General features: G+C 45.1%; 63 protein-coding genes (2 of these 63 only partly in view). 44 read left to right on the plus strand and 19 right to left on the minus strand.

The features are described from left to right. The 3 genes from AXI59_RS15470 to mreBH all read right to left on the minus strand — a co-directional run. Positions 1-806: the 5' portion of an aminopeptidase gene (locus tag AXI59_RS15470; protein WP_061528665.1), read on the minus strand. It extends 427 nt beyond the left edge of the window; 806 of the gene's 1,233 nt are visible here — the first part of the coding sequence; it begins with the start codon at positions 804-806; its stop codon lies off the left edge, out of view. 100 nt (positions 807-906) lie between these two features. After that, positions 907-1,041 (minus strand): protein YkpC, encoded by a 135-nt coding sequence (locus AXI59_RS19850; RefSeq protein WP_156476302.1) that lies wholly within the window; start codon positions 1,039-1,041, stop codon positions 907-909. A gap of 81 nt (positions 1,042-1,122) precedes the next feature. Further along, entirely contained in the window at positions 1,123-2,130 is a 1,008-nt protein-coding gene (gene mreBH / locus AXI59_RS15475; RefSeq protein ID WP_061522102.1) for a cell shape-determining protein MreBH, read from the minus strand. A gap of 271 nt (positions 2,131-2,401) precedes the next feature. Here mreBH and AXI59_RS15480 point away from each other — a divergent pair, with 271 nt between their 5' ends. The 5 genes from AXI59_RS15480 to ade all read left to right on the plus strand — a co-directional run bounded on the left by AXI59_RS15480 (position 2,402) and on the right by ade (position 7,580). After that, the gene (locus tag AXI59_RS15480; RefSeq protein ID WP_061522042.1) at positions 2,402-2,683 is read left to right on the plus strand and encodes an AbrB/MazE/SpoVT family DNA-binding domain-containing protein; all 282 of its coding nucleotides are present in this window, start codon (positions 2,402-2,404) and stop codon (positions 2,681-2,683) included. Between the two features lie 172 nt (positions 2,684-2,855). Continuing rightward, positions 2,856-4,160 carry an ATP-binding protein gene (locus AXI59_RS15485; protein ID WP_061522041.1) on the plus strand — a complete coding sequence of 435 codons (1,305 nt, stop codon included), beginning with the start codon at positions 2,856-2,858 and terminating at the stop codon, positions 4,158-4,160. Between the two features lie 2 nt (positions 4,161-4,162). Continuing rightward, positions 4,163-4,990, plus strand: coding sequence for a gamma-glutamylcyclotransferase family protein (locus AXI59_RS15490; protein ID WP_082791806.1), 828 nt, complete (start codon positions 4,163-4,165; stop codon positions 4,988-4,990). Positions 4,991-5,031: 41 nt separating this feature from the next. Beyond that, the gene (gene ktrC / locus AXI59_RS15495; protein ID WP_061522039.1) at positions 5,032-5,697 is read left to right on the plus strand and encodes a Ktr system potassium transporter KtrC; all 666 of its coding nucleotides are present in this window, start codon (positions 5,032-5,034) and stop codon (positions 5,695-5,697) included. A 149-nt stretch (positions 5,698-5,846) separates the two neighbouring features. Next, entirely contained in the window at positions 5,847-7,580 is a 1,734-nt protein-coding gene (gene ade / locus AXI59_RS15500; RefSeq protein WP_061528666.1) for an adenine deaminase, read from the plus strand. Between the two features lie 32 nt (positions 7,581-7,612). Here ade and rnjA read toward each other — a convergent pair whose 3' ends face one another. Beyond that, the gene (gene rnjA, locus AXI59_RS15505) at positions 7,613-9,280 is read right to left on the minus strand and encodes a ribonuclease J1 (RefSeq protein ID WP_061528859.1); all 1,668 of its coding nucleotides are present in this window, start codon (positions 9,278-9,280) and stop codon (positions 7,613-7,615) included. Positions 9,281-9,285: 5 nt separating this feature from the next. Beyond that, a complete protein-coding gene (locus AXI59_RS15510; RefSeq protein ID WP_061522037.1) occupies positions 9,286-9,495 on the minus strand; it encodes a DNA-dependent RNA polymerase subunit epsilon in 210 nt (69 codons plus the stop codon). A 368-nt stretch (positions 9,496-9,863) separates the two neighbouring features. Here AXI59_RS15510 and AXI59_RS15515 point away from each other — a divergent pair, with 368 nt between their 5' ends. Further along, on the plus strand, positions 9,864-10,637 hold the full coding sequence (locus AXI59_RS15515; protein ID WP_061528860.1) for a Cof-type HAD-IIB family hydrolase: 774 nt from the start codon (positions 9,864-9,866) through the stop codon (positions 10,635-10,637). Positions 10,638-10,671: 34 nt separating this feature from the next. On the opposite strand, the gene def is transcribed toward AXI59_RS15515, so the two are convergent. Further along, the gene (gene def, locus AXI59_RS15520) at positions 10,672-11,226 is read right to left on the minus strand and encodes a peptide deformylase (protein ID WP_061528667.1); all 555 of its coding nucleotides are present in this window, start codon (positions 11,224-11,226) and stop codon (positions 10,672-10,674) included. A 110-nt stretch (positions 11,227-11,336) separates the two neighbouring features. Next, a complete protein-coding gene (locus AXI59_RS15525) occupies positions 11,337-11,549 on the minus strand; it encodes a YjcZ family sporulation protein (RefSeq protein ID WP_061528668.1) in 213 nt (70 codons plus the stop codon). Positions 11,550-11,776: 227 nt separating this feature from the next. Between AXI59_RS15525 and AXI59_RS15530 the strand changes: the two genes are divergently transcribed. The 5 genes from AXI59_RS15530 to lpdA all read left to right on the plus strand — a co-directional run bounded on the left by AXI59_RS15530 (position 11,777) and on the right by lpdA (position 17,853). Next, on the plus strand, positions 11,777-12,469 hold the full coding sequence (locus AXI59_RS15530) for a YkyA family protein (protein ID WP_420806860.1): 693 nt from the start codon (positions 11,777-11,779) through the stop codon (positions 12,467-12,469). A gap of 424 nt (positions 12,470-12,893) precedes the next feature. Beyond that, a complete protein-coding gene (gene pdhA, locus AXI59_RS15535) occupies positions 12,894-14,009 on the plus strand; it encodes a pyruvate dehydrogenase (acetyl-transferring) E1 component subunit alpha (RefSeq protein WP_061522033.1) in 1,116 nt (371 codons plus the stop codon). A 3-nt stretch (positions 14,010-14,012) separates the two neighbouring features. Beyond that, the gene (gene pdhB, locus AXI59_RS15540) at positions 14,013-14,990 is read left to right on the plus strand and encodes a pyruvate dehydrogenase complex E1 component subunit beta (RefSeq protein ID WP_013352120.1); all 978 of its coding nucleotides are present in this window, start codon (positions 14,013-14,015) and stop codon (positions 14,988-14,990) included. Between the two features lie 117 nt (positions 14,991-15,107). Continuing rightward, the gene (pdhC, locus tag AXI59_RS15545; protein ID WP_061522032.1) at positions 15,108-16,436 is read left to right on the plus strand and encodes a pyruvate dehydrogenase complex dihydrolipoyllysine-residue acetyltransferase; all 1,329 of its coding nucleotides are present in this window, start codon (positions 15,108-15,110) and stop codon (positions 16,434-16,436) included. A gap of 4 nt (positions 16,437-16,440) precedes the next feature. Further along, on the plus strand, positions 16,441-17,853 hold the full coding sequence (gene lpdA, locus AXI59_RS15550) for a dihydrolipoyl dehydrogenase (protein ID WP_061522031.1): 1,413 nt from the start codon (positions 16,441-16,443) through the stop codon (positions 17,851-17,853). A 46-nt stretch (positions 17,854-17,899) separates the two neighbouring features. On the opposite strand, the gene AXI59_RS15555 is transcribed toward lpdA, so the two are convergent. Beyond that, positions 17,900-18,274, minus strand: coding sequence for a hypothetical protein (locus AXI59_RS15555; protein WP_061522030.1), 375 nt, complete (start codon positions 18,272-18,274; stop codon positions 17,900-17,902). Positions 18,275-18,519: 245 nt separating this feature from the next. On the opposite strand from AXI59_RS15555, the gene AXI59_RS15560 reads away from it, so the two are divergent. Together AXI59_RS15560 and AXI59_RS19505 are read left to right on the plus strand one after the other, a co-directional pair. Further along, positions 18,520-19,320, plus strand: a complete 801-nt coding sequence (locus AXI59_RS15560; protein ID WP_061528670.1) for a polysaccharide deacetylase family protein — start codon at positions 18,520-18,522, stop codon at positions 19,318-19,320. Positions 19,321-19,433: 113 nt separating this feature from the next. Further along, positions 19,434-19,553 carry a GapA-binding peptide SR1P gene (locus AXI59_RS19505; protein WP_003154518.1) on the plus strand — a complete coding sequence of 40 codons (120 nt, stop codon included), beginning with the start codon at positions 19,434-19,436 and terminating at the stop codon, positions 19,551-19,553. Positions 19,554-19,603: 50 nt separating this feature from the next. Here AXI59_RS19505 and AXI59_RS15565 read toward each other — a convergent pair whose 3' ends face one another. Beyond that, positions 19,604-21,076, minus strand: a complete 1,473-nt coding sequence (locus AXI59_RS15565) for an aminotransferase class I/II-fold pyridoxal phosphate-dependent enzyme (RefSeq protein ID WP_061528671.1) — start codon at positions 21,074-21,076, stop codon at positions 19,604-19,606. 179 nt (positions 21,077-21,255) lie between these two features. Here AXI59_RS15565 and AXI59_RS15570 point away from each other — a divergent pair, with 179 nt between their 5' ends. Further along, a complete protein-coding gene (locus AXI59_RS15570) occupies positions 21,256-21,522 on the plus strand; it encodes a UPF0223 family protein (protein ID WP_061522027.1) in 267 nt (88 codons plus the stop codon). 38 nt (positions 21,523-21,560) lie between these two features. On the opposite strand, the gene AXI59_RS15575 is transcribed toward AXI59_RS15570, so the two are convergent. Beyond that, positions 21,561-22,193 (minus strand): DUF1054 domain-containing protein, encoded by a 633-nt coding sequence (locus tag AXI59_RS15575; RefSeq protein ID WP_061522026.1) that lies wholly within the window; start codon positions 22,191-22,193, stop codon positions 21,561-21,563. Between the two features lie 234 nt (positions 22,194-22,427). Between AXI59_RS15575 and AXI59_RS15580 the strand changes: the two genes are divergently transcribed. From AXI59_RS15580 to AXI59_RS15590, 3 genes are all read left to right on the plus strand, one after another. Then, positions 22,428-22,616: a hypothetical protein gene (locus AXI59_RS15580; protein ID WP_061522099.1), complete on the plus strand. Its 189-nt coding sequence runs from the start codon at positions 22,428-22,430 to the stop codon at positions 22,614-22,616. Between the two features lie 133 nt (positions 22,617-22,749). Then, positions 22,750-23,547 carry an inositol-1-monophosphatase gene (gene suhB, locus AXI59_RS15585; protein WP_061522025.1) on the plus strand — a complete coding sequence of 266 codons (798 nt, stop codon included), beginning with the start codon at positions 22,750-22,752 and terminating at the stop codon, positions 23,545-23,547. Beyond that, positions 23,534-23,986, plus strand: coding sequence for a GNAT family N-acetyltransferase (locus tag AXI59_RS15590; protein ID WP_061522024.1), 453 nt, complete (start codon positions 23,534-23,536; stop codon positions 23,984-23,986). The genes suhB and AXI59_RS15590 overlap by 14 nt, the downstream gene beginning before the upstream one ends. Before the next feature lie 85 nt (positions 23,987-24,071). Here the strand turns inward: AXI59_RS15590 and AXI59_RS15595 are convergent, their stop codons facing one another. Continuing rightward, positions 24,072-25,637 carry a M4 family metallopeptidase gene (locus tag AXI59_RS15595; protein WP_061528672.1) on the minus strand — a complete coding sequence of 522 codons (1,566 nt, stop codon included), beginning with the start codon at positions 25,635-25,637 and terminating at the stop codon, positions 24,072-24,074. Positions 25,638-25,959: 322 nt separating this feature from the next. Between AXI59_RS15595 and AXI59_RS15600 the strand changes: the two genes are divergently transcribed. The 4 genes from AXI59_RS15600 to AXI59_RS15615 are packed head-to-tail and all read left to right on the plus strand — an operon-like array spanning position 25,960 to position 28,965. Continuing rightward, positions 25,960-27,894, plus strand: a complete 1,935-nt coding sequence (locus tag AXI59_RS15600) for a hypothetical protein (protein ID WP_061528673.1) — start codon at positions 25,960-25,962, stop codon at positions 27,892-27,894. Then, positions 27,884-28,153: a hypothetical protein gene (locus AXI59_RS15605; protein ID WP_061528674.1), complete on the plus strand. Its 270-nt coding sequence runs from the start codon at positions 27,884-27,886 to the stop codon at positions 28,151-28,153. The genes AXI59_RS15600 and AXI59_RS15605 overlap by 11 nt, the downstream gene beginning before the upstream one ends. Continuing rightward, positions 28,154-28,675, plus strand: a complete 522-nt coding sequence (locus AXI59_RS15610) for a sigma-70 family RNA polymerase sigma factor (RefSeq protein WP_061528675.1) — start codon at positions 28,154-28,156, stop codon at positions 28,673-28,675. It abuts the gene before it with no gap. Then, positions 28,672-28,965: an anti-sigma factor family protein gene (locus AXI59_RS15615; RefSeq protein WP_061528676.1), complete on the plus strand. Its 294-nt coding sequence runs from the start codon at positions 28,672-28,674 to the stop codon at positions 28,963-28,965. Before AXI59_RS15610 ends, AXI59_RS15615 begins: the two co-directional genes overlap by 4 nt. A 37-nt stretch (positions 28,966-29,002) precedes the next feature. Here the strand turns inward: AXI59_RS15615 and AXI59_RS15620 are convergent, their stop codons facing one another. Continuing rightward, positions 29,003-29,341 (minus strand): hypothetical protein, encoded by a 339-nt coding sequence (locus AXI59_RS15620; protein WP_061528677.1) that lies wholly within the window; start codon positions 29,339-29,341, stop codon positions 29,003-29,005. A gap of 305 nt (positions 29,342-29,646) precedes the next feature. Then, positions 29,647-29,835, minus strand: coding sequence for a YlaF family protein (locus AXI59_RS15625; protein WP_061520391.1), 189 nt, complete (start codon positions 29,833-29,835; stop codon positions 29,647-29,649). Positions 29,836-29,946: 111 nt separating this feature from the next. Between AXI59_RS15625 and typA the strand changes: the two genes are divergently transcribed. Then, entirely contained in the window at positions 29,947-31,785 is a 1,839-nt protein-coding gene (typA, locus tag AXI59_RS15630; protein ID WP_061528678.1) for a translational GTPase TypA, read from the plus strand. A gap of 55 nt (positions 31,786-31,840) precedes the next feature. Then, entirely contained in the window at positions 31,841-32,161 is a 321-nt protein-coding gene (locus tag AXI59_RS15635; RefSeq protein WP_061520393.1) for a YlaH-like family protein, read from the plus strand. A gap of 42 nt (positions 32,162-32,203) precedes the next feature. Here AXI59_RS15635 and AXI59_RS15640 read toward each other — a convergent pair whose 3' ends face one another. After that, on the minus strand, positions 32,204-32,413 hold the full coding sequence (locus AXI59_RS15640) for a YlaI family protein (protein WP_061520394.1): 210 nt from the start codon (positions 32,411-32,413) through the stop codon (positions 32,204-32,206). A gap of 111 nt (positions 32,414-32,524) precedes the next feature. Further along, on the minus strand, positions 32,525-33,148 hold the full coding sequence (locus tag AXI59_RS15645) for a YhcN/YlaJ family sporulation lipoprotein (RefSeq protein ID WP_061528679.1): 624 nt from the start codon (positions 33,146-33,148) through the stop codon (positions 32,525-32,527). Positions 33,149-33,304: 156 nt separating this feature from the next. Between AXI59_RS15645 and AXI59_RS15650 the strand changes: the two genes are divergently transcribed. Further along, positions 33,305-34,633 carry a PhoH family protein gene (locus tag AXI59_RS15650; protein ID WP_061528680.1) on the plus strand — a complete coding sequence of 443 codons (1,329 nt, stop codon included), beginning with the start codon at positions 33,305-33,307 and terminating at the stop codon, positions 34,631-34,633. Here the strand turns inward: AXI59_RS15650 and AXI59_RS15655 are convergent. Beyond that, entirely contained in the window at positions 34,628-35,104 is a 477-nt protein-coding gene (locus tag AXI59_RS15655) for a hypothetical protein (protein WP_061520397.1), read from the minus strand. The genes AXI59_RS15650 and AXI59_RS15655 overlap by 6 nt on opposite strands. 103 nt (positions 35,105-35,207) lie before the next feature. On the opposite strand from AXI59_RS15655, the gene glsA reads away from it, so the two are divergent. From glsA to pyc, 4 genes are all read left to right on the plus strand, one after another. Continuing rightward, positions 35,208-36,137, plus strand: a complete 930-nt coding sequence (gene glsA, locus AXI59_RS15660; protein WP_061528681.1) for a glutaminase A — start codon at positions 35,208-35,210, stop codon at positions 36,135-36,137. 108 nt (positions 36,138-36,245) lie between these two features. Further along, positions 36,246-36,527, plus strand: coding sequence for an Fpa/YlaN family protein (locus AXI59_RS15665; protein WP_003154494.1), 282 nt, complete (start codon positions 36,246-36,248; stop codon positions 36,525-36,527). A gap of 204 nt (positions 36,528-36,731) precedes the next feature. Beyond that, positions 36,732-37,943 carry an FtsW/RodA/SpoVE family cell cycle protein gene (locus AXI59_RS15670; protein WP_061520399.1) on the plus strand — a complete coding sequence of 404 codons (1,212 nt, stop codon included), beginning with the start codon at positions 36,732-36,734 and terminating at the stop codon, positions 37,941-37,943. A 76-nt stretch (positions 37,944-38,019) separates the two neighbouring features. After that, a complete protein-coding gene (pyc, locus tag AXI59_RS15675; RefSeq protein WP_061520400.1) occupies positions 38,020-41,466 on the plus strand; it encodes a pyruvate carboxylase in 3,447 nt (1,148 codons plus the stop codon). Positions 41,467-41,565: 99 nt separating this feature from the next. Here pyc and ctaA read toward each other — a convergent pair whose 3' ends face one another. Further along, a complete protein-coding gene (ctaA, locus tag AXI59_RS15680) occupies positions 41,566-42,492 on the minus strand; it encodes a heme A synthase CtaA (protein ID WP_061520401.1) in 927 nt (308 codons plus the stop codon). 343 nt (positions 42,493-42,835) lie between these two features. On the opposite strand from ctaA, the gene cyoE reads away from it, so the two are divergent. From cyoE to ctaG, 6 genes are all read left to right on the plus strand, one after another. Next, positions 42,836-43,753, plus strand: coding sequence for a heme o synthase (gene cyoE, locus AXI59_RS15685; RefSeq protein ID WP_061520402.1), 918 nt, complete (start codon positions 42,836-42,838; stop codon positions 43,751-43,753). Positions 43,754-43,990: 237 nt separating this feature from the next. Then, positions 43,991-45,061, plus strand: a complete 1,071-nt coding sequence (gene coxB, locus AXI59_RS15690; protein ID WP_061520403.1) for a cytochrome c oxidase subunit II — start codon at positions 43,991-43,993, stop codon at positions 45,059-45,061. Between the two features lie 31 nt (positions 45,062-45,092). Next, positions 45,093-46,961: a cytochrome c oxidase subunit I gene (gene ctaD / locus AXI59_RS15695; protein WP_061520404.1), complete on the plus strand. Its 1,869-nt coding sequence runs from the start codon at positions 45,093-45,095 to the stop codon at positions 46,959-46,961. Next, positions 46,961-47,584 carry a cytochrome c oxidase subunit III gene (ctaE, locus tag AXI59_RS15700; protein ID WP_061520405.1) on the plus strand — a complete coding sequence of 208 codons (624 nt, stop codon included), beginning with the start codon at positions 46,961-46,963 and terminating at the stop codon, positions 47,582-47,584. Before ctaD ends, ctaE begins: the two co-directional genes overlap by 1 nt. 2 nt (positions 47,585-47,586) lie before the next feature. Beyond that, a complete protein-coding gene (ctaF, locus tag AXI59_RS15705; RefSeq protein WP_061520406.1) occupies positions 47,587-47,919 on the plus strand; it encodes a cytochrome c oxidase subunit IVB in 333 nt (110 codons plus the stop codon). Positions 47,920-47,943: 24 nt separating this feature from the next. Then, complete coding sequence (gene ctaG / locus AXI59_RS15710) at positions 47,944-48,828, plus strand: cytochrome c oxidase assembly factor CtaG (protein ID WP_156476304.1); 885 nt, start codon at positions 47,944-47,946, stop codon at positions 48,826-48,828. 229 nt (positions 48,829-49,057) lie between these two features. Here ctaG and AXI59_RS15715 read toward each other — a convergent pair whose 3' ends face one another. Continuing rightward, a complete protein-coding gene (locus tag AXI59_RS15715) occupies positions 49,058-49,417 on the minus strand; it encodes a YugN family protein (RefSeq protein WP_061528682.1) in 360 nt (119 codons plus the stop codon). Between the two features lie 140 nt (positions 49,418-49,557). On the opposite strand from AXI59_RS15715, the gene AXI59_RS15720 reads away from it, so the two are divergent. From AXI59_RS15720 to coaD, 8 genes are all read left to right on the plus strand, one after another. Further along, positions 49,558-50,004, plus strand: coding sequence for a CBS domain-containing protein (locus AXI59_RS15720; protein ID WP_061528683.1), 447 nt, complete (start codon positions 49,558-49,560; stop codon positions 50,002-50,004). Between the two features lie 86 nt (positions 50,005-50,090). Further along, a complete protein-coding gene (locus tag AXI59_RS15725; protein ID WP_061528684.1) occupies positions 50,091-51,128 on the plus strand; it encodes a CAP domain-containing protein in 1,038 nt (345 codons plus the stop codon). 205 nt (positions 51,129-51,333) lie between these two features. After that, entirely contained in the window at positions 51,334-51,744 is a 411-nt protein-coding gene (locus AXI59_RS15730) for a YlbD family protein (protein WP_061520410.1), read from the plus strand. A 15-nt stretch (positions 51,745-51,759) separates the two neighbouring features. Then, on the plus strand, positions 51,760-51,999 hold the full coding sequence (locus AXI59_RS15735) for a YlbE-like family protein (protein ID WP_061520411.1): 240 nt from the start codon (positions 51,760-51,762) through the stop codon (positions 51,997-51,999). 125 nt (positions 52,000-52,124) lie between these two features. Next, positions 52,125-52,574, plus strand: coding sequence for a regulatory iron-sulfur-containing complex subunit RicF (gene ricF / locus AXI59_RS15740; RefSeq protein ID WP_061520412.1), 450 nt, complete (start codon positions 52,125-52,127; stop codon positions 52,572-52,574). Between the two features lie 57 nt (positions 52,575-52,631). Beyond that, entirely contained in the window at positions 52,632-52,904 is a 273-nt protein-coding gene (locus AXI59_RS15745) for a YlbG family protein (RefSeq protein WP_061520807.1), read from the plus strand. Positions 52,905-53,204: 300 nt separating this feature from the next. Continuing rightward, on the plus strand, positions 53,205-53,759 hold the full coding sequence (gene rsmD / locus AXI59_RS15750; RefSeq protein ID WP_061520413.1) for a 16S rRNA (guanine(966)-N(2))-methyltransferase RsmD: 555 nt from the start codon (positions 53,205-53,207) through the stop codon (positions 53,757-53,759). A 4-nt stretch (positions 53,760-53,763) separates the two neighbouring features. Next, on the plus strand, positions 53,764-54,246 hold the full coding sequence (gene coaD / locus AXI59_RS15755; RefSeq protein ID WP_061528685.1) for a pantetheine-phosphate adenylyltransferase: 483 nt from the start codon (positions 53,764-53,766) through the stop codon (positions 54,244-54,246). Between the two features lie 18 nt (positions 54,247-54,264). Here the strand turns inward: coaD and ylbJ are convergent, their stop codons facing one another. Further along, positions 54,265-55,491, minus strand: a complete 1,227-nt coding sequence (gene ylbJ / locus AXI59_RS15760; RefSeq protein WP_061528686.1) for a sporulation integral membrane protein YlbJ — start codon at positions 55,489-55,491, stop codon at positions 54,265-54,267. Positions 55,492-55,669: 178 nt separating this feature from the next. Here ylbJ and AXI59_RS15765 point away from each other — a divergent pair, with 178 nt between their 5' ends. Then, positions 55,670-56,449 carry a patatin-like phospholipase family protein gene (locus tag AXI59_RS15765; RefSeq protein ID WP_061520416.1) on the plus strand — a complete coding sequence of 260 codons (780 nt, stop codon included), beginning with the start codon at positions 55,670-55,672 and terminating at the stop codon, positions 56,447-56,449. Positions 56,450-56,454: 5 nt separating this feature from the next. Continuing rightward, positions 56,455-56,716, plus strand: the start of a protein-coding gene (locus AXI59_RS15770) for a SepM family pheromone-processing serine protease (RefSeq protein WP_061528687.1). The gene runs 761 nt beyond the window's last position; 262 of the gene's 1,023 nt are visible here — the first part of the coding sequence; its start codon is at positions 56,455-56,457; its stop codon lies off the right edge, out of view.

The following is a 56,716-nucleotide window of genomic DNA, read 5'->3' on the forward strand; positions in this document are numbered from 1 at the left end:
GGTTTTGTGCTGGAAACCGTCCCGTTTACGCCGTCTCGCTGCGGTAAGGTGAAAACCTCTTCGGTCGGCATGTTTGCCATAAACTCATGCCCGCTTTCATTGATGCTTCCCGCACCTGCCCACACATGTTTTTTCGGCAGCTCAATGGTTAAGTCTGTCCCTTCTGCCTGATAATGCAGGGCGCTGTAATGTTTTTTGTTAAGGTGTTCTACTTTTTCATGAAGGTTCTGATCGTGTTTCTTCCAAGCTTCCACGGGATTTTCTTCATTCACGCGGGTCGTTTTGAAAATTTCCTCCCATAAAAGCTGAATGGCTTTTTCCTCCGGCTGATCCGGGAATACTTTTTTCGCCCAGCCCGCTGAAGCCGCTCCGATTACCGTCCAGCTTACTTTATCTGATTGAATATATTGTCTGTATGTATGTAATGCTTTTCCGGCGGCCTTCTGGAAGGCTGCGATCCGTTTGCCGTCAGTGCCCTTTAACAGATCGGGATCAGAGGACACGACAGAAATAAACGCCGCTCCTTTTTTGGCGAGCTCTTCTTTTCCTTTTGCTTCCCATTCAGGGTATTCTTCAAACGCTTCAAAAGGGGCCATTTCGTATTTTAATCTTGATAATTCATCGTCCTGCCAGTTTACGGTGACATGTTTAGCACCTTTTTCATATGAGTGCTTAGCAAGCAGTCTGACAAGATCACGGACATCGGTTGAGGCGTTGATTACTACATGCTGCCCTTTCTGGACATTGACGCCGACTTCTACCGCCAGCTGAGCATATGTATTTAACTTTTCAATAAACGAACTCATGGTTCATTCCTCCTCATCGGTTTTTCTCATCATATCAAATATCACCGCAGAAAGGAAAGAAAGGGGCGTAAACGAAAAAGACACAGCCTCCGCTGCGCCTTTACGGGTGATTCAGTTTTACGGTGTTTCCCGCCGGGGAATGGGGCATATTGGCTAATGAAATGCTCATTCCCCCTAAAATAATACCGCTTAAAATGACGGCCACGGCTATGCGTCTTCCTACATCTCTAAGCATATGCTTCCTCCTTAATGTTTCTCCAGTTCTCACAATATGAGCTGACCGGAGAAAAAAGAAGCAGGATATTTGTAAATATTATTATTTAATGGCTTTTTGAAGCTTGTCGATCACTTCTAAAGAACGTCCTGTGCCGATTGCCACTGATTCCAGCGGGTTTGCCGCCAAATGGACGGGAACGACGATTTCTTCTGTCAGCCATTCTTTCATACCGTTTAACAGCGCGCCTCCGCCGGTTAACACGACGCCGCGGTCGACGATATCCCCGCTCAGCTCAGGCGGACAATCCTCAAGCGTGGCTCTGATTGCTTCAAGAATGTGCAGAAGAGATTCACGCATCGCATGCTGAATTTCATTTGACTGCAGTCTGATTGTTTTCGGAAGCCCTGTCACAAGGTCGCGGCCCCGGACTTCCATTGTTTCCGGCGCGTGTTCAATCAGCGCAAAGCCGATTTCCATTTTCACTTGTTCCGCCGTTCGTTCCCCGATCAGCAGGTTGTATTTTTTTCTGACGAACGAAACGATATCTTCATCAAGCTGGTCACCGCCGATTCTGATAGAATGGCATGATACGACGCCTCCGAATGAAATGATGGCTACTTCAGTCGTTCCGCCGCCGATGTCAACGACGACATTCGCTACCGGCTCGTCAACCGGCAAGTCGGCTCCGATCGCAGCGGCGACGGGTTCTTCAATCAAGTGAACGTTTTTGGCGCCGCAGTTTTTGACCGCATCACTGATGGCCCGGCGTTCGACAGCAGTTGAGCCTGAAGGCGTGCAGACGACGACATTCGGTTTGCGGAATGTCATGCCGATTTTTTTTCCGGCTTTTTTCATAATGTGTTTTAATAGGTCAGTTGTCATATCATAATCAGCAATGACGCCATCTTTCATCGGTCTTACGGCGATGATTTTTCCCGGCGTCTTTCCGATCATGTTTTTCGCATCGGTACCGATGGCCAGCACCGCTTTTGTTGTTGTATCTACAGCGACAACAGAAGGTTCATTCAAAATAATTCCTTTATTTTTACTGTAAACTAGTATATTAGCGGTTCCTAAGTCGATTCCGATCTCAGTTGATTGAAACATATTTTCACCCAATCCCTATCCTGATTTAATTGATTCTACATTTAAAGTTTCTAAGAAAAAACACGGTTTTTGGGGGTTTGCGCCGGTAATGAAATGTTTTTGTAAAAAAGGAGGGAAAGTCTGTATCCCATGTTTCACCCTGACTTCGTTCTGTAAAAAAACAATAGTTTCCGGAAGCTGAGAAACTTTTGCTCTATTACCTTCGTCTACGTTTATGAAGGATTTTCCTTAGGCATATATATAAGAGACATTAAAGGAAGTAGGGATTTCTATGAAATCGATTGGTGTAGTAAGAAAAGTAGACGAGCTTGGGCGTATTGTAATGCCGATTGAATTAAGAAGAGCATTAGATATCGCGATTAAAGATAGTATTGAGTTTTTTGTAGACGGAGACAAAATTGTCTTAAAAAAATATAAGCCGCACGGTATTTGCTTAATGACGGGAGAAATTACGACCGATAATAAAGAATACGGCAACGGTAAAATTATTTTAAGCCCTGAAGGTGCGCAAATGCTGCTTGATGAAATTCAGGAAGCACTAAAAGATAAATAATGATAGAAAAAGGGCGGAATAAAATTCCGGCCTTTTTTCATTGAGTTGCGCAAAAACTCACGAACAAAAGAAACAAACTGCCCAAACAATTGGGAATAGTTATCATTTTTTAGTCAATAATGCAGTCAACAATGTTACAATATACAGAGAAACGCTAGCGGCAGGTGGGAATATGGGAAAATATCAAGTGCGCATCATTTCCTTAATCATGGCAATCATTTTTATTATATTTTGGGATTATCTATTCTATATTATCGAGCGGAATCCGATTAACTGGCCTGCTGACATCACCTTTTCAGCCGTCGCATTAATCAGTGTCTGGCTGCTGGCTTATTATGTAGATGATAAAAAGCAGCTTTTGATAGAGCTGAAAGACAGTGAGCAGAAAGCAAAGGCGCTATCCGATGAAAAAAACCGCATCATGGATAATCTGCAGGAAATCGTTTTTCAAACCGATTCACATGGGAATATTACATATTTAAATCAAGCCTGGTCGGCCATCACGGGCCACTCAATCAGCGGCTGCATGGGCACGATGTATAATGATTATTTTATAAAAGAAAAACATATCATTGATTATATTGCATCCCAAATTAAACAAAAGTCGGCGTCGGGTATGTTTACAGCCAAATATATCAAAAGGGACGGCACCATATTTTGGGGAGAAGTCCACTATAAGCTTTATTATGACCGCAAACAGCAATTTGTCGGAAGCCTCGGCACGATGTCTGACATCAGCGAACGGAAAAAAGCGGTGGATGAGCTTTTGGAAACAAATGAACGGCTCGCCATGCAATCTCAAAAACTGGCCATCGCCGGCGAACTCGCGGCGGGAATCGCCCATGAAGTAAGAAATCCCTTAACGTCAGTCAGCGGCTTTCTCCAGCTGATGAAAGCCCAGTACCCGGAAAGAACGGATTACTTCGATATCATTTTTTCAGAGATTAAAAGAATTGATCTTGTATTGGGTGAACTGCTCCTGCTTGCCAAGCCGCAGACGGTGACGTTTAATTTTCACAATCTTAATCATATTTTAAAACAGGTGACGACGCTGCTTGATACAAACGCGGTCCTGTCTAATACTGTGATCGAAAAAGATTTCAGCCATACGGAGTCCTGTCTGATCAACGGAGATGAAAATCAGCTGAAACAGGTTTTTATTAACATTATAAAAAACGCGATAGAAGCGATGCCTGACGGAGGAAATATTCACATTTATACCGAACGGAAAGAAGAACACGCGATGATCAGCATACAGGATGAAGGGAACGGCATGTCTAAAGAAAAGCTTGAGAATATCAGCAAACCGTTTTTCTCAACAAAAGATCAGGGAACGGGACTCGGCCTTCCGATTTGTTTGCGAATTCTGAAGGAGCATAATGGTAAACTAAACATTAAGAGCAAAAATGGGGAAGGCAGTACGTTTCAGGTGATTTTGCCATTGGAGGCGGCTGCTGTCCAAAAGGAGGAAAGATGACTGTGCTTCTTTTTGTATACGGTTTGTTACGGAAGCGTGAAAAAAACCATCAGCTGCTGAAAGGTGCGCGATGTGTGTGCGAGCAGGCGGCAATAAACGGCGTGCTGTACGAAACTGATAAAGGTCTGCCGGCGGCGTCATTAACGGGAACATCCTTTATATACGGAGAACTGTACGAAACAGATCATCAGATGATCCGTGAGCTGGATGCTCATTATCTGGATTTTGAGCGAAGAGAGACCGCCGTGAATACGGACCTCGGGAATAAAACCGCCTTCGCTTACGTCATGAAGCCGGAAAAATGTGTTCCATTCGACCGTATCGAAAGCGGAGACTGGAAAGAGTACCGGTTTATGAAGCGGGAGGATGACAGCCCGGTTTATTATTTCGCATACGGTTCCTGTATGGATAATGCCCGCTTCAAACAGGCGGGGGTCGATCACTTTTTTGCCGAGCCTATCGGAGGGGCCGTTGTTGAAGGGTATTCGACGAGATTCACATTAAAGCGTCCTGACGGTTCCAGAGCCGATCTTGTAGAAGACGGCGGCCGGACCGAAGGGGTGCTGTACAAGCTGCCGTTTGAAGCGGCAACTTATTTATATAAAAGAGAAGGCGTCGATTCACATACGTATCGTCCTGCTTTCGTAGATGCTTGTGCCAATGGCCGTGTGTACACCGGCTGTCTGACGTTTCTCGTGCTTGAAAAAGCGGAGGAAATTGCGCCTCCGGGTCATTATCAGGAGGAAATCGAACGCGGGGCTGACCTGTATTTATCTCCGGACTTTTCAGAAAAGCTCAAGCGCTATATGAATTCTTTGCCGAAAATATGATAATATTCCTACTAAGAGATATTGATTAAAGGAGCACTGTAATGAGAAAAGAGTTTGCTGTTATTGGCCTCGGCCGCTTTGGGGGGAGCATCTGCAAAGCGTTAAGTGAGGAAGGTCTCGAGGTCATGGCGATGGATATTGATGAAGATAAAGTGAATGAATACGCCAAAATCGCTTCACATGCGGTGATCGGCGATTCAACCGATGAATCTGTTTTGAAAAATTTGGGGATGCGCAATTTTGACCATGTGATTGTGGCAATCGGCGAGAATATACAGGCGAGTATTTTAACAACACTTATTTTGAAGGAGTTGGGTGTTCAAACCATTACGGTAAAAGCGCAAAACGATTATCATGAAAAAGTGCTGGCGAAAATCGGAGCCGATCATATCGTCCATCCTGAGCGAGACATGGCAAAGCGAATCGCCCATAATATTGTTTCGAACAACGTGCTTGATTATTTAGAGCTGTCCGATGAACACAGTATCGTTGAAATCGTGGCCAACAGCCGCCTCGCCGGGAATACATTGCTTGATTTGGACATCCGGGCGAAGTACGGAATTAACATCGTCGCCATCAAAAGGGAAAAAGAGGTCATCGTATCTCCGCTGGCAACCGAAGTCATTCAAAAAGAAGATATTTTAATCGTCATCGGATCTATTTCAGACATTTCCCGTTTTGAAAAAAGAGTGCTGCATACGAAGTAGACAAAAGCCGTCTGAACAGGACGGTTTTTTTATATGTCAGAATAGAAAGACATTTATCTGTAAGCGGTGTATTCTTCAATTGTTATTGACTAAGATTACGCGATCCGATAGCATATTGTACCATATAAAGAAAAAGAGGAGGCCCCATTTTGAACAAAGAATCACTGGCTAAACGGCTGAATGCTTCAGCCGGCAGACAAAAAGCCGATACCGTCATTAAGAACGGAAAAATCATGGATGTATTTAATCAGGAATGGATCTCTGCAGATATCGCCATCACTGACGGAATGATCGTCGGGCTGGGTGATTACGAAGGGGAAGAAGTCATTGACGCAGAGGGCCAGATGATCGTTCCAGGCTTTATTGACGGACATGTTCATATCGAGTCTTCTATGGTTACTCCGATTGAGTTTGCAAAAGCAGTCCTTCCGCACGGAGTGACTGCCGTCATTACCGATCCGCACGAAATTGCAAACGTCTCTGGGGCCAAAGGCATTTCATTTATGATCGAGCAGGCGAAAAAAGCGCCGCTTCACATTCATTTTATGCTTCCTTCCTGTGTTCCCGCTGCAAGCTTTGAACGTTCAGGCGCGGTTTTAAAAGCTGCTGACTTAAAGCCTTTTTATCAGGAGAAAGAGGTATTGGGGCTTGCGGAAGTGATGGATTATGTGTCTGTTGCCGAGGGTGAAGAGGATATGATCGAGAAACTGCTCGATGCCAAGCTTCACGGGAAACGGATTGACGGACATTTAGCGGGATTATCTTCTGATTTGATTAATATATACAGAACTGCACTGGTGTCAAATGATCATGAAGTGACGACAAAAGAAGAAGCGCTGGACAGAATCAGACGGGGGATGTATGTGATGCTGCGTGAAGGATCAGTGGCAAAAAATACGCTCAGCGTCCTGCCGGCGGTTAATGAAAAAAATGCGCGGCGTTTTTTCTTTTGTACGGATGATAAGCATGTAGACGATTTGCTTTCAGAAGGAAGTGTCAATCACCAAGTCAAATTAGCCATAGAAGCCGGTCTTGATCCGTTTTTGGCTTATCAGCTGGGCAGCTTAAACGCCGCCGAGTGTTACGGCCTTGATACGAAAGGAGCGGTGGCGCCGGGATTTGATGCTGATTTGCTGTTTATTTCCGATTTGCGGCAGGTCGCCATTACAAAGACGATGGTGAACGGGCGCACGGTTGCAGAGAACGGCCGGACGATTTATGAGCAGACGGCTGACTCACAATTAACAGATACCGCGCTCTTGGACACAGTGCAGCTGAAAGCGCCGCTGACTGAATTGGATTTTCACATGCCGATTCAAGAAGGCAAAAATATGAACGTGATTCAAATCATACCGAATCATTTGGAAACGAGACGAAAAGAAGTGCCCGCGCCGCCATCTGACATGTTCCAGCCTGATATCGAGCATGATTTATTAAAGATCGCCGTCGTGGAACGGCATAGCGGAGAAAAAATAATGGGACTCGGAATCGTACAAGGATTCGGATTAAAAGAAGGGGCCCTTGCAACTACCATTTCTCATGATTCGCACAATATCATTGCCGTCGGAACAAACGATGCGGACTTGGCCGCGGCGATCAATCAGCTTCATAACATCGGCGGAGGATTAGCAGCCGTTAAAAACGGGGAATTGCTTCACTCTGTTCCGCTCCCGATTGCAGGTTTGCTTTCTGACCAATCTGCGGAGTGGGTAAATGACAGTTTGGGCGTGCTTCACGAAAAGCTTCCGTTGATCGGATTTACCGGGGATTTTAACCCGTTTCTCACTCTTTCATTTTTAGCTTTGCCGGTGATTCCGGATATTAAAATGACGGCAACGGGGCTGTTTGACGTAAAAGCCTTTCAGCATATACCGCTGCAATAAAAAAGCTGCACTCATCATGAGTGCAGCTTTTATTATACCTCCATAATGATCGGAAGGATCATCGGGCGGCGTTTTGTTTTTTCGTATAAGAACGGTGCAAGTGTATCGGTAATTTCGTTTTTGATTTCTGACCACTGCGTCGTTTTCCGATCCATTACTTTTTCCAGATGGTTCGAAATCAGCTGCTGTGCATCGTTGATTAAATCACCGGATTCTCTCATGTAAACAAAACCTCTGGATATTAAGTCAGGTCCTGCTGACACTTTAAAATCATCCATATTGATGCTTACGACAACAATGACAAGGCCTTCTTCTGAAAGAATACGGCGGTCCCGAAGCACGATATTTCCAATATCGCCGATCCCGCTTCCGTCAATATAAACGGAGCCGGACGGGATTTTACCTACCACAGAAGCTTCTTCACCTTTCAGTGCAAGCACTTCGCCGTTGTCCATAATAAAGCAGTTTTCTTCTGGTATGCCGCAATCCATCGCGAGTTTTATATGCATTTTCTGCATTCTGTACTCACCGTGGATCGGCATGAAGAATTTCGGTTTGATCAGGCGGAGCATCAGCTTTTGCTCTTCCTGTCCGCCGTGTCCGGATGTATGAATGTCATTCAGAGATCCGTGAATAACCTCTGCGCCCGCACGGTACAATTGGTTGATAGTGCGGCTTACGCTGATTGTGTTTCCCGGAATCGGAGAAGAAGAAAAGACAACCGTATCTCCCGGGTTGATTGAAATCTGGCGGTGCGTGCCGTTAGCGATTCGTGATAATGCCGCCATCGGTTCACCTTGGCTTCCCGTACATAAAATCGTTACTTTATTTGCGGGCATACGATTGATTTCATTATGCTCGATAAATGTATTTTTCGGACATGTGATGTACCCGAGGGTCTGTCCGATTTCGATAGCCGATTCCATACTGCGTCCAAATACGGCGACTTTTCTGCCGTTTAATACGGCTGCTTCAATCACTTGCTGAAGGCGGTGGATATTCGAAGCAAACGTCGCGAATATAATTCTGCCGTCCACTTTGCGGAAAATATCGTGAATGCTTTCGCCTACGCGGCGTTCTGACATGGTGAAATCAGGCACTTCACTGTTTGTGCTGTCGGAAAGCAGGCATAACACGCCTTCTTTCCCGATTTCGGCCATCTTTGTCAGATTTGCCGGTTCGCCTACCGGTGTAAAGTCGAACTTAAAGTCACCGGTATGAACGATGTTGCCCGGCGGTGTTTTGACGACAATTCCGTATGAATCCGGAATGCTGTGTGTCGTTCTGAAGAAGGATACAGACGTCTTGCGGAACTTAACGATGTCGTCTTCTCCGATAATGTTTAATTTCGTCTGTCTTAACAGTCCGTGCTCTTCAAGTTTATTCCGAAGTAAGCCGATCGCGAGTTTACCGCCGTAAACGGGAATATTTACTTGTCTGAGCAGGTATGGAATACCGCCGATATGGTCTTCGTGACCATGGGTGATAAACAACCCTTTAATTTTATCTTCATTCTTTACTAAATACGTGTAATCAGGGATTACGTAATCAATTCCGAGAAGCTCGTCTTCTGGAAACTTGATTCCCGCATCAATCAGTACAATTTCATCCTGAAACTGCACCCCGTACGTATTTTTCCCGATCTCGCCCAATCCGCCGAGGGCGAAAACGGCAGTCTGGTCATTTTTTACAAATTTCATTCCGCTCATAACTCCAATACTTTAAAATTTTCGCTCTGCTTCTCATATTCTAAGAAAGCACCGTCTACAGGCTGAACAAATTCAATGTTGTATTTCTTATCTTTCAGCTTCGTTCTGACGTCCCGTTCTGAAACGCCCTCAATATAAAGTGAATCTGTTTTTTCACGAACAGGTACTTCGTCAGCCTTCTCTTGATAAAATACCTTATAAATCATCCAAATCTCTCCTTAAATGCCGTATGTTAGACTCGCTTATTCTATTATATTCGAAAACGGAATATAAGGAAAGTCTTGAGCAAAAAAGGGACTTTCGAAAAACGAAAGATCCCTGTCAGGTAATGACTTTTTTCCGGAGCATTCCGCCCCACTGCCGTTTGAGTTTCTTCCGTAATCTGCGCAGCATATGTGCATACCTCCCCTTAGGTTTAACAAATACCTTTATAGCAGTAGTATGCGGAAAATCCTGTTTTGTTTTTCGTGGGTATAAATGGAATTTGAACAGGGAGGTTTGCCGGACGGAAAACTTTCTGTATGATGAGAGTGGAAAAGGCGCGACTGATAAACGGGATAAAGGAGAAATTGATATGAAACCTAAATTAATCTTTTTTGATATTGACGGAACAATATATGACCATGACAAGCATATCCCCGAAAGCACAAGAAAAACAGTAGCGGCGCTTAAAGACGCCGGACACTACTTATTTATTGCCAGCGGACGTTCTCCATTTTTGGTAAAGCCGATTCTCGAAGAGCTCGATATTCAATCATTTATTTCTTACAATGGGCAGTTTGTCGTATTTGAGGGCGACGTGATTTTTAAAAATCCATTGCCTGAGGATGCGATAGAGCGTTTATTGCAGCAGGCGGCAGAGGGAGAGCATCCGGTCGTATTTATGGCTGAGGACACAATGAAAACGACCATTGCCGGACATCCGCACGTCTCTGAAGGAATCGGCAGTCTGAAAGCTCCGTATCCCGAGGTGGATGAACAGTTTTATAAAGGGAAAGACATTTATCAGCTGCTTTTATTCTGCCGGGGGCATGAAGAAAAAGCATATGCCGCTTTTCCGGAGTTTGACTATGTCCGCTGGCATGAGCTGTCAACCGATGTGCTTCCGAGCGGAGGTTCAAAAGCTGAGGGCATTAAAAGAGTGCTTGAGCGGCTTCCGTATGAAATCAATGACACTTATGCCTTCGGCGACGGATTAAATGACCTCGAGATGATCAGGTTTGTCGGCACTGGGGTGGCGATGGGAAATGCCGTGCCGGAATTAAAGGCGGCAGCTGATTTCATCACGAAATCTGTAGACGAGGAGGGCATCAGCTACGCTGTAAAAGAGCTTGGCCTTCTGAAATAAAAACGACCGGCACTTCTAAAGTGCCGGTCGTTTTTTACCGATCAATGGCAATGGCATTGTCAGGTTCTTTGAACGGATTTTCTTTATCGATATGATCGTAAAACATAATGCCGTTCAGATGGTCAATCTCATGCTGAAACACAATGGCCGGAAAGCCCTTCAGGCGAATGTCGATCTGTTCCCCTTCAAGTGTCGTTCCTTTCACTCTGATACGGGCGTAGCGCGGAACGTAGCCCGGAATGCGTTCGTCTACAGACAGGCATCCCTCTCCGCTCGTTAAATAGCTTCTTTCCACCGAGTGGCTGACGATTTTAGGGTTAAACAGCGCGTAGCTGTATAATGTGCCTTTTGCGTCCTCTGCGTGAACAGCGATCATCCGCTTTTTTACGTCAGTTTGCGGAGCCGCAAGCCCTACACCCGGACGAAGCTGGTATTTCTCGGCTAATTCCGGATTTTGGCTGTTTTTCACAAACTCAATCATATCAGCAAGATGCTGTTTTTCTTCATCAGAGGCGGGAAGCTGAACTTCTTCTGCGACTTCTCTGAGTGCGGGGTGTCCGTCACGGACAATATTTTCCATAGTAATCAAGAAACTTCACTCCTAAAGCTTTATATGTAAATTATAGCGAATTTCTTTACCGGGGCGCAACGAAACAAAAGACCAGCCGTAAAAGGCTGGTCGATATTCATGGCTTGCGATCAGCAGCCGCAGCCTAAAAAAGCGGCACCGACGATGATCAACAAGATAAATAATACTACTATTAAAGCGAATGTGCGGCCATATCCGCCTCCGCATCCGTATCCGTAACCGCCGCCGTAACCGCCGCCGTAACCGCCGCCGTAACCGCCGCCGTAACCGCCGCCGTAACCGCAACAACCGCCGCCATATCCGTATCCATATCCTCCGTACATAAAAAACCCTCCTCTTTTAATTACGCTGACCCTTTGTCAGCAGGGCCAGCGTCTACTATAAACTATGTGAAAGCCATAAAGATGTATGGTCATATGCCCTGTTTTCTCTAATTTTTTGTGCAAGTTTTCTCTGACAATTTCCTGATGGCTGCAATCCCGAAGTGTGCCGAAAAAAGCAATTACAGCTCAGCTATTGTCAAACGGCGCCGAGGCTTCTATAGTAGAAAATGTCAAGATTGGGGGATTTCAGTGTGAATAATTTTCAAAAACGAATGTTTGCGGGCATCGGAGCACTCGGCGCTGCAAGTATACTGCTAGCGGGCTGCGGGGGAAAAGACTCGGTTGAGTCGCTTCATGATTCGCTGGAGAAAGTCGTGCAAGTGGAAAAGCCGTTTCAAAAGGAGCAGCAGGAATTAGAAAAATTAGAGAAAAAAGACGATAAGCTGTATAACGATATGATTCAGCTCAATATGGACGATTATTCCAAAATTGTTTCTTTGGCGGATGAAGCGCTTAAAAATGCAGATCAGCGAGAGCAGCATTTAAAAACGGAAAAAGACAGTATTGACAGCTCTAAAAAAGAATTTGAAGCCGCCCGACAAGCAGCCGGCTCGATTAAAGATAAAACCATTAAGAAAAAGGCAAAAGAAGCGGCCGGCCATATGGAAAAACGTTATGCATCGTACACCGGTATGTATAAAGAGTATGAAAAAGCGATTCAATATGACAAAGAATTGTATAAAATGATTAAGAAAAAAGACCTGACTGCCGATGATCTTGATAAACAGATCAGCAAAGTGAACAGTTCCTACCAAAAAGTGTTAAAACAAACCGGAGCATTTAACGAGCAGACAAAACAATACAATAAATCAAGGGAAGAACTATATAAAGCGGCCGGCTTTCACGTTAAGGAAAGCTGAATGGGAGAAGGGACCGGACAGCCGGGCCCTTTTTTGTGTTTGAAAAAAAGTTTGCCGATCCTATTGTAGTACAGTTATCAGGTGTATACTAGTACAGTTTGAAAAATGAAAAACAGCCGGCCGCACCCGATAAATATAAAGCGAATACATTTATTAAAAATCAATGTTCAAAACGATTGACGGGTCTTCTTTGTTTAGTGTAAACTTATCCATGTTAAGCAGAGTTGTATCAGTCATTTACAACTCCGCAATAATACAGTTCAGATCAGATAGTGATGATCCTACATAAAAGGTTTCGGCAAACTGGGGATAGGCTAAAATATATACGACTTGCTGCTAATACTTTAGGGTATCCTAGGTTTGTATGTATAAAAGGAATGCACGTCTAATGACTGTTTAAAAGAAAGGAAGAGGTGACTTTAGTATGGCTGCAAAAACGAAAAAAACGATCGTTGACAGTAAGAAGCAATTTGATGCCATTAAGAAGCAGTTCGAAACGTTCCAAATTTTAAATGAAAAGGGAGAAGTCGTGAATGAAGCGGCGATGCCTGATTTAACAGATGATCAATTAAAAGAGCTCATGCGCCGCATGGTGTACACGCGTGTGCTGGATCAGCGCTCTATCTCATTAAACCGTCAAGGACGTCTTGGTTTCTACGCTCCTACTGCCGGCCAGGAAGCTTCACAAATTGCAACACATTTCGCGCTTGAAAAAGAAGATTTCGTTCTTCCGGGCTACCGTGATGTACCGCAATTAATCTGGCACGGACTGCCGCTTTATCAAGCATTCTTATTCTCTCGCGGACACTTCCGCGGAAACCAAATGCCTGATGACGTGAACGCCCTTTCTCCGCAAATCATTATCGGTGCTCAATACATCCAAACTGCCGGTGTGGCGTTAGGTCTTAAAAAACGGGGCAAAAAAGCCGTAGCGATCACTTATACAGGTGACGGCGGCGCATCTCAAGGGGACTTCTACGAAGGAATCAACTTTGCCGGCGCTTACAAAGCTCCTGCGATCTTCGTAGTGCAAAACAACCGCTATGCCATTTCAACTCCGGTTGAAAAACAATCTGCGGCTCAAACGATTGCTCAAAAAGCAGCGGCAGCAGGAATTGTCGGTGTGCAAGTAGACGGTATGGATGCTCTTGCTGTATACGCGGCAACTGCTGAAGCGCGCGAACGCGCAGTCAACGGCGAAGGCCCGACTTTAATCGAAACACTTACATTCCGTTACGGCCCGCACACAATGGCCGGTGACGATCCGACGAAATACCGTACGAAAGAAATTGAAAACGAATGGGAGCAAAAAGATCCGCTCGTTCGTTTCCGCGCGTTCCTTGAAAACAAAGGCCTGTGGTCTGAAGAGGAAGAAAGCAAAGTGATTGAGGCTGCGAAAGAAGAAATTAAGCAAGCCATCAAAAAAGCAGATGCTGAACCAAAACAAAAAGTGACTGATTTAATCAAAATCATGCACGAAGAATTGCCTTATAACCTTAAAGAGCAATTAGAAACTTATACACAGAAGGAGTCGAAGTAAGCCATGGCGCAAATGACAATGATTCAAGCAATCACGGATGCGTTACGCACAGAACTGAAAAATGACGAAAATGTCTTAGTTTTCGGAGAAGACGTTGGTGTAAACGGCGGCGTATTCCGTGCGACTGAAGGATTGCAAAAAGAATTTGGTGAAGACCGTGTATTTGATACGCCTCTTGCTGAATCCGGCATCGGCGGTCTTGCTCTTGGTTTAGGGTTGAACGGTTTCCGTCCGGTTATGGAAATTCAATTCTTCGGATTTGTATATGAAGTAATGGATTCAGTTTCAGGACAAATGGCTCGTATGCGCTACCGTTCAGGCGGACGCTGGACTTCTCCGGTGACAATCCGTTCTCCTTTCGGCGGCGGTGTTCATACACCTGAACTTCACGCTGACAGCTTAGAAGGCCTTGTGGCTCAGCAGCCGGGAATTAAAGTCGTTATTCCGTCAACTCCGTATGACGCTAAAGGACTTTTGATTTCTGCCATCCGTGATAACGACCCTGTCGTTTTCTTAGAGCACATGAAACTTTACCGTTCTTTCCGTCAGGAAGTTCCTGAAGAAGAATACACAATCGAGCTTGGCAAAGCTGATGTGAAACGCGAAGGAACTGATCTGTCTATCATCACATACGGCGCAATGGTTCATGAGTCGCTGAAAGCTGCTGAAGAGCTTGAAAAAGAAGGCGTTTCTGCTGAGGTTATCGACCTTCGCACTGTAAGCCCGCTTGATATTGATACAATCATTGCTTCTGTTGAAAAAACAGGCCGCGCAATTGTTGTACAAGAGGCTCAAAAACAAGCCGGCGTAGGCGCTAACGTTGTAGCTGAAATTAATGACCGCGCGATCTTGAGCTTGGAAGCTCCTGTTCTCCGTGTCGCAGCGCCTGATACAGTATTTCCTTTCTCGCAAGCTGAGAGCGTATGGCTTCCAAACCATAAAGACGTTCTTGAAACTGCGAAAAAAGTTCTTGAATTTTAATCAGGCTTCATAAACAGGAGGAGAAGACGAGTTCTTTTCCTCCCTTGTTCAATGATGGTTCAATGCTTGCCGTATGTATAACTAAAATTTGCTTAATCAACTAGGAGGTCGAAAACTGTGGCATTTGAATTTAAACTTCCAGATATCGGAGAAGGTATCCACGAAGGTGAAATCGTTAAGTGGTTTGTCAAGCCGAACGACGAGGTAGAAGAAGACGATGTACTGGCTGAAGTGCAAAATGATAAAGCAGTGGTAGAAATTCCTTCACCTGTTAAAGGAAAAGTATTAGAATTAAAAGTTGAAGAGGGAACAGTTGCAACTGTTGGACAAACGATTATTACGTTTGACGCACCTGGTTACGAAGACCTTCAATTCAAAGGAAGCGACGAGTCCGGCGACGCAAAAACTGAAGCTCAAGTTCAGTCATCTGCTGAAGCGGGACAAGATGTAGCGAAAGAAGAACGCGCTGCTGAGCCGGCAAAAGAAACCGGCGCAGGACAGCAGGATCAAGCGGAAGCTGATCCGAACAAACGCGTGATCGCTATGCCTTCCGTACGTAAATATGCCCGTGAAAAAGGCGTTGATATCCGTAAAGTAACGGGTTCAGGAAATAACGGACGCGTTGTGAAAGAAGATATCGACAGCTTTGCAAATGGCGGAGCGGCTCAAGAGGCGGCGCCTCAAGAAACTGCTGCACCTCAGGAAACAGCAAAACCAGCAGCGGTTCAAGCGCCTGAAGGCGAATTCCCGGAAACTCGCGAGAAAATGAGCGGTATCCGTAAAGCGATTGCAAAAGCAATGGTGAACTCTAAGCATACTGCACCGCACGTAACTCTAATGGATGAAGTTGACGTAACAAATCTTGTTGCACACCGCAAACAGTTCAAACAAGTTGCTGCTGATCAAGGCATTAAGCTGACATACTTGCCTTACGTCGTAAAAGCTTTAACATCCGCACTGAAAAAATTCCCTGTTTTAAACACATCTATTGATGATAAAACAGATGAAGTTGTTCAAAAACACTACTTCAACATCGGAATCGCTGCGGATACAGAAAAAGGCTTGCTTGTGCCGGTAGTGAAAAATGCCGATCGTAAAGCCGTTTTCGAAATCTCTGATGAAATCAACAGCCTTGCTACAAAAGCGCGTGAAGGCAAGCTTGCACCTGCGGAAATGAAAGGCGCTTCTTGCACAATCACAAATATCGGTTCTGCCGGCGGCCAATGGTTCACTCCGGTCATTAACCATCCAGAGGTTGCGATTCTCGGTATCGGCCGCATCGCTGAAAAAGCGATTGTCCGCGACGGTGAAATTGTAGCTGCTCCTGTCTTAGCTCTTTCTCTCAGCTTCGACCACCGTATGATCGACGGAGCAACTGCACAAAATGCGTTAAATCACATCAAGCGTTTACTGAACGATCCACAACTTATTTTAATGGAGGCGTAATGTTATGGTAGTAGGAGATTTCCCTATTGAAACAGATACTCTTGTGATTGGTGCGGGACCTGGCGGCTATGTGGCTGCCATCCGCGCCGCTCAGCTTGGACAAAAAGTAACAGTCGTTGAAAAAGCAACTCTTGGAGGCGTTTGTCTGAACGTCGGCTGTATTCCTTCAAAAGCGCTCATCAATGCAGGCCATCGTTATGAGAACGCAAAACACTCAGATGACATGGGAATCACTGCTGAGAACGTAACAGTTGATTTTACAAAAGTCCAAGAATGGAAAGCTTCTGTTGTAAATAAGCTTACTGGCGGTGTTGCAGGTCTTCTTAAAGGAAATAAAGTAGACGTCGTCAAAGGCGAAGCTTATTTTGTAGACAGCAACTCTGTCCGTGTGATGGATGAGAACTCTGCGCAAACATATACGTTTAAAAACGCGATTATTGCTACCGGTTCTCGCCCTATCGAATTGCCAAACTTCAAATATAGCGAACGCGTTCTGAATTCTACAGGCGCACTTGCGCTTAAAGAAATTCCTAAAAAGCTTGTTGTCATCGGCGGCGGATATATCGGTACTGAGCTTGGAACAGCGTATGCAAACTTCGGAACTGAACTTGTTATTTTAGAAGGCGGAGACGAAATTCTTCCTGGCTTCGAAAAACAAATGAGTTCTCTTGTTAAACGCAACTTAAAGAAAAAAGGCAACGTTGAAATCCATACAAGCGCTATGGCAAAAGGTGTCGAAGAAAAAGCTGACGGCGTAACAGTTACATTCGAAGTAAAAGGCGAAGAAAAAACAGTTGATGCTGATTACGTATTAATCACTGTCGGACGCCGTCCAAACACTGATGAGCTCGGCCTTGAGCAAGTCGGTATTGAGATGACTGACCGCGGCGTAGTCAAAACAGACAAGCAATGCCGCACAAACGTGCCGAACATTTACGCAATCGGTGATATCATTGACGGACCTCCATTGGCTCACAAAGCGTCTTACGAAGGTAAAATCGCTGCGGAAGCCATCGCCGGAGAGCCTGCTGAAATCGATTACCTCGGTATTCCAGCCGTTGTATTCTCTGAGCCTGAACTGGCTTCTGTCGGTTACACTGAAGCACAGGCGAAAGAAGAAGGCCTTGAAGTGGTTGCTTCTAAATTCCCGTTTGCTGCAAACGGACGTGCGCTTTCTCTTAACGAAACTGACGGCTTCATGAAGCTGATCACTCGTAAAGAAGACGGCCTTGTCATCGGTGCGCAAATTGCCGGTGCGAGCGCATCTGATATGATTTCTGAATTGAGCTTGGCGATCGAAGGCGGTATGACTGCTGAAGATATCGCAATGACAATTCACGCTCACCCGACATTGGGCGAAATCACAATGGAAGCTGCGGAAGTGGCAATCGGAAGCCCGATCCATATTGTAAAATAATAACGTAAAAAAGAAACAGCCTCCGTGTAAAAACGGGGGCTGTTTTTTATTGTGCCAGCACATGCTGCATAGGCTTTATAATATCTTCTTTTTTCTTAACGGACCCTTCTATCTTCATGACGACATGGCTATGGTTGATGACCATAAGAGCCGGGAACGTATTGATTTCTTCTTCCCATCCTTTTCTGTTGTCATATACCTTCATTTGATCTACATGATGAGGATATTTCTTCTCCAAATCAAGAATCGCATCGTAATAGGGCACTTCTTTATCTATATGGTTTTCATCGGAAAAAAACAAGATTTGAGTGTGATGAATGCTGTCGATCCGGTTTTTTTTGAATGGACTGACCGTAGAAACCGAACAGCTTGACAAAACAAATAACATCAAAAAAAAGGGAATCACCGTGCGGTAGCGCATCTATCTTTCTCCTCTGTTTTATATTGTAATGGAACATCCGTTAACAAGGACTATGTAAAGTGTATCACGAGACCTGAGAAAGCTAAGGCTTGTTACTTAATTGTTATATAATTGAAACCGTTTTTAATGAAGAAATAATACGGGTGACAAGATCCGTTCCCAATGCGTAAAAAAGGCACATTATTCATCGTGAAACAGCTGTTTTTTCGTTATACTGTGGGCAAAACCAAGCAGGAGGGATTCTTATGTATAAAGCAATTGCAGCTGTCATGTGTGTGTGTTTCCTCGTCAGCTGCGAATCAAATGAGGAGCCGGAATCAAGCAAAACCCATTCGCATGCTGCTGCCGGTAAAACGGAACAGAAAAGCGGCAAGGCAAAATCCGACAAGCCGGCAAAGCAGAAGGCTGAGACCTGCTATCAAATCAATCCTAAAACCTTTGCGGTTGAAAGACTGGATGAACAGAAAGACAAAAAACCGATTGCGCTGTTAACGATAGATGACGCGCCCGATCAGCATGCGGCTGACATTGCTGACAAGCTGCACGACCTTCATGCATCAGCTATTTTTTTTGTGAACGGACAATTTCTAAAAAAAGATGAAAATAAAAAAGCGCTCAAGCATATTCATGAATTAGGCTTTATGATCGGAAATCATACGATGACCCATCAAAATTTAAAAAATCTTTCGGAACAAAAACAACGGGAAGAAATTGCCGGCGTTAATCAAGCCGTTGAGAAAGTGATCGGGGAAAAGCCTGCATTTTTCAGAGCACCTTTCGGAAGCAACACTGAATACAGTGACAGGCTCATCCAAAAAGAAGGCATGGTAAAAACGAATTGGACCTTCGGATATGACTGGGATCAGAAATATCAATCAAAAAAAGCGCTTACTGACATTACCCTTAACAGCCCTTATTTACAGGACGGCGCCAATATTCTCATGCATGATCGGAAGTGGACGGATGAAGCAATACCGGATATTGTGAAAGGACTCCGGGATAAAGGATATACCATTATCGACCCGAAAGCGATCAAGAGGCCGTAAAAAATAAATGTGTTATACAATTTAGTGGTTGACATATTAAATGTGACATAATAATATAATAACAACAAATAAAAATTAAGCGTTTTCAAATTCTGAGAAATGGGGAATGAGAGATGGGAACGATTGTTTGCCAAGACTGTAACGAAGCCATTCATTACTTCGAGGATGAGAAGGTGACAACGTTATACGGAACATGCTGCGGACAATGCCAGTGTCATCTTGAAGAAGAGTAAAAAATATAAAAAAGGCCCGAAACATACTTTGTTTCGGGCTTTTTCACGTCTTATTGGATCGCCTTTTGTTCTTTAATGACACGGATCATTTCCAGCGTGGCGTCTTCCGGGCCTTGAACGGGAAGGCCGGCATCAAGGTTTTTGAAAATGTAGCTGATGTTTTCTTCCGTAATAATTTCACCTGGGATAAAGATCGGAATTCCCGGCGGATACACCATAACAAACTCCGCAATAATCCGTCCCGCTGATTCTTTTAAAGGGACGATTTCCGTATTTGCGTAAAATGCATCCCGTGGTGTCATCGCTAAAAGCGGAATTTCAGGGAGCAGAACTTCAGTTTGCTTATGAGCAAATTCATTGGCGGAGGCCCGTTTTGAAATCTCTGCAAGGGCGTTAACAAGACGGTCAGCATCGTCAGCTCTGTCGCCCGGAGTGAAAATACATAAAATGTTATGCAAATCGGACAGCTCGACTTCAATGTTGTATGATTCACGCAGCCATTTTTCAACGTCATGACCCGTTAGGCCGAGATTTTTTACAGAGATGATTAATTTGGTCGGGTCATAGCTGAACGCAGCCTTAGAACCCGTTATCTCTGCTCCGACACAGCGGATGCCTTCAATTTGATTCAGGCGTTCCCGCGTTTGATTTGCGAGGATAATTGTATCCTCCAGAAGCTGCCGGCCTTCAGTTGCCAGCCGTTTTCTCGCGACGTCTAATGAGGCGAGAAGCAGATAGGACGTTGATGTTGTTGTCAGCATGCTTAAAATCGATTGTACCCTGTCTTTAGACACAAGGCCTTCTCTTACATTTAAGATAGAGCTTTGCGTCAAAGAACCGCCTAATTTGTGCACGCTTGTGGCTGCCATATCAGCGCCTGCCTGCATGGCAGACAGAGGGAGCTGATCATGGAAGTGAATATGCACGCCGTGCGCTTCATCTACAAGGACCGGAACGCTGTAAGAATGTGCGAGCTTCACAATGCTGCTTAAGTCGGCTGCGACACCGAAATAAGTCGGATTAATGACAAGAAGCCCTTTGGCGTCAGGGTGCTCTGTTAAGGCGCGCTCGGCTGATTCGAGTGTGATGCCGTGAGAAATTCCAAGCTCATCATCAATTTCCGGGTGTATAAAAATAGGCACCGCTCCGGAAAATACAATGGCTGTCATAATTGATTTATGGACATTTCTCGGAATGATGATTTTATCTCCGGGTCCGCAAACCGCCATGACCATCGTCATAATGGCGCCGCTCGTTCCTTGTACGGAAAAGAAGGTGTGGTCTGCGCCGAATGCCTCAGCGGCCAGTTCCTGCGCTTCTTTGATCATTCCTTTTGGCGCATGTAAATCATCAAGAGGTTCAATGTTAATTAAATCTATGCTTAACGCGTTTTCTCCGATAAATTGTCTGAATTCTGGGTCCATTCCTGCACCTTTTTTGTGGCCCGGAATGTGGAATTGGACAGGCTGTCTGTTCGCGTGCTTTTTCAGTCCGCTGTACAGGGGTGTTTCATGTTGCGGCAATTGTTTTCCCACCTTTGTCATAATACCTACGCAATTAGTGTGTATTACATTGAGTTTATTACCCGTTTTTTTAACGTAAAACAAATGAATTATATTATGAACTTGAAAGAATGTAAAGAACAATTTATGATCTATGGAAGATGCTTTTTTTGAGCAGGATAATGAAGGAGTGAAGAGATTTGGAATATCAATATCCGATGAACGAGGACTGGACGACAGAGGAGGCTGTGGATGTGATTGCCTTTTTTCAGCAGGTGGAAAAAGCCTATGAAAAAGGTGCCGATCGTGACAAACTGCTGCAGGCCTATCGGCGTTTCAAAGAAATTGTTCCGGGAAAAGCGGAAGAAAAGAAGATTTGCGGCCGATTTGAGACAGACAGCACATATTCTCCGTACAGGACTGTGAAACAGGCAAAAGAATCAGATCAAGCGGTTATTAAGATGTAAGTAAATAAAAGCGAGCCGGAAACGGCCCGCTTTTTATGTTATGAGACTTTTTGCGTCAGAGTGTATAAAAACGATAGCTTTTGAAAGGCATCTTCAATGGTTTGCAGGAATTCTTGGTTGTTCATGTTGATAACTTCTTCTTTCGGAAGCTGAATGCCGCATAAAAGCTCAGCTTTTTTAACTGTCTGCAGACGTTCAAATAATGTTTTCAGCTGCTCATGATCCATTTCGGACTGCTTGTACGCACCGGGCTTCGTATGATCCGGAGACCAGACAAAGTGAGCCGGGATTTGCTTTATGATATCCTCCTGCTTCGCTTCAAGCAATTTGCCGTACTCCTCTTTTATCGGAGACTCATAAATGATGGCGAACCATACAAACATATGAGTGTCCCACAAACCGATTTGAAAGTGGGGAAGTTTTTTGTAGCCCCTTTTGCTGCTCGCAAAGGCGACCCAGCTGTCAGCCGGCGGGTTAACAGATCTTCTGGCGTGCTTGGCGACGTGCGGAAACATTTCGTCCCCTGTCAATGCCGACAATGTCGGGGCAAAATGCTCGCCTAAAAGGGTCAGCTTCGGCCGGACCTGTTCCTTTAACACCTCCATGCGCGCATCTAAACCTTCTATTGTAAATGTATCAAAGTCCTCATTAGTAAAACGCATTTGTGTCATGTTTTTCCTCCTTTTATTAAGTATTCATATTTTACCACAGTTGGTTTTGACGGCAAAAACATTGAGAGCGTTTGAAGAGAGGGGAAATGTGGTAAAAAACGAATAGGTAAACACACAATTTTAAGAATGATGTTACAGCCGAATATAAGTTTCCATACGATATAAGAAGTATCATAAATGATTTGGAAATGGGATGCTTTTTTAACAAATGATCTCTGGGAGGGGCGAAAGACAATGAGGCAAGTGGTGAAGGAAGGGTTCAGAGAGGAAAAAAATAACCGTGTAGCTGTCTGGAGACTAGAGGTTGATTATGAATTGGCAACCCTGTACGAGGCATTGCAAAAAGAAAATGAAGACCAAATTGAACTCAGCAAAAGGAAATTAGAGGGTCTCAGAAAAGAATGGATTCGTCTTAACGGATAAAGAATAGTAAAAACGAACCGCCGGAATGGTTCGTTTTTACGTGAGAAGGCATATTTTTCATTTTCCTTGCTTTTTAATCGCCTTTATCAGTATGCTATAGAGTAAAGCTATACATAGAAAAGAGGTACACGGTATGACAAATTGGACGGAAATTGATGAAATCGCAAAAAAATGGGTAAGAGAAGCAGGAAGCAGAATCAAACAATCCATGCAGGAAAACTTGACGATCGAAACAAAATCAAATCCGAATGATTTAGTCACAAATATTGATAAAGAGACAGAACGCTTTTTCATTGACTGTATACAGCAAACCTTCCCGGGCCACCGTATTCTCGGGGAAGAAGGGCAGGGGGATAAGCTTCACTCCCTTGACGGCGTTGTCTGGATCATTGATCCGATTGACGGAACGATGAATTTTGTCCACCAGCAGCGGCATTTTGCGATCTCCATCGGCATCTTTGAAAACGGAAAAGGGAAAATCGGGCTGATTTATGACGTTATGCAGGATGAGCTGTACCACGCATTCAGCGGAGAGGGTGCTTATATGAATGACACGGCGCTGCCTTCTTTGCGCGAAGTGCCGATTGAAGAAGCGATTATTGCGGTGAATGCCACTTGGGTGACGGAGAACAGGAGAATTGACCCGGGCATTTTAGCGCCGCTTGTGAAACGGGTGAGAGGAACACGCTCTTACGGCTCTGCGGCACTGGAGCTGGCAAGTGTTGCGGCAGGACGCATCGACGCATACATTACCATGAGGCTCGCTCCGTGGGATTACGCTGCAGGCTGTATTTTGCTGAACGAAGTCGGAGGCATTTATACAACTGTTGAAGGGGAGCACTTTACGTTTTTAGACAACCACAGCGTGCTTGCGGGAAATCCGGCGATACATAAAATCATTTTTAACGACTATTTGCATGCTGACAAGTAGAGAGTTTGAAGAAGAGGACCTCAGCTTCTTGGAGCAATTGGCAGAAGCTCATCCTGTGTGGAAAAAAGAGGAGCTTGGAACGAAAGATGCGGCAAGCTTTATGCTCTCGTATTCCATGTACAACGGAACATGGCTCGTCTGGGAGGATGACGGGATTCCTGCGGCCGTCAGCTTTCATTTGGATTGGGCGCCCTCAAACGGAAAACCGTGGCTTGGAACCGTGGCGGTCCGTCCTGAAGCAGAGCATAAAGGATGTGCCCGCGCGATTATAGAAAAGATCGGAAGCGGGCTGAAAGCGGAAAATAAAGCCATGTTTGCAGCCGTTCCGATTGACAGGCAGGAATGGGTTCTGTTTTTAAGCCAATGCGGCTTTGAGCAGCTGAAGCTTGAAAAAGACGACCGGGAAAAAACGTATATGATTATGGTAAAACCATTGTGAAAAAGCCTCCGTGTAAAATCGGCGGCTTTTTTTGACAACTGCAAGAACGTGAAAAAGAGACCGGAAATATCCGGTCTCCTAATGATTACAATCCGACTGCATTCCATGCAGCTTCTACGCTGGCAGCGTCTTGAGAACCGTAAAGGTCACGCGCTGATTGAATTAAAGCTGCTTTTGCATCTTTAAAACTGGAAGAAGGAGTGAGGTATACTGTTAATGCGCGATAGTAAATTTGCTCTGCCTTTTTCACGCCGATTTTTGTAATCGTATTGTAAGCGGCTTTGTTCGGAATTCCGCTGTTTGTATGAACGCCGCCATAGTCGCCGTCATCGTTGTTCGGAAGGTTTTGGTAATTTTTGTAATTGTCAGGCTGACCGTATTTTGTCGGATTCGATAAGCTGCGGAGAGCCGGCTGGCTGACCGTAATATCTTCACCGATATCCCAGTCCTCAGTATCATTGAAATATCCGAATACATCAGAGAAGGATTCATTTAAAGCGCCCGGCTGATTTTCATAATTCAGGTTTGCCGTTTCCTGTGTGACGCCGTGCGTCATTTCATGAGCGGTTACGTCCAATGAGCCTGAAAGAGGAGAGAAGAATGAACCGTCACCGTCTCCGTAAATCATCTGATCGCCGATCCAGGCCGCGTTATTATATCTGCTGCCGTAGTGAACGGACGATACGATTTTGCTTCCTCTATTATCATAGCTGTTGCGTTTAAATGTCTGATAGAAATAATCATACACTTTGCCGAGGTTGTAATGAGCATCAACGGCAGCGCGCTGAGAAGAAGTCGTGAATTGATTTGTAGAGCTTGATACTAACGTGCCCGGCAGGTTAGATTGGCGGTTTTGCAGATCATACGTAATAATTTGTGTTCCGGTCGGTTTAGAAAGATCGCGTAACACATATTTTCCGCCTTCAGATGAAATATTTAATGATACCGTTTTTCCTTTAAGAGTCGTACCTGTTCCGGTTGCGGCGGCATGCTCCACCTTGTTTTGCTTCTTCAGGATTTTACCCGTTTCTGCATCAACGGTTACTTCCCAGTTTGCCGGTTCCGGCTCAATGTAGCGAATGGTTACATCATAAGCGAGACGGTATTTTCCGTCTTTTGTGGCAGCTGCTTTCAGCTCCGCTTTGTTTTTATTCGGAACATTTCCGTTGGAAACAGCTTCAGGTGATTTGCCGATTGCTTTAAAAGCGTGATTCAGCGCCTGATCAGCGGATAATTTTTTGCTGTTTGCCGTTTGATTAGAAGAATCATTGTTTAATTCTCCGTTAATCGCATAGACATTGTTGGATTTATCGACGTGAATAATAACTTGAGAGTCTTTAACAGGCACACCGTTAATGACAGGCACATAGCGGAAGTGCTTGTAGCCGAGGTCATCTGTTGTATGATCAATCAGTTTCAGTCTTTCAGAAGGGTTGCCTTTAAACACTTTTCCGTTTTGTTTCAAGTATTGCTTGATCGCTTTGTCACTGACAGAAGGTAATTCAGATTGCACCAATGAATGCTTCGGCACAAAATTTGTCAGGTTTTCTTTAAGCTGAGGATTCTCAGCAGCCTGAACACCTGGCAGACTGATTGTTAAACTCATAAATGAAGCAGCGACAGCAACAGACAATTTCTTACCTAAACCCACAATAAATCCCCCTTTTTGAAAATAATGAAAACTTATATTGTTATAATAAACCAGCAATCTCACATTCTGCAATATAAAAATAGGCTCGAAAGATGAATTGATAGAATTGTCCTGTGTAAGCTTATGTTGGAAGGTGTCGGGAGATAAGCCGAGAGGCACGTGTTGATGTAGACATGAGTCGATTGATGCGATTTAGCGAGAGAAAAATGACAAATGGAAGCAGAAAATATGATAGGGGAAAAATTTTATTATTTTTGAAACTTTTTTCAGTGCCGGTTGTCTAACCGGGTAAGGCCTTAATAAATGTAAAGGATTGTTACAGATGTCAGACACTTTCAGCCATTTTATTTTGCACTTCGACAGGTACTTTATTTTAAGCAGGCAGAGCGTTTTTATCATTCAGTGGTCAGCCGCTTGCCTTTCTGTTTTATACGCGCTTACCTTCCATCCGAAAATCAACCGCCAGACGGTGATGTTTTATGCCGGTTTTCTGCTGCGTGCCGTTTTATTGACGGGCATTACGATTGAAATGATTCATCAGGTGCGCATTACTCATTTTACAGCAGAATATTTGACGTCAGAAGGCAGTGAACTTCTTCCGATTGTCCATCTCTTAATGTATGGGTATGTGCTGCTTACAGCCTTTCACTATATGCTTTTGCCTCAAGAGCAGAAGGGGAAGGGTATGTTTTATACCTTTGATCTCACAGTGGTGACGATGCCCGTTATTCAGGTAATCTTTAGTTTTTTCTCCTATTGGAGACACAGCCCTGAATACATGACAAAAACAGATATTTATGAATCACTTTGTTTTGTTGTGATCATTTTATTGCTGTTGATTTCTATGAATTTTCTATTCTTTAAGATGTACTGGAAGCCGAAAGCCGTCTTTATCGGTTTGTTTTATGCGGCGGTGATCGGGATTTTGGTTTTTGTGCTCGTTCCGTATCCTGACACTGCAAAAGATTACGGCAGGCTTTTTCCGTATACTACCTATTTAACGATGGCGGGTTTTCTGATGAGCCATCATTTGTTTCATATGTCAAAAAAAATAAGCTGCCGGGTGAAAACAGCCCTTGCGGCAGCGATTGCTGTATGTTTTATTGTTTTTTTAAACCCGCTGTACAATGCGGGGGATGCTGCTTTTGCCGTTTCGAAACCGATTTCAGCTGATTTTGTTGATTACGTCGGGGAGCATATCACCTCAGAAAAAGCGGAACGGATAGTAACTTCATTTTTTCCGGCTAAAAAACCGATTTACTTAGCAGACACTAATCAGGATCTGCATTATTTTTACCGTTTTAAAACTGAAGATTATGAAGCAGAAGTCGATGAAGTTTCACAAATGATACAAAATTACAACTACCTGAAGAAACCGGAAGGCCGTACATTGACAGAGAAAGAATATCGCAAAAAGTCATTGGAGTTTTTGTCGGCGCACGGCCGGAAGCTGGATATAGAACGCATTAAAACAAAAGTAAGGAAAGAAAATCAGCAGATTGTGGTAGAGATTATACCGAAAAACCCGGACATTCATCATAAGCAGCCGGGTACGGTGTTTTACTGGGAAAAGGAAACCATCATGAGCTTTTCTGAAAACCCGTCAATCTATAAGCTTGAGTCCTTGCCGCAGGTGCACATGACTCAAAAGGGTATCATCAATAAAACAAAAGCCGCCTTTCATACGCTGCAAATGTCTGATCAGGCTTTTGGTATTACAAATATAGACATCAACAGCCTGAGTGGCAGCAGTCTGACGGTTACTGCGAAAAACGGGACGGAACTAGAGTTTGATACAGAATCCGGACGGCTTTTCAAGATTAGTCTCCCAGATGAAAACTCGTCTTTTACAAAGACTGAGCTTCAAAAGAAGCTTTTCTCATTGCTGGGCGCTGACACTTCAGAGGTTAAGCAAGGTGACAAATTGAAAGACGGTTTTGTGTTTCAGGATGCCGGCGGAAAGCACACAATTACGCTGCAAAATGAAAAGGGGATGACTGAGGCATCTTTATATGAGCGGGGGATGGCCAAAACATTTTCACACACATATGAAGAGGGGAAAAAAGCATTTCGCAAGGTTGCCGCAAAATATAACGATATCATCTACAAAAAACGGGTGAAACCGGTCACAGCGGTGAAAGACGGTGTGAGATATGATGCGTGGCTTGTGATCATTCAGCCGTTCGGTTCAAACCGCCATGACGCCTATGTGGTAAATGCGGACACTTATAAGGCGGTGAACCTTTATGAACAATAAAGAAAAAAAGTCCGTTTTTCTCGATTTATATGAGCTTTATGAGGAAGGAGAGCTTGAGGGAGGCACGCTTCAATGGATGGAGGAGCATGAACCGTTATTCGGAAGTGAGGTAAAAAACGCGAAAAAGCAGCGTGAGGATGTGGTGAAGGCGCCGGCGGATGATGCCCGCCAGATTAAATATATGAAACGCTGTGCGTACGTATTATATGGCTTCTTTATTGTGCTCTCGATCTGGATGACAGTGTGGTTTTATTTTTAAATGAAAAACAAGATGTCGATTGAACAGTTATACCGTGAACATTATCAAGATATTATGTATTACTTGTACAGACGGACTCATGATGCTGAAACCGCTAAGGATCTCGCTCAGGACACGTTTATGAAAGCATTTAACGGGCTTGAGTCGTTTAAAGGCCATTCTTCTATCCGGACATGGCTCTATGCCATTGCCCATCATACGTTTATCAACTGGTACAGGCGTGACAGAAAATATCAATTTTCAGATATCAGCCAAAGTGAAGGGCTTCAGCAAACGACATATGAACTGCCGGAACAATACATAAGCAGGACAGACGCACATGAGGCGTTAACACGGCAGATTCTGCGTTTAAAAAGCGATCAGCAGACCGTTTTGATTTTAAGAGAATTTCAAGAGCTGTCTTATGAAGAAATTGCTGACATTTTGGGCTGGAGTCTTTCGAAGGTGAAAAGCACGCTGTACAGAGCAAGGCTGCAGCTGAAACAGCACTTAGCGGAAAAAAGGAAGGACGGACAGATATGACTTGCTGTTTAGTGAGAGATTTGCTCCCTTTATATATAGAAGGTGATTGCCAAAAAGAGACGGAACGGTTTATGGCCCGCCATCTTGAGGAATGCGAGGGGTGCGGGAAATTATACCGTTTGATGAAGGAACCGCTTGAGCTTGACGCCGTCAGGATAACAGAACCGGCCTGTTACGAGGAAGAAGAAAGCCGGTTCAGACAAAAATATTACGGCGTCATGCTGACAAAAGCCGCCTGCTTGTTCGGCGCGGTATTTATGATCATGCTGCTTGTCAATCTGCTGTTATAAAAAAGCGCCCGGCTCAATTGCCGGGCGTCTTTTCCGTTTATGCAGCTGGATGAAGACCTGTATAAATGCTTTCCAACACCTTTTGAGGCAGTGAATGGAAGAAGTCGGCATATAACTGCGCCTGTTCTTTGCCGATGCCTGCTTTTTCGCTGTCAAAATAATAGGCGCCGTCTTTTTCATAAATCAATTGATTAATGATGTCAAGCAGCTTTGTGAGATCTTCAGGATTTTTTTGTGCCGCTGATTGCAGGAAATGTGTTTCATCTGGACTCAGTGTTTTTGCTCCGGCAGAATCGAGCGGGCTGCATGCAAGCAAGGCGGCTGAGGCAGTTACGGCGGCTGTTAATACGGTTTTCTTGAAAAAAGATGTTTTCATTTCGTTCACTCCCTGTCATGTGTATTGGCTTACAGCCACAAGTATAGAAATTGAAATGGGTTTTATGGTATTTCCTTCATACCTTTGCCGGACTATTTCAAGGTGCATCGTTTGCTTGCCTCTGCTGATGTAACTAGAGAAAGTTCTGTTATTTACGGCTTCCTGACTAGGTGACGGGTGAGTTAAGCCCTTAATGATCAGAACATTTATACATTCTGAAGACGCAAAAAAGCCTGAATCTTTTATTCAGGCTTTACAAGCGTATGCACTTTTTGTGTTTACGGGATTTCTGATTGGTCATGCTTTTAATCAAGCAGTCCTCGTTCACGCATTTTTTTCTTTAAAGTGAAACCGCTTCCCATCATAACGATAACGAGAACAAGGCTTCCGATGATGCCCCATGCGCTTTTTTCTGCGATAGATACGCCAATCAGCATCATGCTGAAAACAGCTGCGAATGCAAATAATAATAAAAGCCAATTGAATTTTTTCATATTTCCATCCCCTTTAACGTCATACGTTCAGTTTACAGAAAAACGTGACGCTTTTAAAGAGGATGTGTGGTATAATATGAAAGTTATCTAATTTTTTTAGGAGATGAAAATGTGAAACTTCGAACCGATCTTCGCAACATCGCGATTATTGCCCACGTTGACCATGGGAAAACGACTTTGGTAGACCAATTGCTTCACCAAGCCGGAACATTCCGTGCCAACGAAAATATTGCTGAACGCGCAATGGATTCAAATGATCTTGAACGTGAACGCGGTATTACAATTCTTGCGAAAAATACTGCGATTAACTATAAAGATACACGTATTAATATTTTGGACACTCCGGGACACGCAGATTTCGGAGGAGAGGTAGAGCGGATTATGAAAATGGTTGACGGCGTGCTTTTAGTCGTTGACGCATACGAAGGCTGCATGCCGCAAACCCGCTTCGTGCTGAAGAAAGCTCTTGAGCAAAACTTAAATCCGGTTGTTGTCGTTAACAAAATCGACCGTGATTTTGCGCGTCCTGAAGAAGTGATCGATGAAGTTCTTGATCTGTTCATCGAACTTGACGCAAACGAAGAACAGCTTGAATTCCCAGTAGTATACGCTTCTGCCATTAACGGAACGGCAAGCCTTGATCCGAAAAAGCAGGACGAAAACATGGAATCGCTGTATGAAACGATTCTTGAGCATGTGCCTGCGCCGGTTGACAATGCTGACGAGCCCCTTCAATTCCAAGTGGCTTTGCTTGATTACAACGATTATGTCGGCCGTATCGGTATCGGACGTGTTTTCCGCGGCACGATGAAAGTCGGCCAGCAAGTGTCCTTGATGAAGCTTGACGGAACGATGAAATCTTTCCGCGTAACGAAAATTTTCGGTTTCCAAGGGCTGAAGCGCGTGGAAATTGAAGAAGCAAAAGCGGGAGACCTTGTGGCGGTGTCCGGAATGGAAGACATCAACGTAGGGGAAACGGTTTGTCCGGCTGACCATCATGAGCCGCTGCCTGTTCTGCGTATTGATGAGCCTACACTTCAAATGACGTTTGTCGTCAACAACAGCCCGTTTGCGGGACGTGAAGGCAAATTTGTTACAGCCCGAAAAATTGAAGAGCGTCTGAACGCGCAGCTTCAAACTGACGTCAGCCTGCGTGTCGAGCCGACAGCTTCACCTGACGCGTGGGTCGTTTCAGGACGCGGTGAGCTTCACTTATCGATTTTGATTGAAAACATGCGCCGCGAGGGCTATGAGCTTCAAGTGTCTAAACCTGAAGTTATCATTAGAGAAATTGACGGCGTAACCTGTGAGCCGGTTGAACGCGTTCAAATCGACGTGCCTGAAGAGCACACTGGGTCTGTCATGGAATCAATGGGTGCCAGAAAAGGCGAAATGCTCGATATGATTAATAACGGAAACGGCCAAGTGCGCTTGATCTTTACCGTTCCTTCACGCGGCCTTATCGGCTACTCTACTGAGTTTTTGTCACTGACGCGCGGTTTCGGTATCCTTAACCACACGTTTGACAGCTATCAGCCGATGCAAAAAGGCCAAGTCGGGGGACGCCGCCAAGGTGTGCTTGTGTCTATGGAAAACGGAAAAGCGACATCTTACGGAATTCAAGGTATTGAAGACCGCGGTGTGATTTTTGTTGAGCCTGGCACAGAGGTTTATGAAGGAATGATCGTCGGCGAACATAACCGCGACAATGACCTCGTGGTGAATGTCAGCAAAATGAAACAGCAGACTAACGTCCGTTCTGCGACGAAGGACCAAACGACAACGATTAAAAAAGCGCGCATCATGTCGCTTGAAGAATCGCTGGAGTACTTAAACGACGATGAATACTGTGAAGTAACGCCGGAATCCATCCGTTTAAGAAAGAAAATCCTGAACAAAAACGAACGTGAAAAAGCGGCGAAAAAGAAAAAAACAGCAGGAATGTCTTAATCACTTGCAGAATTTGAAAAGATAGAACCCGAACGTAAAAGGGGAGGGAATCTTTTTGAATGAAGTGAGCGAACGGCTGTCGTTCTTTGCTGCTCTTTATCAAGTGGATCAGCATCCGCTGACCGGGATGTGGCTGTTATACGGAACGATCGTCGTGCTTTCGGTGATTGTGTTTAAACTGGGCTTTGCCAAACGGCTGCCGGTTTTAAAGGCTGCGGCCGTTTATCTTTTTCTTGTGCTCGGCTGCACCGTGCTGACCTTTTTCGGTGTGTTTTTGCCGGTAGGGGAGGGCTTGGTTGTCGCCGCCTTGATTTTGATCATCTACAAAATCCGTTTGCACCAGTCAAAAAAAGGACAGTCAGCTAAACCGCAATAAAAAAATGACCTTGCCTGCCGGCGGGGTCATTTTTAATTCGATCTATTTTTTCACTTTGTCTTTTTTCGCTTTTTGTCCGGGATGAAAAGAGAAGTGTCCGGTATTCAGCCGCGCCTCTGTTTTGATTTTGATTCGGTCATGGCATTCCTGGCACATATATGTATGAATCGGACGGTTGCGGAGGCGTTTGGCTGTCAGTGTTTCATCATCAATTTGTTCAAGTTTGTCGCAAATGGAACATTTTACTCTCATTGATTTTTCACCTCTTTCACTATGACAAGCATTATAACACGGATCAGCCGGGCGCCAAAATAAGAAAGTGAAAAGAAAACAACGCCCGGCGAATGTGCAGGGCGTTGTTTCTTATTGCCGGTTTTTCATATGATGATCCGATTGATCGTTCTGTTCTTGCTGTAACTTGTTTTGATCCCTCTGGTTAAGCTGATCATTATTTGATTTTGTCGGTGATTCTTTCTCATTATCTGTCACATTGTTTGGCACTTCCGGCAGCACCCGGCCGACAATGGCTGCGAGTTCATCTAAAATGCCTGAGACAGGACGGCCTGCCTGAATATCCTTGCCCATTCCTTTTAAACGGGCGAATGTATCAGGATCGGCAACCACAACGGCATTTGCGCCGTAAGGATCATTCTTTAATGCTTGGGCCACGGTGTATTTAATGGTTTCCACTTTGCTTCTTTCTAAATTATCATCAACATCGATTCCGACAACGGAATATCGTCCGAGAACAACCGCAGTAGCGTCTGTTATACCGGGGATTTTTTCCGTTACCTCAACAAGATGTCTGGCGATGTCTGTCCGGCTTGGATTGTTGGTTGTATCAGGCGCCGTATTTTTGACATGAATCGGTTTTGTTTCCTGCTGATTGGCTGATTCGTTCTGAACGGCGCGGTCCCGCCCGTCCTGTACAGCGTTGCAGCCTGTCAAAATGAAAAGAGCTTGTATGATCATGAAAAGAATTCGCACTGACAGGTTCCCTCCTTTAATGCTTTCATTTATTTTATTGTTGAATTAACCTTCTATCTTTATTCACCAAAACATATATTTTAGCAGGCATCCCCGTTTTTTTAACTGAAGAGAAGCATTTGATGGGCTTTGATCCTTATATCAGGAGGCTGAGACTTGAGTAAAATTTATGTGTTAGATACGAATGTACTATTGCAGGATCCTAACGCCATTTTTTCCTTTGAAGAACACGAAGTTGTCATCCCTGCCGTTGTGCTGGAAGAGGTCGATTCAAAAAAGCGGTATATGGATGAGGTCGGGAGGAATGCGAGGCACGTATCTAAGCTGATAGACGGACTCAGGCAAAAAGGAAGGCTGCATGAAAAAGTTCCGCTTACAAGCGGAGGAACGCTCAGAATTGAACTGAATCACCGATCGTTTCACCAGCTGCAAGAAATTTTCATTGAAAAAACAAATGACAACCGCATTTTGGCGGTCGCGAAAAATTTAAGCCTTGAAGAAGGAACAAAGGAAAACGGGCGCCTCGTCATCCTGGTCAGCAAAGATGTGCTTGTCAGAGTGAAGGCTGATGCCATCGGACTTTTGGCTGAGGATTTTTTAAACGACAGAGTCGTTGATCATGATGAAGTCTACAGCGGATACAAAGATATATACATGAATAATGAGCTGTTTACATCGTTTTACAAAAACAAACAAATCGCCGTGCAAGAGCTGCCTCAGCATCGGTTTCACCCGAATCAATTTGTACTGATGAAGGATGAATTGGGAGGTTCTTCGTCTGCGGTCGGCATTGCTGATAAAAAGGGAGAAGCAGTGAAAAAACTTGTCTTCGATGATGAACATGTGTGGGGAATCAGACCGAAAAACGTTCAGCAGACAATGGCGCTTGAACTTTTGCTGCGGGAAGATATCCCGCTCGTGACATTAATCGGCAAAGCGGGAACCGGGAAAACCCTGCTCGCTCTTGCTGCGGGGCTTTTGCAAACGGAGGATTTGGGCATTTATAAAAAGCTGATCGTCGCACGGCCGATCGTACCGGTAGGGAAGGATATCGGATATTTGCCGGGTGAAAAAGAAGAAAAGCTTAAACCTTGGATGCAGCCGATATTTGATAATCTTGAATTTTTGTTCAATGCGAAAAAGCCGGGTGAGCTCGAAGCGATTTTGTCCGGTATCGGTTCGATTCAGGTCGAGGCTCTGACATACATTCGGGGGAGAAGCATTCCGGATCAATTTATTATTATTGACGAGGCGCAAAATCTCACGAGGCATGAGGTGAAAACGCTTTTGACAAGGGTCGGTGAGGGCAGCAAAATTGTCCTGATGGGCGATCCGGAGCAAATAGATCACCCATATTTAGACAGTTTAAATAACGGACTTGCTTATGTCGTGGAGCGGTTTAAAGGACAAACCGTCTCAGGCAGCGTCAAGCTTGTGAAAGGCGAAAGGTCCGGCCTTGCCCAGCTGGCTGCCGATTTGCTATAGGATTTCGATTTCTTTTACGCCGGTTATCGGCTTATCAAGGTTTTCGTCCACATAAATATGGACGGGACCGCCGTCTTTGAGCGGCTTGCCCGCTTCGCTGAAATGAGCGATGCTCTCAAGCGCCTTTTCCAGCGGAACGGCGGTTCTCTCTGAATCTGAAATAAAGACGCATTGGACAGCGCTTTCTTTCGGTTCCGCATTTGATAAAACGGCGCCCAGCTTCATTGCGAAACTGCCGTTCATCAACTTTTCCTTTTTAAAGCGTTTTTCGCTTTTTAATGTCGGCGGAGAAATGCGCCCTTCTCTGATCACCCGCTCTGTATCAGTCGTATACTCATCCGTTTCAGCCGCGCCGTCCGGATGAACGGGCTGCTGTTTCTCAAACGAAAATTTGCGGTCATCAAAAATCCAGACACTCGGATCAATTGTAATTGGGTATGTTACATTTCCTTTTACTTGAATAACGCTCATGGTGAAGCCCCCCTTTATCTAAAGTATAAAAGTTTTCGCATGAATTGTCACTTTGCGTCACAAATTAGATGTAAACGAAGGCAGCAAAGTGAGGATGATCGAGATGGTGTGCCGGCATAACCGGGAGCTGGAGGCGTTAGTTCAGGAAGCGAAAAAAATGACCGAAAAAGGCAAGGTGGCCGACTACATTCCGGCATTGGCTGAATCGGAGAAAAACAGCCTATCTGTCACAATTTATCATGCGGAGAATACATGTTTGTCGGCAGGCGACGACGATCAAACATTTACGCTGCAGAGTATTTCGAAGGTGCTTTCTCTTGCGCTTGTCTTAATGGATTACGGAAAGGAAAAGGTATTCAGCTATGTCGGGCAGGAGCCGACGGGCGACCCGTTTAATTCCATTATTAAGCTTGAGACAGTGAATCCGAGCAAACCATTAAATCCGATGATTAATGCGGGCGCACTTGTCGTCACAAGCTTAATTAAGGGACAGTCTGCGAAAGAAAGTCTGGATTATTTGCTCGGATTTATCAGAAGGCTTGCGAACAATCCTGAGATTACATACTGCAAACACGTCGCAGAATCAGAATTCCGCTCATCGATGATTAATCGCGCGATGTGCTATTACATGAAGCAATATGATATTTTCGAAGGTGACGTTGAAGAGGTGATGGACTTATATACGAAGCAATGTGCAATTGAGATGAACAGCCTGGATTTAGCAAAAATCGGCTGTGTATTCGCACTTGACGGAAAGCATCCGGAGACGGGAGAGCAGGTCATCTCAAAAGATGTCGCAAGAATTTGTAAAACCTTTATGGTGACATGCGGCATGTACAATGCGAGCGGGGAGTTTGCGATCAAAGTCGGCATCCCGGCGAAAAGCGGTGTCTCAGGGGGGGTCATGGGTATTTCGCCTTATAACTTCGGCATCGGGATTTTCGGCCCGGCACTGGACGAAAAAGGCAACAGTATAGCGGGTGTGAAGCTTCTGGAAATCATGTCTGAGATATACAGGCTGAGTATTTTTTAAAACATTTTTTTATCATAACATCTGCTTAAATCCTCTTGCAATTTCAGCTGATACCCTTTATGATAAATAGAAGAATTAGGTACTCGCCTGGGGAACGGAGGGATACTTTTGGCTTCAGAGATTATAGTTGACCATCAGCAGAAAGCATTTGAGCTGTTGAAGTTAGATGCTGAGAAGATTTTGAAGCTGATCCGAGTACAAATGGATAACTTAACGATGCCTCAATGTCCTCTTTATGAAGAGGTTTTGGATACTCAGATGTTCGGACTGTCGAGGGAAATCGATTTTGCTGTCCGCCTGGGATTAGTTGATGAAAACGACGGAAAAGAACTGCTGGACAGACTGGAAAGAGAACTGTCAGCTTTGCATGACGCGTTTACAGGAAAATAAATGATCAAACTCAAACTTTTCAACGGTTTGGGTTTTTTTATAACCGTAAACCGTTTTTTTGCATCTTCTTTTCAAGAGACGGTCTCTTAATCTGCATTTCATCCGAAAAACTATAAAGAAACTGCGTAAATTGTTTATGAATTATAGTAAAATATAATACGCAATAGGTATTAAACGTAAGCTTTAAGCAGGAAAGAGGATGTTATGTTTAAAAGAATGTTAAAATCTTACGATTATTCATTGATATGCGCTATCATTTTGCTGTGCAGTTTCGGACTGGTGATGGTATACAGCTCAAGTATGATCACCGCTGTCTCGCGCTACGGGGTGAGCAGTGATTATTTCTTTAAACGGCAGCTGTTTGCTTTCATTGCAGGGAGCGTTTTATTTATCATCATGGCTGTATTTCCGTACAAAGTGCTGGCTCATCAAAAGTTTCAAAAAGTGATGCTGCTCGCGTCGCTGCTTGCGCTGTGTGCGCTGTTTGTTTTCGGACATGTTGCCGGAAACGCGCAAAGCTGGTTTAAAATAGGCGGAATCGCCATTCAGCCGGGTGAATTTGTAAAGCTGGCGATTATTTTGTATCTTGCGGCTGTTTATGCAAAAAAACAAAGTTATATTGACCAGCTCTTAACAGGGATTGCGCCTCCGGTGATCGTTACCGTACTCATTTGCGCGCTCATCGCCATACAGCCTGACTTAGGGACGGCGATGATTATCGGCTTAATTGCGCTATGCGTTATTCTTTGCTCAGGCTTCAGCGGCAGAACACTGCTCAGGCTTGTCGTGATGGCGGGGATCGTCATGCTTCTTGTCAGTCCGCTTATTTATCTGAATTGGGACAGCATTTTTACCCCGGTGCGTTTAAGCCGGTTTGAAAGTCTTGAAAACCCGTTTAAATACGCCAGTACGTCCGGCCTGCAAATCGTAAACTCGTATTATGCGATCGGCTCAGGCGGATTTTTTGGACTCGGCCTAGGTGAAAGCATTCAGAAATACGGATACCTGCCTGAATCGCATACTGACTTTATTATGGCAGTTATTTCAGAAGAACTCGGCATTTTCGGTGTCTTGTTTGTTATCCTATTACTCGCTTTTGTTGTGTTAAAAGGCTTTTATATTGCCAGAAAGTGTGAAGATCCGTTCGGGAGCCTTTTGGCAATCGGGATTTCAAGCATGATTGCCATCCAATCTTTTATTAACCTCGGCGGTGTGAGCGGGTTAATTCCGATTACAGGGGTCACACTTCCGTTTATCAGCTACGGAGGCTCATCATTGCTCTTATTATTAACGAGCGCGGGTATTTTAGTGAATGTCAGCATGCATGTCAAGTACACAGAAAAAAAGAAAAAGAGGGAACCTGTTCTGCCGAAGGAGAGTAAAAGAAGACAGGCGGAAAAAACTGTGTATCTGTAAAAAACAAATGTATACATGGGGAGGATATTCCTTTATTATAAAGTACATATTTATTTAGGCCAAGGGGGAGAGAAGTTTGTCACAACAGTCCATCCAAAAAGTGTTAGTAGCAAACAGGGGAGAAATCGCGATCCGGATTTTCCGGGCGTGCACAGAGTTGAACATCAGAACGGTAGCCGTTTATTCAAAAGAAGATTCCGGTTCCTATCACCGCTACAAAGCGGATGAAGCATATATTGTCGGAGAAGGCAAAAAACCGATTGATGCGTACCTTGATATTGAAGGAATTATTGAAATCGCCAAAAGAAACGGCGTGGATGCCATTCATCCGGGCTACGGATTCTTATCTGAAAATATCCAATTTGCGAGACGCTGCGAAGAAGAAGGCATCGTATTTATCGGGCCGACTTCAGTGCATTTAGACATGTTTGGCGACAAGGTGAAGGCCCGCGAACAGGCTGAAAAAGCCGGCATCCCCGTTATTCCCGGAAGTGACGGGCCGGCTGAAACACTTAAAGATGTCGAACAATTTGCAAAAGTCCACGGATATCCGTTTATCATTAAAGCGTCGCTCGGCGGCGGCGGCCGGGGCATGAGAATCGTCAGAAGCGAAAGTGAATTAGTAGATTCATTTGAACGCGCCAAATCGGAGGCGAAAGCCGCTTTCGGAAACGACGAAGTGTATGTTGAAAAACTGATCGAAAATCCGAAACATATTGAAGTTCAGGTAATCGGAGATAAAGAAGGCAATGTCGTTCATCTGTATGAAAGGGACTGTTCCGTCCAAAGACGCCACCAAAAGGTCATTGAAGTGGCGCCCAGCGTTTCATTGCAGCCTGAATTAAGGGATAAGATTTGTGAGGCGGCTGTCGCGCTTGCCAAAAATGTCGGCTATATCAATGCCGGAACCGTTGAATTTCTCGTCGCGAATAATGAATTTTACTTTATCGAAGTAAATCCCCGCGTACAAGTGGAGCATACCATTACGGAGATGATTACGGGCGTTGATATTGTGCAGACGCAAATCCTTGTCGCACAGGGGCACAGCCTGCACAGCCGCGCTGTCAATATCCCTCAGCAGAAAGATATTGTCACAAACGGCTATGCCATTCAATCCCGAGTGACCACAGAAGATCCGCTGAATGATTTTATGCCTGACACGGGTAAAATTATGGCGTACCGCTCCGGCGGAGGGTTCGGTGTCCGTCTTGACACGGGGAACAGTTTCCAAGGCGCTGTCATTACGCCTTATTATGATTCCCTGCTCGTCAAGCTGTCGACATGGGCCTTAACATTTGAGCAAGCTTCGGCAAAAATGGTCCGCAACTTGCAGGAATTCAGAATCAGAGGCATTAAAACCAATATACCGTTCCTTGAAAACGTAGCAAAACATGAAAAATTTCTGACGGGACAATATGATACATCGTTTATCGACACAACCCCTGAATTGTTCATATTCCCTAAACAGAAGGACCGCGGGACAAAAATGCTCAACTATATCGGAAATGTAACGGTAAACGGTTTTCCGGGCATTGGGAAAAAAGAAAAACCCGCATTTGATAAACCGCAGACCATTACGTTAGGTGTGAAAGAAAAGCCTGCGAACGGAACAAAGCAGATACTTGATGAAAGAGGCGCAGAGGGGCTTGCAAACTGGGTAAAAGAGCAAAAGTCCGTTCTTTTAACCGATACGACGTTCAGGGACGCCCATCAGTCATTATTAGCGACAAGAATCAGATCAAATGATTTGAAAAAAATCGCAAATCCTACAGCTGCATTATGGCCTGAGCTGTTCAGCCTTGAGATGTGGGGAGGCGCGACATTCGATGTAGCATACCGCTTCTTAAAAGAAGATCCTTGGAAGCGTCTGGAGGATCTCCGTAAAGAAGTGCCGAACACCTTGTTCCAAATGCTTCTCCGCTCTTCGAACGCCGTCGGATATACAAACTATCCGGACAATGTCATCAAGAAATTTGTCCAGCAGTCAGCTGAATCGGGAATTGATGTATTCCGGGTATTTGACAGCTTAAACTGGGTAAAAGGCATGACACTGGCGATTGATGCCGTCCGTGAAACAGGCAAAGTGGCGGAGGCTGCGATTTGTTATACAGGTGATATTCTTGATAAGAACCGGACGAAATATGATCTGAATTACTACCTTTCCATGGCGAAGGAGCTTGAAGCTTCCGGCGCGCATATTCTCGGCATTAAGGACATGGCCGGTTTGCTTAAGCCTCAAGCGGCATATGAGCTTGTGTCAGCCCTTAAGGAAACGATTGATATTCCTGTCCACCTGCATACGCATGATACGAGCGGCAACGGCATCTATCTGTATGCTAAAGCTGTTGAAGCGGGTGTGGATATTGTTGATGTTGCTGTCAGCTCGATGGCCGGTTTGACATCCCAGCCGAGCGCAAGCGGATTTTATTATGCGCTGGAAGGAAACAGCCGCCGTCCTGAGCTGAATGTGCAGAATGTTGAAAGACTGTCACAGTATTGGGAATCCGTGCGCCATTATTACAGTGAATTTGAAAGCGGCATGAAGTCTCCTCATACGGAAATTTATAACCATGAAATGCCTGGCGGCCAGTACAGCAACCTTCAGCAGCAGGCAAAAGGCGTCGGCCTTGGCGAACGCTGGAATGAGGTAAAAGAAATGTACAGCGTCGTCAACCGCATGTTTGGCGATGTCGTTAAAGTAACGCCGTCTTCTAAAGTTGTCGGAGATATGGCGCTTTACATGGTGCAAAATAATTTAACAGAGCAAGATGTTTATGATAAAGGTGAAACGCTTGATTTCCCGGATTCGGTTGTCGAGCTGTTTAAAGGGCAGATCGGCCAGCCGCATGGCGGATTCCCGGAAAAGCTGCAAAAGCTGATTCTTAAAGGGCAAAAGCCGATTACGGTAAGACCGGGTGAACTGCTTGAACCCGTATCGTTCGACGCCATTAAAGAAGAATGGAAGGAAACTCATCAGATGGAATTAAGTGATCAAGATGCTGTCGCTTACGCGCTTTATCCGAAAGTGTTCACTGAATATGTCAAAACAGCTGAACATTACGGGGACATTTCCGTATTGGACACGCCGACCTTCTTCTACGGCATGACGCTCGGCGAAGAAATTGAAGTGGAAATTGAGCGCGGAAAAACGCTGATCGTGAAGCTTGTGTCTATCGGAGAGCCGCAGCCTGATGCAACACGTGTCGTTTATTTCGAATTAAACGGCCAGCCGCGTGAAGTTGTCATTAAAGATGAAAGCATTAAGTCGTCCGTGCAGGAAAAATTAAAGGCTGATCGGACAAATCCGAGCCATATCGCCGCCTCAATGCCAGGCACCGTTATTAAATTGTTAACGGAAACCGGTGCGAAGGTGAATAAAGGCGATCATTTAATGATCAATGAAGCGATGAAAATGGAGACGACCGTACAGGCGCCATTCTCTGGAACAATTCAGCAGATTCATGTGAAAAATGGCGAACCGATTCAAACGGGCGATTTACTGATTGAGATTGAAAAAGCGTAATTGATGAAAGCCGGAACATGCAAAGCATGATCCGGCTTTTAAAGATAGGAAGGAAGAGGAAAAAAGGCCAAAGCTCAGCAGCTTTGGCCTTTTTTTGAATCAGCCGTTCTGCTGTTTTGATTCATAGCGGAAACGGGCGATTAATAATAGGAAATAACATAAGACACCGAACAATCCGGCGATAAAGAGTGAATGGGCAAGCGCGAAACCGGTCGCCATTTCGGAATATACGACCATGATTCCTGACAGCGCCTGCAATAAAACGAAGGCGAGTGCCGCCATCCAGCCCCAAAGAATCTGCTTTTGATCTTTGTAAGAACGCACCGCATGCACGGCTGCAATAATGATCCATACAAATAATAAAAACGCCGCCGTACGGTGGCCCATCTGCACCCATTCCTGGAAGTGGACCGGAAGTCCGTGGTTCAGCCTGCTGCAGAGCGGAACATTCGGACAGGCAAGGCTTGAACTGGTATGGCGCACGTAAGCGCCCGTATAAACGACGACATACGTATAAATCAAAAGCCCGATCATATGAACCTGCATTTTCTTGCCGATACGAAGCGGTTTGACGAGCTTTCTGACTGATTTATCAGCTTCAAAGATGAGCAGCGTTAAAATCAAAACGGAAGCGAAAGAAATCAGCGATATGCCGAAATGAAGCGCCATAATCAGCGCGTTTGAACCGAAAACAACCGCCAGTGCGCCGAGCAGCGCCTGTAAAAATAAAAAGATAATGGACATAATGGCGAGAAAGGTTGTCTCACGGAAAACAGGCGTGACTTTTCTCCATGCCCAAAAAGCGAGGCTCAGGACAAGAACGATGGATATACCGCTTGCGAGCCTGTGGCTCCATTCAATGATGGACGCGGCGTTCAGTTCCGGGAAAAACCGGCCGTTACATAGCGGCCACTGCCTTCCGCAGCCGAGGCCCGACCCTGTTTTTGTGACGAGTGCCCCGCCAATCAGCACGACGAGCATGACAAAAGTTGTCAGCAAACCGAGTGCTTTTAATGCTTTATTCATTATACATTCACCTTCTTAACAAACTGAACAAATTTATATACGTACCAAGTGTAAGCGAATATGTGTTTTGTGGCAATTCTCAATTCTGTTTGTTCACAAAAATATAATAGAATCAAGACTTCTTAGTTTATGGGGTTGATTATTCAAGATGGGTCTGATAGAAATAAAGTAACCGCTTTACTCAAAATCGGCGTATTTGGTAAAATTCATAAAAAGTTCACAAATAAATTCCTGTTTCTCGTTTAATATTTAAGAGGATGTTTTTTTACAGGGAATAATCTTGTATGATAGAGTTGCAGGTCTTAAAAAAACCTGCTTTAGGTTTGTAAGGGAGGTTTACGTTATGGCTAATTCCAGAATTTTAAACGATACAGCTATAGACGGGCAGATTGAAGAGACGACGGCATGGAAGGATTTCCTTTCTCTTATTAAAATAGGGATCGTCAATTCAAATTTAATTACGACTTTTACCGGGATGTGGCTTGCGTTACATATATCCGGTCTAAGCTTTTTAGGCAATTTAAACACCGTGCTTCTTACATTAATCGGTTCTTCTTTGATCATCGCCGGTTCCTGTGCCATTAACAATTATTACGACCGGGATATCGACCATTTAATGGAGCGCACGAAAGTAAGGCCGACGGTTACCGGAAAGATTCAGCCGAATCAAGCGCTGTGGTCAGGAATTTTACTCGTTGCTTTAGGACTTATCATGCTTTTAATGACCACCGTGATGGCAGCTGTGATCGGTTTTATCGGGGTGTTTACGTACGTTGTTCTTTATACAATGTGGACGAAACGCCGCTATACGATTAATACGGTCGTCGGCAGTGTCTCAGGCGCCGTGCCTCCGTTAATCGGTTGGACGGCAGTTGAAGGGCATATCGGGGTTGTCGCGTGGGTATTGTTCATGATTTTATTCATTTGGCAGATTCCCCACTTTTTATCGCTTGCGATTAAAAAAACAGAAGATTACAGAGCCGCAAATATTCCGATGCTGCCGGTGGTGCATGGTTTTGAAGTGACGAAAAGACAGATTATCGTTTGGGTCGCATGCTTATTACCGCTTCCGTTTTTCCTCGGAAGTCTCGGTCTTCCGGTTGTTATTCTCGGCACTTTGTTAAATGTCGGATGGCTCGTTCTCGGATTGATGGGTTTCCGGATGAAAAACATCATGAAGTGGGCCACTCTTATGTTTGTCTATTCACTTAATTACATGACCATTTATTTTGTTGCGATGGTGGTCTTCACGCTGTTTTAAAATTGAATAACGAGCTTGTTTGATCGCTTCAAAACAAACGATGACAACTAGTAAACGCCGCCTTGACCTTTTGTTTAATCAGGCGGCTTTGCTTTTATACATAGATGGAATTTTAAGTAAAAAATCTCATATTTTAAGAAATGAGGAAATGAAGCATTTCAGTTGGAAGCAGTTTATCTGCTTGTGAACATTCCGTTGAAGTTCATCTTGTACTGATCAAAAAAGGGGTTGGGTGAAATGTTAAAGCGTTGGCGTCTTTTTTCATTATTAGCCTTAGTGCCGCTTTTGTTAAGCGGCTGTGGAAAACCGTTTCTGTCCACACTCAAGCCTGCCGGCGAGGTGGCTGATAAACAGTATGATCTGACCGTGCTCAGCACACTTATTATGGTTGTAGTCGTGGCGGTCGTGGCCGTTATCTTCTTTTATGTCATTGTAAGATTCAGACGGTCGCGTGTAGGGGAAGACACGATACCGAAACAGGTCGAGGGGAACCGCTTTTTAGAAATCACCTGGACCGTCATTCCCATCTTGCTTCTAATTGTTCTCGTCATTCCGGTTGTAATCGACACGCTGGCGCTCGCGGATACATCGCCGATGGATAAGAAAAACCGTAAAGCGGAGGATGCGCTCGTCGTTAATGTCAGGGCCAATTTATACTGGTGGGAATTTGAATATCCGGATTACGGAATCGTGACGAGCCAGGAGCTTATCGTTCCGACAGATGAGCGCGTCTATTTCAAACTGAAGTCATCCGATGTAAAGCATTCCTTCTGGATTCCGTCAGCAGGCGGGAAAATTGATACGAATACGGATAATGACAATACCTTCTTTTTAACCTTTGATTCGAAGCGAAGCAAAGAAGCGGGAGAGTATTTCTTCGGCAAATGCGCCGAGCTGTGCGGCCCTTCGCACGCGCTGATGGATTTTAAAGTGAAGCCGCTTTCGTCAAAAGAATTTAAAAACTGGACGAAAGCGATGAAAAATTATAAGCATAAGACGAATTCTGATTTAGCCGCACAAGGTGAAGAGCTGTTTAAGGAGAAAAACTGCCTGAGCTGCCACGCGGTTGAGCCAAATGATAAACGGGCAGAAGCGGCGAGAACGGCTCCGAACCTGGCAACCTTCGGCGAACGGGTCAAAGTAGCCGGGATCAAGGATTCGAACAAAAAAAATGTGAAGGCTTGGCTGAAAGATCCGGAGAGCATTAAGCCGGGAAACAAAATGACAGGTTCGTATCCGAAGCTGACAGATGCTGAAACGGATGCGCTGTATGAATATTTAAAAGGGTTAAAAGCGGAAAGCAAGTGAGGACAGGGAGATATTTGGGGGGAGGTCGCAAATGTTGAATACGCTTACAGAAAAGCGGAAAAGAGGCTCTTTGCTTTGGGATTATTTGACGACGGTTGACCATAAAAAAATCGCGATTTTATACATGATCGCCGGGGGATTTTTCTTCGTAGTCGGCGGGCTTGAGGCGATGCTGATCAGGATTCAGCTCTTAAGGCCTGACAGCCATTTCGTCAATCCGCAGCAGTTTAATGAAATTATGACGATGCATGGAACGACAATGATTTTCCTTGCGGCTATGCCGCTTTTATTCGGGCTGATGAATGCCGTTGTACCGCTCCAGATCGGGGCGCGTGATGTCTCATTTCCATTTTTGAACGCGCTCGGTTTCTGGCTGTTTTTCTTCGGGGGGATCTTTCTGAATCTGAGCTGGTTTTTAGGCGGCGCCCCTGACGCCGGCTGGACATCTTACGCGTCACTTGCGCTGCATTCAAAAGGGCATGGCATTGATTTCTTCGTGCTGGGTCTGCAAATATCGGGGTTAGGGACATTGATTGCAGGGATTAACTTTTTGGCAACTATTATTAATATGAGGGCGCCCGGTTTGACCTATATGAGAATGCCGCTGTTTACGTGGACGACATTTGTGGCGTCGGCACTCATCTTATTTGCTTTTCCTCCGCTCACGGTCGGCTTGGCGCTGATGATGCTGGACCGATTGTTCGGAACGAATTTCTTTAATCCTGAACTCGGCGGAAATACGATTATTTGGGAGCACTTGTTTTGGATTTTCGGGCATCCGGAAGTTTATATTTTAATCCTTCCTGCTTTCGGAATTTTTTCAGAAGTGATTCCCGTATTTGCGAGAAAAAGGCTGTTCGGCTATTCATCAATGGTCTTTGCGATTGTGCTGATCGGCTTCCTCGGATTTATGGTATGGGTGCACCACATGTTCACGACAGGGCTCGGCCCGATTGCCAACGCGATTTTTGCTGTTGCTACGATGGCAATTGCGGTGCCGACGGGTATTAAAATTTTCAACTGGCTCCTGACAATCTGGGGAGGAAACGTCAAGTTTACGACCCCTATGCTGTACGCGGTGGCATTTATTCCTTCTTTCGTTCTTGGCGGGGTGACGGGTGTCATGCTGGCTGCGGCTGCGGCTGATTACCAGTTCCATGATACGTACTTTGTCGTTGCGCATTTCCATTATGTCATTATCGGCGGTGTTGTGTTCGGCATACTTGCCGGCGTGCATTTCTGGTGGCCGAAGATGTTCGGGAAAGTGCTTAACGAAACGATGGGAAAGATCTCGTTCATCTTATTTTTTATCGGTTTTCACTTAACTTTCTTCATCCAGCATTTCCTCGGATTGATGGGAATGCCGCGGCGCGTTTACACGTATCTGCCTGGCCAGGGACTTGATACGGGCAACCTCATCAGTTCAATCGGCGCGTTTTTTATGGCCGGAGCGGCTGTTTTATTGGTAGTCAATATCATTTATACGTCTGTAAAAGGCAAATACGTCGGAAATGACCCATGGCTTGACGGGCGTACACTTGAATGGACCGTGGCTTCGCCGCCGCCTGAATACAATTTTAAACAGCTGCCATTTGTAAGAGGGCTTGATCCGCTGTGGATCGAAAAGCAGGCCGGAAATCAGGGCATGGCCCCCGCAGAGCCTGTAGAAGACATCCATATGCCGAACGGATCCATTCTGCCGCTCATCATTTCTTTCGGTCTTTTTGTCGCAGCATTCGGTCTTTTGTATCGCTCTGACCATTCTTGGGGGCTTCCTGTCATCTTTATAGGGCTCGGCATTACGTTCTTTTCCATGCTGCTTCGCTCTGTGATTGATGATTACGGCTATCATATTCATAAAGAAGATTTGCCGAATGACGATAAAGGGGTGAAGGCGTAATGCAGCTTCAGGAAAAAATGACGGCTGAAACCTTTCCGGCTTCTCCTGAAAAAGAAACGCTGGAGGGGAAAAATAAGTTTTTAGGATTTTGGCTCTTTCTCGGCGGGGAAACTGTTTTGTTCGCCTCGCTTTTTGCGACATTTCTCGCCCTTAGGCAGTCAAAAGCCGGGGGCCCGTCCACCGCTGAGATGTTTGAGCTTCCGATTGTATTTATTGCCACGATGCTGCTGTTAACGAGCAGCTTAACAAGTGTGTATGCGATGTATCATATGAAAAACTTCTCATTCGGAAAGATGCAGCTGTGGCTTCTGATTACCATCTTATTGGGAGCGGGATTTTTAGGCGTAGAAATATATGAGTTTACACATTACACTCATGAATTCGGGTTTACCATCACGAGCTCTGCGCTCGGTTCAGCGTTTTACACGCTTGTCGGGACACACGGAGCCCACGTGGCGTTCGGCCTTTTATGGATCAGCACGCTTATGATCCGAAATGCAAAAAGAGGGCTCAGCCTTTATAACGCGCCAAAATATTATGTTGCCAGTTTATATTGGCATTTTATCGATGTCGTGTGGGTCTTTATCTTTACCGTTGTATATTTAATGGGGATGGTGGGATAACGATGGACGATAAAAAAAACAGAGGGACTGTCAGTACGGATCTCGAATATCGTAAAAAGAAAAACGCCGAGGAGATGAAATATCAAATCATGTCCTTCGGTTTGATGATCGGCCTCACGCTTGTCGCGTTTCTGACAGTGGCGGCCGATGGCATCGCGAGCTGGTTTACAATGCCGTTTCTCATCCTGCTTGCAGTCATACAAGTCATTTTTCAGCTGTTTTATTTTATGCATATGAGCCAAAAAGGGCATGAAGCGCCGTCATTATTTCTGTATTCGGGAATATTTGTCGCGTTTATCACCGTGCTGGCATTTGTCACGATTATTTGGTGGTAATCGGGGCGGCAGGGAGTGAGAGATTTGATTAATTTAGAAATGTTTGGGTTTCGCGCGATGTGGAGCCCTTATCTGTTTTGTGTGACTGCCGTGATTACGGCGCTTTATTTTTACTGGTGCAGCCGGCATAAGGGTTGTGTATCGGTAAAGGAGAAGGTTTTGTTCGGGCTTTCGGCGTTCTTTTTTTACGCGGCGGCCGGAAGTCCGGTGGATTTATTGGGGCACGTGATGTTCAGCGCCCATATGGCCCAGATGGCGGTTTTGTTTTTAGTTGTGCCTCCGCTTTTGATTTCAGGAATTCCCGGCTGGGCGTGGGAGAAAATCATTTTCAGGCCGGTCGTAAAACCGCTGTTCTCTTTTTTTTCGCTGCCGCTTGTCGCATTGCTGTTATTTAACGGCATATTTTCTCTCTACCACGTTCCGTTTATATTTGATGCCGTGAAAACGGATTCTCTGTATCACACGCTGATGAACGGTTTGATATTTATCACGGCGTTTTTTATGTGGTGGCCGATAGTGCATCAAGTGGACCGCCTGCCGCGCCTCACCGGCTTAATGAAGCTGGGGTATATTATGGCGGACGGAATTCTTCTGACGCCGGCCTGCGCCCTCATTATGTTCAGCGGCGCACCGCTGTATGCGACGTATACAGACCCGGCGGCTTGGGCTGAAGCGATGAAGCTGTGCGTGCCTTTAGATTTGCTGCAGCAGATTCCTTTATCGGGTCCCGAGATGTTTAACACGCTGCCTCCTTTAGAAGATCAGCAGCTTGGCGCGGTATTAATGAAAATCATTCAAGAGCTTGTGTACGGAACGTATTTGGCTGTCGTTTTTTTTCAGTGGGTCAAAACAGAGCGGGAAAAAGATTCACCGACCGAGCCTCCGTATATTCAGCATACGGTATCATAAAAAGGTACAGCAGAATATGCTGTACCTTCAGATTAAAGAGAAAGTGGGGGTTTTGAAGACGTATGGCAAAGAAACCCTCATTCTTTTAATTTCTTTCGTTCCGAGACACAATATATTGTGTGCCTGCCTATGGGATCAGACCAGTATATTGTGTGATTAAATTTCAAAAAGGCTGTCGAGATTTTCTCGACAGCCTGAAGGTACAGCAGAATATGCTGTACCTTTTTTCTTACATTTGCACTGTTTTTAGAGGCTCTGCCAATTCAAGAATCAATGCTTTGCTTTTAGCGACGACATGGCTCGGAAATTCTTCCGTGCTGCCGTATTCAACACCGTGCGGATAATAATGCTTGCCTAAAAGAGGGGCCATCAGCTGTATAACGGCGCGGCCGCTGCCTACATCACCCGCTGCTGCAATCCCTTGAATCCGCAGATAAAACGTCCCCTCAGCAACTGAAAATTTTTTATCATAGGTCACTCTTTCATAATCCCATTGGCCCGCCCGGATTAATCCCTTGCTTTCCATCAGATCATCCAGGAGGCTAAGCTCGGCTTTTACCCCTTCAAGACCGCTCTCCTCAAACTTCAAACCTTCCCCCTCCTTTTAAAATTTACCTTTCCTGACAATCATAGTATGAAAGCGTTACACTTTCAATGATTCATACGATGAAAGTATGCAAAAAGAAAAATTTGACGACAATAGTAGCAGAAAAAAGGAGGAATTCCGCAATGACAAAGATCAATAAGCTCATGACGTCAGACTTGCATTATTGTACAGTATTAGATAATGTATATGAAGCTGCGGTGAAGATGAAAGACGCAGATGTCGGCGCCATTCCGATTGTAGACGAGGACGGCAAGACACTGGTTGGGATTGTGACAGACAGAGATCTCGTATTAAGAGGGATTGCCTCAAAAAAACCAAATTCTCAAAAAATAACCGATGCTATGACAAAACAGGTCATCAGTGTTGAGGAGGATGCTTCTGTAGATGAAGTGCTCCATATGATGGCAGAGCATCAGCTCAGAAGAATTCCGGTCACACAGGATAAAAAGCTTGTCGGCATTGTCACGCTCGGTGATCTTTCTTTAGCCGAGCAGTCAAACGAGCGGGCAGGCCAGGCTCTTTCTGACATTTCTGAAGATGGGGACAGCCAGCAGGGTTTTATCCATTAAACATAAATCACTGGCGTTAAAAATAGGCTGTACTGTATGAGAGAAAAATTTGTAACAGAACGGTATGATTTTATGGGGGTGAGAGGTTGAAAAATATCGCAAGGGCTCTCGTTATCCTTTTACTTATTTACGGGGCGTATGTTCTGTTTATACAATATGGATCAGCTCCTCAGAAACAGAAAAATCCAGAGGAGCCGCAGGTCTCCAATGAGGAAGCAAGCGGAAAGCGGCTGAAAATGCCGTCATCAGGGCTGCTCTCTCTTATGGGAAAATCGGCTGCCGAGGTAAAAAAGAAACTGGGGGAACCGGTACGCAAAGATCCGTCTGCCTATGACTATGAATGGTGGGTATACAATCAGGGGAAAGACCAATATGTACAAGTCGGCATTTTGAATGATAAAGCGGTGACTTTATACGCTTCGGGAAGCGGCATCAACGCGAAACCGTTTAAAATCGGCGAATCGACAGGCGAGGTCTTTAAAACGACGCAGGTAGCTCCGTTCGTCAATGTCTCTGACAAGGGGAATACGTACCGGTTTGAGTTTTCGGAAGAGGATATCAACACACGTCCTACGGTAAAGATAGGCGGCATGTATGTTCAGCTGTATATGGACAAATTTGAAGGAAATCTATCAAGCATCAGGGCGTTTGATGCGGAAACCTTTGTGAAACAAAGGCCGTACGAGGTCATGTACAGAGGGAAGCTGACCGAACCGGAGCCTGTTTCCGATGAAAAATGGAACGACATTGAGCGGGCAAGTGAACAGCAGATTCTTGATATAACCAACGTGATCCGCGTGAAACACGGCCTTGCGAGGCTGAAGTGGGATGAGCCGGCGGCAAAGGTGGCATTCGGCCATAGCGAAGACATGAGGGACAACAAGTATTTCTCCCATGTGTCAAAAAAATACGGCACTTTAAAGGACCGGTTAGAAAAAGGGAATGTAAAATTTCAAGAGGCCGGAGAAAATATTGCGTATAACTATGTGGACGGGCCGGCTGCAGTCGAAGGCTGGCTGAACAGCGAAGGGCACAGAAAGGCGCTGTTAAGCCCGGATTATACCCATCTCGGTGTCGGCGTGGACAGGAAGTATTACACGCAAAATTTTATTAAGCCTTGGTAGCAAAAAAACCGCAGGGAGGAATCACCCGTGCGGTCTTTTTTATTGTTCCATTAAAGCTGACTGTACAATGAGGAATACAAACTCCGCTCCCGCCATAAGAAAGAACCTTTGAGATATACCAACTTTTTTTGCAATTTAGGCGAACATAAAGGCGCATAAACCGATACATTATAGCAGGTAAAACTTTTCGGAGGGGGTGAGAATTGTGGCGAATCAACAATCCAGGCAATCAATCGATGATTTTAAACAATTCGTAAAAAAGCATCCCAAGCTGATTCAAAACGTTCGCAAGGAACAAAAAAGCTGGCAGGAAGTTTACGAAAACTGGGTTCTCCTCGGGGAGGAAGATCCGATATGGACTCCTTTTAAAGAACAGACCGTCCAGCCTGCCTCTCAAGCGGAAACCAAAGAAGAACCGGCTGAAAAAAACGATTTTGTTTCAAAAATGGTGACCGCCGTCAAAAAAATGGATATGAACCAAATGAATGAGCAGATCAATAAAATGAGCCAGTCCATTTCGTCATTGCAAAGCCTTTTGAGCCAATTTTCAGGCGGCAGTTCAAAGCAGCCTCAGCAGGGCTCTGGACAACATCCTTTTTCATTCAGAAAGGATTAAAGAAGGAGATCGTGTATGCGCAAAGAGGTTCAGGAATTCATATTGGCTGATGAAGAACGGAAACGGTTTATACGGGAACGCCCCATCTGGTACCGCAGACTTGCGAGGAAACCCGATGATCTGAATTCATTTCAGCTTGACATGATGAATTTTTATGAAAAGACGATCCCGCATCGCGTTCATCAATTTACAAACGGGATTCAAATGGCGCAAATGATGATGCAGATGGTTCATGCGATGCGGACGCAAGATTAAAGCCCTGATACAGGGGCTTTATTAGCCTGCGAAAGCTCTCGTAAAAAAGAAAAGGGAGCGTCTTATTCTCCGCATTTTCCAATTGGCTGGTTTCATGGTAAACTAACAACTGGAGGTGCGTATTCATGTATGCAACAATTGAGTCCGTCAAGCTTCAAAGTGAAGCGGAGCAGCTTGCCGGCATGATTCTGCAGTCTGAGACGGCTGAAAATTACCGCGATTGTTACAAGCGTCTCCGTGAAGATGAAGAGGCAGGGCGGATCATTCGTTCTTTTATGAGCATTAAAGAGCAGTATGAGGATGTGCAGCGATTCGGCAAGTACCATCCTGATTATAGAGAGATTTCCCGCAAAATGAGAGAAATTAAGCGGGAGCTGGACTTAAATGATAAGGTGGCCGATTTTAAAAAAGCAGAGACCGAACTTCAGTCGCTGCTTGACGAGATCAGCGTTGAGATCGGAACATCCGTATCGGAGCATGTAAAAGTTCCGACGGGAAATCCTTATTTTGACGGCCTGTCATCCTGCGGCGGCGGCTGCGGTTCCGGCGGCGGCTGCGGATGCAAAGTTTCCTGACGAGACGGCCGTCTCGTCTTTTACATAAATGAAAAGAAAGTCAGGCGGGTGATAATGGTGGAAAGTAAGCGCCAAGGCATAATCGTATATCTTCACTCCTTAAAGCACAGTAAAATGCTGAGAAAATTCGGAAACGTCCATTATGTTTCGAAACGGCTGAAATACGTTGTGCTGTATTGCGACATGAGTCAAATCGAAAAAACGATGGACAAGATATCCTCTTACTCATATGTGAAAAAAGTGGAGCCTTCTTACAAGCCTTTTCTAAAGTTAGAGTTTGAATCTAAGCTTGATAAAGCAAAAGAGTACGATTATAAGATCGGCATATAAAAAAATCCCCGCAGGCATCTGCGGGGTCCTTCTATTCCTTAACAAGTTAAGGAGAAGGCAAAGGGAGAGGAGAAACCGGAGGAAGAACTTATGGGGAAACGTAAGTCTTCTCCGCGGTTGGCAACAACATCATTAATGATGCTGTTACACGTAGTTTTGACAAGAACATGTGTAAGTATACATCGATTTACAGTTCGTTGTTTGGAAGAATGCTTTATGATAAGATAGGATTTGTTTTTATACATATCGGCCTTAAGCCGAAGCCAGACATCAAAGTTTTCAGAAAAAGTGGTGTGAAAAATGAGAGTAATATCCGGTTCAAGAAAAGGACGAGCCTTAAAGGCAGTGCCGGGCACATCAACGAGGCCGACGACGGACAAAGTAAAAGAGTCTATCTTTAATATGATCGGCCCGTATTTTGACGGAGGAACGGGGCTTGATTTGTTTGCGGGGAGCGGAGGGCTCGGGATTGAAGCGCTGTCGCGCGGGTTTGACCGCTGTATCTTTGTAGACCGTGATTTTAAAGCCATCCAAACGGTAAAAGCGAATTTAAAAACGCTTGACCTGCTGTCTTCAGCGGAAGTGTACCGCAATGACGCAGAACGGGCTCTTTATGCCGCATCCAAACGGGAAAAAGGTTTTCACGGTATCTTTTTAGATCCGCCGTATAAGGAACAAAAGCTGAAAGCGCTTATCGAGATGATTGATGAGCAAAACATGCTGAAAGAGGACGGTTTTATCGTTGCCGAACATGACAAAGAGGTGGAGCTGCCTGAAGCTGTCGGCGCGCTTCTTGTAACGAGACGGGAGATTTACGGGCTTACAGGAGTGACGATATACCGAAATAGGGGGTAGTGATGTGGCAAGTATAGCTGTATGTCCCGGGAGTTTTGATCCTGTCACCTACGGGCATCTTGATATCATCAGACGGGGAGCAAACGTGTTTGAGCAGGTGTACGTATGCGTGCTGAATAATTCTTCTAAGCAGCCTTTATTTACGGTCGAGGAGCGCTGTGAGCTGTTAAGGGAAGTAACGAGAGGCATACCGAACATTACGGTGGAAACGTCTCAAGGGCTGTTAATCGACTACGCGAAAAAGAAGCAGGCAAAAGCGATCATCAGAGGACTGAGAGCCGTTTCTGACTTCGAATACGAGATGCAGGGGACTTCTGTAAACCGCGTGCTTGACGAATCAATAGAAACCTTTTTCATGATGACGAACAATCAATATTCATTTTTAAGCTCAAGCATTGTGAAAGAGGTTGCAAAATATAAAGGACCTGTTTCAGAGTTTGTTCCGCCGGAAGTCGAACAGGCACTGGAGCAGAAATTTAAAGGATGAGAAGCGCTGGTCGGCGTCTCATCCTTTTTTTATCCTTGCTGACAGCCTATGCCAATAAATCAGCACATACACGGCAAGCGCCGCCAATGTGACAGCGGGGCCGAGCGCGACAAGGCTGTTCCAGCCGCTGACAAAAACCGATGCCGCTCCCTGATCATTCAGAGGCAGAAATACGGACTGATGAGGTTCGTCCAATGCGACATAGAGCGGCTTCCACAATAAGAGAATAAAAACAGCGGCATAAAAGCCCTGCAGAACGCGCGCCATAAAAAACGGTTTGAACCGGATATCTGTGTCTGATAATATTCCGGCAACCTGCGCCTGAACAGAAAGTCCGCTGAAGCCGAGGATGAAGCTTGCAATCATGGCTCGCGGAAGCAAAGCGGCGTCCGCTTCGCTGACCAGTTTGCTTCCGAGCGTAATTTCAAACATACCGCTCATGAGAGGGATGTCCAGTTTTGAAGGCAGATGGAAGAGTGTAAGTGCAGCATTTGTGATAAAGGACAGGACATCCATTATTTGTACAACAGATAATAACCGATTAAATACAGAAAACAATATGATAAAACCGCCTACCATGAGAAGAGTTTGCACAGAAGAGATGACCGCGTCGCCCAATATTTTCCCGAAAGGCCGTTTTTCCGCCATCCGCGCGCTGTGCAGCGCCTGGAATGCTTCCTTCAGCGAAGGAAGAGAGAACGTTTTTTTATCGGTAAACTTCGCTTCCTCTTTCCGTCCGTATGAACGCATTGTCAGGCCGACGGCGATATTTCCGAGATAATGAGCCGAGGCCAGCAAAATGCCTAGCGGCGCGTTATGGAAAAATCCGACCGCAACGGCGCCGAAAATAAATAAAGGGTTTGACGAATTGGTGAAAGAGACGAGTCGTTCAGCCTCGACTCTTGATATTTGCTTTTCCTGCCGCAGCCGTGCAGTCAGCTTAGCCCCGGCCGGATAGCCTGAGGCCATGCCCATAGCCAGTACAAATCCGCCGACTCCCGGCACTCTGAAAATCGGGCGCATAAATGGCTCAAGCAAAAGGCCGACAAACCTGACGATGCCAAAGCCTATTAAGAGCTCTGACAGAATAAAAAACGGAAGCAAAGAAGGAAAAACAACCTCCCACCACATCGAAAGGCCGGTTTTGGAGGCTTCGAATGAGGCCTGCGGGTGCGTAATAACCGTTACCGTCAAAAAGATAAAAAACAAAGCAATCAAAAATGTATGAAACTTCGACAAGTTCATTCTTACCTCCCCGATGCTAAAAATGCACACTGACATTTATATCATGATAAAATAAAAATCAGACCTTAAGGATGGCCGGGCAAGTACCTATTTGTGATCCTGTACTAATATACGAGCATAGGGGTTCAATTTAGACCATAGAATTCAAGTATAGGATGTCTATAGGGGGTTAATCGCGTTGGCCAAACCTACAATCGGGTTAGCGTTAGGTTCGGGAGGGGCCAGAGGGATTGCTCATCTCGGCGTGTTATCCAGTTTACATAAGCATCAGATTCCAATTGATATGATCGCAGGCAGCAGCATGGGAGCCCTAGTCGGCAGCTTTTATGCGGCGGGGCATGACGTCGCGACGATGAAAAAAGTCGCTAAAGCCTTTAAAAGGAGGCTGTATGCGGATTATACGGTGCCGAGGCTCGGATTTTTGAAAGGAGACCGTATCAGGCAGCTCGTGCATGCGTATACGTTCGGCAAGCCGATAGAAGAACTGCAAATCCCGCTTGGCATCGTTGCCTGCGACCTGCAGACCGGAGAAAAGGTCGTCTTTAAGAAAGGCTCCGTTTCTGAAGCCGTCCGGGCGAGCATCAGCATACCAGGCATTTTTGTCCCGCAAAAGATGAATGGACGTTTTTTGGTAGACGGCGCAGTAGTCGACAGAATCCCGGTATCGGCCGTGAAGGAAATGGGAGCCGATATTGTAATCGCCTCAGATGTATCCCGGGTGAAAAAAACGGAAAAAGCGGCACATATTTTTGATGTAATCATGCAAAGTATGGATATACTGCAAAATGAATTGGTCCGTCACCAGACCATTGCCGCAGACGTCATGATCCGCCCTTCTCTTGAAACATTCAGCTCAAGCTCATTTGCCAACATCGATCATATGATCACCGCCGGCGAAGAAGCCGCAGACCGGATGATCGGCCGGATTAAACAAGAAATAGAGAATTGGGAGGGCTAACTCATATGAAGACAAAACATTTTCGCTGGGTGTTTATCATCCTGATCTTATTGATCGCCGTTACATTTATTAAGCTTCCGTATTACATAACACAGCCCGGGGAAGCATCGGAGCTCAGACCGCTGATAAAAGTTGACGGAGGGTATCCCGAAAAGGGAAGCCTGTCCTTGATGACTGTAAAAGTAGGCCCTGCCAATCCGTATACATATCTTTGGGCGAAAGTGCACCCTTATGACGAGATCGTCCCTGACGAAAGCATTAAGGAAG

Origin of the sequence: Bacillus nakamurai (assembly GCF_001584325.1) — a bacterium.
Lineage (GTDB): Bacteria > Bacillota > Bacilli > Bacillales > Bacillaceae > Bacillus > Bacillus nakamurai.

Coding starts and splice junctions, on each gene's coding strand:
- ricF (WP_061520412.1), top strand. CDS start 52,125: ATGTATGCAACAATTGAGTCCGTCAAGCTTCAAAGTGAAGCGGAGCAG.
- rnjA (WP_061528859.1), bottom strand. CDS start 9,280: ATGAAATTTGTAAAAAATGACCAGACTGCCGTTTTCGCCCTCGGCGGA.
- ctaF (WP_061520406.1), top strand. CDS start 47,587: ATGGACGATAAAAAAAACAGAGGGACTGTCAGTACGGATCTCGAATAT.
- ctaD (WP_061520404.1), top strand. CDS start 45,093: ATGTTGAATACGCTTACAGAAAAGCGGAAAAGAGGCTCTTTGCTTTGG.
- AXI59_RS15530 (WP_420806860.1), top strand. CDS start 11,777: ATGTCAAGATTGGGGGATTTCAGTGTGAATAATTTTCAAAAACGAATG.
- AXI59_RS15510 (WP_061522037.1), bottom strand. CDS start 9,495: ATGATTTATAAGGTATTTTATCAAGAGAAGGCTGACGAAGTACCTGTT.
- pdhB (WP_013352120.1), top strand. CDS start 14,013: ATGGCGCAAATGACAATGATTCAAGCAATCACGGATGCGTTACGCACA.
- AXI59_RS15515 (WP_061528860.1), top strand. CDS start 9,864: ATGAAACCTAAATTAATCTTTTTTGATATTGACGGAACAATATATGAC.
- ktrC (WP_061522039.1), top strand. CDS start 5,032: ATGAGAAAAGAGTTTGCTGTTATTGGCCTCGGCCGCTTTGGGGGGAGC.
- AXI59_RS15670 (WP_061520399.1), top strand. CDS start 36,732: ATGTTTAAAAGAATGTTAAAATCTTACGATTATTCATTGATATGCGCT.
- AXI59_RS19505 (WP_003154518.1), top strand. CDS start 19,434: ATGGGAACGATTGTTTGCCAAGACTGTAACGAAGCCATTCATTACTTC.
- AXI59_RS15525 (WP_061528668.1), bottom strand. CDS start 11,549: ATGTACGGAGGATATGGATACGGATATGGCGGCGGTTGTTGCGGTTAC.
- ylbJ (WP_061528686.1), bottom strand. CDS start 55,491: ATGAACTTGTCGAAGTTTCATACATTTTTGATTGCTTTGTTTTTTATC.
- AXI59_RS15480 (WP_061522042.1), top strand. CDS start 2,402: ATGAAATCGATTGGTGTAGTAAGAAAAGTAGACGAGCTTGGGCGTATT.
- pdhA (WP_061522033.1), top strand. CDS start 12,894: ATGGCTGCAAAAACGAAAAAAACGATCGTTGACAGTAAGAAGCAATTT.
- ctaA (WP_061520401.1), bottom strand. CDS start 42,492: ATGAATAAAGCATTAAAAGCACTCGGTTTGCTGACAACTTTTGTCATG.
- AXI59_RS15600 (WP_061528673.1), top strand. CDS start 25,960: ATGTCAGACACTTTCAGCCATTTTATTTTGCACTTCGACAGGTACTTT.
- glsA (WP_061528681.1), top strand. CDS start 35,208: ATGGTGTGCCGGCATAACCGGGAGCTGGAGGCGTTAGTTCAGGAAGCG.
- suhB (WP_061522025.1), top strand. CDS start 22,750: ATGACAAATTGGACGGAAATTGATGAAATCGCAAAAAAATGGGTAAGA.
- AXI59_RS15640 (WP_061520394.1), bottom strand. CDS start 32,413: ATGAGAGTAAAATGTTCCATTTGCGACAAACTTGAACAAATTGATGAT.
- AXI59_RS15735 (WP_061520411.1), top strand. CDS start 51,760: ATGCGCAAAGAGGTTCAGGAATTCATATTGGCTGATGAAGAACGGAAA.
- AXI59_RS15555 (WP_061522030.1), bottom strand. CDS start 18,274: ATGCGCTACCGCACGGTGATTCCCTTTTTTTTGATGTTATTTGTTTTG.
- AXI59_RS15575 (WP_061522026.1), bottom strand. CDS start 22,193: ATGACACAAATGCGTTTTACTAATGAGGACTTTGATACATTTACAATA.
- AXI59_RS15720 (WP_061528683.1), top strand. CDS start 49,558: ATGACAAAGATCAATAAGCTCATGACGTCAGACTTGCATTATTGTACA.
- AXI59_RS15605 (WP_061528674.1), top strand. CDS start 27,884: ATGAACAATAAAGAAAAAAAGTCCGTTTTTCTCGATTTATATGAGCTT.
- AXI59_RS15610 (WP_061528675.1), top strand. CDS start 28,154: ATGAAAAACAAGATGTCGATTGAACAGTTATACCGTGAACATTATCAA.
- AXI59_RS15580 (WP_061522099.1), top strand. CDS start 22,428: ATGAGGCAAGTGGTGAAGGAAGGGTTCAGAGAGGAAAAAAATAACCGT.
- coxB (WP_061520403.1), top strand. CDS start 43,991: ATGTTAAAGCGTTGGCGTCTTTTTTCATTATTAGCCTTAGTGCCGCTT.
- lpdA (WP_061522031.1), top strand. CDS start 16,441: ATGGTAGTAGGAGATTTCCCTATTGAAACAGATACTCTTGTGATTGGT.
- AXI59_RS15625 (WP_061520391.1), bottom strand. CDS start 29,835: ATGAAAAAATTCAATTGGCTTTTATTATTATTTGCATTCGCAGCTGTT.
- AXI59_RS19850 (WP_156476302.1), bottom strand. CDS start 1,041: ATGCTTAGAGATGTAGGAAGACGCATAGCCGTGGCCGTCATTTTAAGC.
- ctaE (WP_061520405.1), top strand. CDS start 46,961: ATGCAGCTTCAGGAAAAAATGACGGCTGAAACCTTTCCGGCTTCTCCT.
- mreBH (WP_061522102.1), bottom strand. CDS start 2,130: ATGTTTCAATCAACTGAGATCGGAATCGACTTAGGAACCGCTAATATA.
- rsmD (WP_061520413.1), top strand. CDS start 53,205: ATGAGAGTAATATCCGGTTCAAGAAAAGGACGAGCCTTAAAGGCAGTG.
- AXI59_RS15590 (WP_061522024.1), top strand. CDS start 23,534: ATGCTGACAAGTAGAGAGTTTGAAGAAGAGGACCTCAGCTTCTTGGAG.
- AXI59_RS15485 (WP_061522041.1), top strand. CDS start 2,856: ATGGGAAAATATCAAGTGCGCATCATTTCCTTAATCATGGCAATCATT.
- cyoE (WP_061520402.1), top strand. CDS start 42,836: ATGGCTAATTCCAGAATTTTAAACGATACAGCTATAGACGGGCAGATT.
- AXI59_RS15615 (WP_061528676.1), top strand. CDS start 28,672: ATGACTTGCTGTTTAGTGAGAGATTTGCTCCCTTTATATATAGAAGGT.
- AXI59_RS15560 (WP_061528670.1), top strand. CDS start 18,520: ATGTATAAAGCAATTGCAGCTGTCATGTGTGTGTGTTTCCTCGTCAGC.
- AXI59_RS15655 (WP_061520397.1), bottom strand. CDS start 35,104: ATGAGCGTTATTCAAGTAAAAGGAAATGTAACATACCCAATTACAATT.
- AXI59_RS15620 (WP_061528677.1), bottom strand. CDS start 29,341: ATGAAAACATCTTTTTTCAAGAAAACCGTATTAACAGCCGCCGTAACT.